This window comes from Pontibacterium sinense, from assembly GCF_015209595.1.
In the GTDB taxonomy this organism is placed as follows: Bacteria; Pseudomonadota; Gammaproteobacteria; order Pseudomonadales; family Balneatricaceae; genus Pontibacterium; species Pontibacterium sinense.
In genome coordinates, this window is sequence record NZ_JADEYS010000011.1 from 1 (window position 1) to 57,671 (window position 57,671).

Below are 57,671 nucleotides of genomic sequence, written 5' to 3' on the forward strand. Positions count from 1 at the left end.
TGGCGGAACGGACGGGACTCGAACCCGCGACCCCCTGCGTGACAGGCAGGTATTCTAACCAACTGAACTACCGCTCCAGATGTTTCAGATTGTCGCCAATCATGTCGCTCAAGGTTTAGTGCCCTGAACGGAGTGCGAATTTTACGGAATTTGATTTGCTTGTCAAACACTTAATTGAAAAAAATTTCTTTTATTCCCAAATGCTTAAAAGCTGTTCAATTCTGGTTATTTTACCATCAACCCACCGGCCTTTTTCTCTATAAACCCACTATAGACTTAAGCCCAACTCCAGCGCTGACCTCATACCAGTCCCCGAACACCCATAATTTCCTGGTCAAGAATCAGGCTATCCATATGCAGTTGAACCGTTACGCCCACGTGAAACTAATTTTGCCTGTTTAGAGCAAACGCTTGAACTGTTGAATTTGAACCATATAGAGTACCCACATACCCCACTCTCATTGCAAAACTGACCGAGAAGAGAATGACTGATAAATCTGTTTCTGCCGCGCTGGATCGTTTTATTGAGAAGCAACAAGCCCTGCAAGCTCAGCCACCGATAGCGATCTATGAATCAGAATGGCAATCAGTCTGTTATACCGGAGACAATCTGGATAGCTTAACGGATGGGGACAGAGTTGCTTGGCGACCGACGAAACAAACAGAAGAACTGTCCATGTTTAATAGACTGGGCGAAGCACTGGAAGTGGAAATACATCCTGATCTTGTCGAATTCTATAGCCGTTACTGGTCTGACCCGCTACCGGCAAAGTCAGAAGATGGAGAGCTCAGTTTGCTGCAGGTCTGGAATAATGATGATCTGGAGCGCCTGCGAAGCAATTTGATCGGACACGCACTGGCAACCCGTAAGCAAAAACGGCCTCTAACTTTTTTCTTTGCTTGCACGGAACCTGATGGCGATTATTTCCTCAGTATTGATAATGAATCAGGTGAAATTTTATTAGAACAGCCCGGTAAAAAACCTCTGCGTAAGCTTGCCGACAACCTTGCCGATTATATAGATACACTGGAACCGTTAATGATTCCTGACATGGAGTAACCCAATGATTAAAGCGCTTTCTGCTACTTTGCTCGCTGCTGCCATACTAAGTGGCTGCTCCGGTTTACCGGCGCAAAATCTGGACTTGCACCCCAAAATCAACGCGACTCAGAAACTCCCATCCGATACGATGATCCATGTTAAGGCTGAGGACACACGTCATTCAGCGTTGATCGGGCAACGCATTGACCGCCTGAAAAATACCGCTCCGCTGTCGCTAATCGATGCACAAGAACAGCTCGAACATGCTGTTGAGCATGCACTGGAGGACATGGGTATTAAGCAGTTCCAACCGGGCGAATTCACCATGACCGTATACCTGGATGAACTGACCTACAACGCCAAGATGAAGAACCTACTTCAGGAAGTCAGCGCCCAAACAACGCTACGGATTAAAGTGGAGAAAAATGGCCAGCATTACACCGGAAAATACAAAACCGATACAACTAAACCGTTTGTAAACACTCCCACTCCGGCTGACAACGAAGAACTGTTCAACACACTGGTGGGGGACACACTGAGCCGTGCCTTTGCTGATAGAAAGCTAATGGACTTCCTGCTGTTCAGGTAATACCCACACAGCCAAAGGCCGCTGACTATCCAGCGGCCTTCTTATCTACATGTCCCTATGCGTTTGCATTCAAACACTACCAGCCAACGGTATACGATAATAAGCGGCTGATTTGACACAGAGGCCGGCCCGACTCTTGCTGCCACTGATTAAAAGCATCCTGAACGATCAATAAGTCACGCTTTGCGGTCGGCTTTTTATCGACAATACCTTGCGCTTTTAATGCGGCTACAACGTCATCGGACAACAAGAACGTATCCTTGCCAACCATTCTTAAGAAAGAGGCGCCTGAGTTCCCTCCGAGCTGAGCACCCTCTTTTTTCAAAAAAGCCCACAGTGAAATAATATCGTCAGACGGCCAGTTTGCGATAAAGCGCGCAAAACTGCCCTCCTTCTCGGCAATACTGCTCACCATAAAGGCATTCACACGTGCCGCTTTAATTTTCCCCCAATGACGGATCAACTTGTCATTCTGCATAAGGTTTTCAAGCTGCTCATCACTCATCAAACTAATTTTCACGGGATCAAAGCCAAAAAACGCTTTTTCAAACTCAGGCCATTTACTGTCCACCAGCGAGTGTTTAAGCCCAGCGCGAAATACACGCCGTGTCATATCAGAAAACAGGCGATCGTCTGGTACCTCAGACAATTGAGCTACGGTCAGAGGGTTCGGTAACAAGGCCTCTATATCTTGTCCGGAAAGGTGGGTCTGGACATGCTCATAGATCCATTTGAACGACTTCATGAAGACTGATTATCCTTCTTGGTTATTCCCTACACGCTCAAAGCCCAGGGAGGATGAATGGTCGCGATCGCACCGTTGTAACTGCTGATTATGGTTTGCTCGGCAAGTCGGACCAATCCACGATACTTACTCGCCACCACGTTCAAGAACCCTTGCCGGAATGCCTATGTTGTTTTTCCAGAGGCCCCTGAAGCATCATTGCCTCTACAAATACCAAATGATATGCGACAGCCACGCTGTATATGCAGGCGCTTCAGATTGTTTAGTTTTTTAGGCTACCACTCAAACGTACGCTTCCAAGCAAGGCAAAAACGCCGGTTCATGCGCCCTTTGGACTGTTTTTAGGCTGTTAAAGCGCGTATTATTACGCATCTTTTATTTGAGTGATAACAGTAGGTTGCGTTCAGTTATTGCTGCTACGCAAGCTATTCAGGACAACAAGATGCCAGTAATCCGCAAATCCAACAAGCTGATCAACGTCTGTTACGATATCCGTGGACCCGTGTTGCAGGAAGCCAAGCGCCTAGAAGAAGAAGGCCAGCGCATTCTGAAACTTAATATCGGCAACCCGGCACCGTGGGGCTTTGATGCACCGGAAGAGGTCATACAGGATGTGATCTACAACCTGCCCGCCTCTCAGGGTTATTGCGATTCCAAAGGCTTGTTTTCCGCCCGTAAAGCCGTGATGCAAGAGTCCCAGCGTAAAGGGATTCGCAATGTTGGCATTGAAGACGTATACATCGGCAATGGCGTTTCAGAGCTGATCGTTATGGCCATGCAAGGCTTGCTGAACGATACGGATGAGATGCTGATCCCTGCGCCAGATTATCCGCTGTGGACAGCCGCTGTCAGCCTGAGTGGTGGCAACCCTATCCACTATCGCTGTGATGAGCAGGCTGATTGGGCGCCGGATGTGGAAGATATTCGCAGCAAGATAACCGAGCGTACCCGTGGACTCGTCATCATCAATCCGAACAATCCAACGGGGGCTGTCTATCCAAAAGAGGTTCTGCAGCAGCTTATCGATTTGGCACGCGAAAAGAACCTGATCATCTTCGCTGATGAAATCTACGACAAGATTCTATACGACGAAGCTGAACATACTTCAATTGCATCCCTTGCCGACGATGTTCTTTGCATTACCTTTAATGGGCTCTCAAAGACCTATCGTGCAGCAGGTTTCCGCTCTGGTTGGATGATCGTTAGCGGGCCAAGACATCAGGCGCGAGACTACATTGAAGGTCTCGACATGCTGGCAAGTATGCGACTGTGTTCCAACGTACCCACCCAGCACGCCATTCAGACATCTCTGGGGGGCTATCAGAGTATCAATGAGCTGACATGCCCAACGGGTCGCCTGTATGAACAGCGTAATCTTGCTTGGGAAATGCTCAACGATATTCCGGGTGTCAGCTGCACAAAACCGAAAGGTGCGCTGTACTTGTTCCCTAAACTGGACGCTAAAAAATACGCTATCAAGAACGATGAGAAAATGGCGTTGGATCTGCTACAACAGCAGAAGGTTCTCATTGTACAGGGCAGTGGCTTTAACATGCCTGACACTCAGCATTTCCGTCTGGTCTTCCTCCCTCGAGAAGATGATTTAACCGACGCAATCGAACGTATCGGTACTTTCCTACGCTCATACGAGCAGTAAGACAGCTCCACTGGCAGATGATACTCCGTCATCTGCCTTCCTCCCTACGCACCTCTCACACCCGAATTATCTTCTTTTTTGCTGATTTTCTGGCTCTTAACGCCAGAGCGACTAAAGTGTCATAGAGCCGTTCGGCTGTAAGATATCCGTCATACAACCGCAATAGAATGGCGATCAAACGATATCAACTTTATTGCTCTCAGGAATTAGCAATGTTTATCAAGATCAGAAAAAACTGCGGCATCTACATGGAACACAACGGACTGGAGCAACGCCACTTGGTGCCAGTGACGTCAAACTTCCTGATCAACCTGAATCACGTCGCCGAGGTCTCTTTCTACACGATAAAAGAAAGTAAAACCCGCTTCGATCTGGAACATCACGAACTGACGGTTCCGGTAAACACACGCGTTATCCACGTCCAGATGAGCTACCTGTTTGGGTCTTACAAAGAGTCTGTACGCGGCTCCAAAGGTCGGCTGGTCGATCGCTGTTACTACAAGCTCTACTTTATGCCTGAAGAGATGGGACAGTACGATGCTCTGCGTGAACAGATCGAAAACCTGGTGCTCAATCAGTAACCGCTAGTATCCCTTCCAGAAGCAGCCGGACTCACCGGCTGCAATTTTTTATCTTTATTTACCCAATTATTTGAAAAATATTCATATTCGGCTTAAACCTAGTATCTATACACCTGTTTTAATCACCGTTTTATCCGTAGCAGGAAGTCGTATCCTAAGGAGCCAATATGGAAGTTCGTGAACTACTGGAACAAACAAACAAGCTGCCAAACGTACCTGATGTTGTTAAAGAACTGATTCAACAACTCAACAATCCAGGTGCGAAGTATGACGAAATTGCAGAGAAAGTTGCCAAGGACCAGACGCTCTCCCTGAAAATCCTCCGCTTAGTTAACTCCGCCCATTTTGGTTTAGCCCGCAAAGTATCTTCCATCGATGAAGCAGTGATCATGCTGGGCATGGCACGACTCAAAACGATGGTAATTGCATCAGGTGTTGTTGGCTCGGTGAAGTCAGTGGAGGGCTTGGATCTTAAGCAGTTCTGGTCAGAAGCATTTTTCGTTGCGACTGCTGCACGATTCTTCGCCGAAAAATCAGAGAAAGTCGATGCTGATATGGCGTTTACCGTCGGTCTGATTCACAACATTGGCCGCCTTTTACTCCATATTTCCAAACCGAAATTAGCACAAGCTATCCAGACTCGGGTCGACGAAACCGGCTGTAGCCGCTCCGACGCAGAGATGGAGCGCCTCAATTTTGTAACACCCCAGGCAGGCCAGGCTTTGCTGGACATGTGGTCTTTCCCGGCAGAACTCGGTGAAGCCGTTCTACAACACAAGAAGCCAACTGAATTCGAAGACCCGTCTGCCCTCGCAGCCGTGGTTAATCTCGCGTGCGTGATTAACGCCGCACGTCGAAATGAAACGGACATTGCCGAACTTCGCGATTTCTTCCCTCAGGATGTAGCTGAGATCGCAGGCCTCTCCAGCAACATTCTGTCTGAGCTTGGTGAAGCCCTGGAGCTAGAATCAGGTCTCGAAGGTCTGAACGACTAATCGCTCCACACAGATACAAAAAAGGCAGCTCGTCTTGGCTGCCTTTTTTGTATCTCGGATATGACTACCCGATCAAAATTCTTCTGTCTGCTCTGCGCTAACAGCCTCAACTGCCAGGATCAGATCATCAACATCCTGCATCGCCCTGTGCCTTCGAAACTGGCTACGCGCAATAAAACGATACTGGATAAGTCTTTCTGCGCTCAAAATAGCGTCCAGCCCCGCCATGTTAAACTCTGAAGATACCCCCACAGCTTTGAACAACCGGCGCATCCAGAAAGAATCAAACTCCAAGGCATCACTGATCAGCGTTTTACCCTTCAGCGCCTCATTCAATCGCTGACACGCCGCCTCCGCGCTAATGCCTTCTGTCACCAATCGCTCGCGGTCAAGACCATGCAGCTCTTCGGCAAACTCATCCCAGTAACGCCAATGAGAAATACTGTCAGGATTAATAAAGAAGTTATCACTCAGGCCTGTCGCAGGACACTTCCAAGCAACTTCAATCGGGTAAGACTCAGCTCCCAGTCCGCTGGCCTCCAGATCCATATAAATTATGTCCACTTAACCTTCCCTCTTATACAACAGCACCTTAAGTCCCTTTTCCGGCTCCGCTTCCGGGAAATCAGCCGGATTCTTCAGCCTTTCAACAAAGCGAAAATCCGGGCATTCCTCCAACATTAAACTTTTCAGAAAGTCGGTCCCCAGCTTCGGGTCATTGTGACAGGCCATTACCTGACCATTTTCGGCAACTAACTCCGGCAGACGGCGAATCACTTTCCGGTAGTCCTTCTCTGCTATAAAGCTGCCTTTCTGAAAACTTGGCGGATCAATAACAATCAGATCATACGGACCAAGTTGACGTATACGCTTCCATGAACGGAACAGGTCATAGGAGAGGAATGTAACGGCCTCTTTGGCAAAACCATTAAGACGATGATTTTCCCGACCTGTATCAATCGCACTACGCGACATGTCTACGTTTACCACATGCTCTGCACCGCCGGAAATAGCTGCTACAGAAAAACCGCAGGTATAAGCAAACAAGTTAAGTATACGTTGCCCTTTCGTATTTTGCTGAACCCAACGCCGACCTTCACGCATATCGAGGAACAATCCACTGTTCTGATTGCGAGACGGTTTAATGTGATACTTCACACCCAGCTCAGTGACTTCTGATTGTTCTGGCACATCACCCCAAACAACACAGTTCATCGCATCGGAACCACGACCACGCTGCTGAACCACTAAACCGGTGATCACCTCAAACTGGCGCATCGCGTCACACAACTGGTTTAGCCATCCTTCATCCACGGCTTTATATAACCGAATAACGGCATAAGGCGGCAGCCAATCGATGACCAGATCCTCTAAGCCCTCGTAGCAATGACCACGGCCATGGAACAATCGACGCGTTTCTGAACCTGCGTCGGTTAACTGATGCTGTATAGAATCTAATATGCGCTGCATGGGAATCGTGCCACAAAAAATGGCGATTATAGTGCGCGTATTACGCGACCACCAGTCCGATAGTCAAAACCTGCACGGCAAAACTTGAAACTTGTTGCCAATGCCTATATCTAACTGTTCTATAACTTCTAATAATCAGATAACCCAACAACTGGAAACCTTAAATACCATGATGCGGATAGCGCTTTTTCTAGCGACAAACATAGCCATTCTGATCGTAGCCAGTATCACCATGAGCCTGCTGGGTGTGAATACCAACAGCCTGTCCGGCCTGCTGATTATGTGTGCGATGTTTGGTTTTGGCGGTTCAATGATTTCTCTGTTCATATCCAAATGGATGGCGAAAAAATCAACCGGAACTCAAATTATCGAACAAGCCAGCAATGCAGATGAGCAGTGGTTACTGGATACTGTGGCAGAACTGTCTCAACAGGCTGGTATTAAGATGCCTGAAGTCGGCATTTTCCCGGCTCAGCAAGCGAATGCATTTGCTACTGGCTGGAATAAAAATGACGCATTAGTTGCCGTCAGCCTGGGACTCCTACAACGTTTTCGTCCAGAAGAAGTTCGCGCCGTGCTGGCGCATGAAATCGGCCACGTTGCTAACGGCGACATGGTTACGCTGTCGTTGGTACAGGGCGTGGTCAACACCTTTGTTATGTTCTTTGCCCGTATCGCCGCATCCGTCGTTGATAACTTCCTGAGCAGCGATGAAGAGGAAGGTGAAGGCGGTCACGGTATTGGTTATTTCATCACCGTGATTGTGTTCGAAATCCTGTTCGGCATTCTGGCATCCATTGTGGTTTCCTGGTTCTCCCGCTATCGCGAATATCGTGCTGATGAAGCAGGTGCAAACCTGTCGAGCAATCACGCGATGATCGGTGCTCTGCAGCGCCTGAAAGCAGAATCCGAAATGCCTGATCAAATGCCTGGGTCACTGACCGCTTTCGGCATCAGCAGTCATTTGAAAAGTGGCTTTATGAGCCTGCTGGCAAGCCATCCTCCTCTGGATGATCGTATTGCAGCGCTGCAAAAGCGCGGTTAAGTTCCAATATAAAAAAGGGCCTGAGTTCAGGCCCTTTTTTGATACAGATCCACAATCTTACACACAACGTCACTGCCATAGCGTTTGCTGTCTATACTCCCTTTAAAAGGGATCAAACCGATGGCCAACTTCAAACATATTAAGGTCGTTTCACTTTTCTCGGGCCTATTTCTGATCACGTCCATGGCTATCGGAGAAAACGACAACACCCCACCCGATGTATTGAACGCTTGCAGTCAATGCCACCAGCATACCGGCAATGCCGCCATTCCCGGCTGGCCTCCACTCAATACGATGACAAAACAGCAAATCATCAGCAAACTTAAAGGACATCGTAATCAGATCGTTCCCGACAGTATGATGTCGAAAGTGACCTTCGAACTCACTGACCAGCAAATTGAAGACATTGCAGACTATTACTCCGCACAGGAAGATATCAGCCAACAACCGATTCGAGTGATTACTCCAGGGAACTAATTCAGACTATATTCTTCCAATCACAGTGCAACATCAGACCCACTTTGTGGTCCCTACTTTTGTTACCCGATCTATATTCTTTCGCAGATCATCATGGAGATCAGATGAAGAGACTGTTCATTCGCAGTACGAGCCTACTCACTTTAGCGCTTGCAACGACGTTTCTAACGGGATGCGCGACGTCTCTGTTTCACCCCAAACCTCAGATAAACACTGTAGTGCTGGCGAACAACAGCAATACAACTGCACATGAGGTGACTATCCTGGTAGAGGCGTTTGGCGGGAAGTTTTACTGCGGGACGATTCTGACGGGCACCCAATGTTCTACACGATTTCCTGCCCGGGAATACGAAGGTAACCCCGTGACCGTGTCCTGGGTACAAAACGGCATAACACACGAGACCGCACCATTCGTTGTACCTGTAGGGGAAAGCACCTCTGAGAAACCAATGACGGCGTTGCTGACCCTGATGGCAGACAGTAGCGTGGATGCAAGATTGGAAGTTCGCTGATACAGATGTTTTCACACGGAAAACCAGACGTAAAAAAGGGCCTGAAGATGGCCCTTTTTCAATATCAGCAGAGAATGCGGCTTACAGACCGTTCATCGCCTTAAAACGGCTAACCAGTGCAACAGGTTCTTTTTTCTTGTTGCCTTTGTTCAGCACAAATACAACTGTCTGTCCCTGCGGGCCAGCACCAATCTGAGTGAAGCGGTATGGCGCTTCACCAACCTTACGCATATCTTCCATATCGTTCAGGTTATTGAAGACATATAGACGGCCATCTTCACCGCGCATTTCGCCGTAGAAGTCTTCAGCCGCTTCCATCTTACCCGCAAACATCTCTACGCCCGCGATACCAGACAGCTTTTTCTTATCCTTACCCATCAGACCATGCACCAGCGTTTCACCGTGTGGACCACCACCGATGAACACTTTGCGGTATGAAGTTTCACCCACCGTCAGGAAAGACTGGTACGTTTTGAAATCATCAAACACATAGTAACGACCTTCCTGAACCACTTCATACAGGTCATCATTATTCAGCTTTGGAGCTTCAGCAACCGGCTTAGCCGTTTCTTTTGTCGCTGTGGACTGGCAGCCGTAAACGCTCATCAGGGCACCTGCAATCACGGCACCAGCAATCAGTTTTTTCATCTCAAGCCTCTTGAAGTCAGTACGATAAACTTTGCGGAGACTGTACAGCGCGCTTATGACAGAAAAGTTTCAGGAAGATTCATCCAGCAAACTGAAGGATAGAAAGGTTGATAACAAACCAACGAAGATCATCATTGGCAGGGTAGGATTGATCAGCCACACAGAAATTGCAGATAACCAGATGTAACGTACTTTCTTACGCTTTTTATAGTGTTTAAGGGTAAAGCGGCGACGAAAGAAGTGCCTTTCATCGGGTGTACGATCATGCATCCAGGCAGGCGCCAACAGCAAAACCAGAAATCGTAACCAATGAACTAGCATGTCAGCCCTCCGCCACAGACGCCTATTTCAGCTTAGCGGGCGGATCAGAGATCCGCCACACGGTAGAGCACAGAATCATGATAACCAGTGCGCACCGGAATCACGCCTGACAGTTGCTTATTAACGTCTGTATCACCGCTATCAACAATGAGCGGGCGACCGTCCAGTTCGCGCAGTTTGGTTTTTGTCGCGACGACAATCATATTTTCTTTACCCAGACGCTTTAATAACTCAGGGCTCAACTGCTGATTACCACGCCCGATAATATGTCCTTGTCCACCAATGACGGTGATAACCAATCGACTCTCAACGCCTTCGGTGAGTTCAAGCAACTGCTCAGCCGTACAGTCGGCAGCAATCACTTCACCATTCTCGATCAGATCAACACCCAGCAAGGTGTTGCCTAAGCCCAGTTCGTCCATCAACGCCTGTACAGTAGTGCCTGATCCCATGATGTAGCGCACATCATCTTCCATGCTTTCAACGAAGTCCGCCGCGATATCATCCAGCACCAGCTCTTCACTTTCTTTAGCGCCATTTTTGACATGCTGCAGATAACGATGCTCTTGTGGTACCTGTAACTCACCATAATACTTAGCGCGTACAACACCGGTCCGGAATGCTGCTTCGTCAATATCACGCACTTCCTGATCACCCAGGGTCACCAACTCACCCCGAACCAACATCGCAACAATTTCACCTGCGGCCTTAGGTGTCACTGCGTACACACCGGAATGAATCTTAACGCCCGCCGGAATGCCTAACACCGGGAAGCTGTCGTTCAGAGAGTTACAAATGTTCCGCGCAGTACCATCACCACCTGCAAACAGGATCAGATCAACACCGTGCTCCACGATCTCTTTCGCGGCCCGTTCGGTGTCCTCGGCAGAGGTTACTCCACTGCTAATACGACCGATCACCTCCGGCTCAAATCCGGCATCACGCGCTACCTGCTCACCCATTTCCGCTGGATAGGTGACAATCTTCAACTCCAACCCTTTAAGCACATCCAAGGCTTGCAAGGTGCGTAGATTCGCTTTAGGTTCCGCACCCAGCTCCAGCGCTTTACGCGCCGTCTCTTCACCATCACTGCCTTTTAGTGCAACGCTGCCACCAACACCTGCCAGCGGATTAACAATCAAACCCAGTCTAAACACGTAATCTACCTCTATCCCAATTCATCAATACTCCCGGTTTCAACCAGAAATTGTTGATAAACAAAACTTGCCAGAATCAGACGGGTATCTTCATCCAATTCGAGAAACTCGACCCCATGACGGTATACGTTCACCGGATCCGTTTCGATCTGATTTATATTACGAATGATGATAGGCGCCAGAATAATCTGATCAATATCAGCCACCGATACCCTGAGTGTCAGATAGAGCTGATCACCAATCTTCCCCAGAGGAGACGAAACCTCGATACAAGCCCCCACCAACGAGATATCGGTACAAAAGCCACTACAAGGCCAAATACCCACAGTAGAACTGCCTTCCTCATATTCATCCATGGATACTTTGAGGCTGACAGGCACACGCGTATGTTTGCGAATCCGTCGCGCTTCCAATTGCTGCGGGTATTCCAGGTGCCAATAGGTAAACGGGGTGTTTTGAATTTTCAGGATACGCGTACTGAAAGCCGCGATGTAGTTACCGCTGATCATACGCGCATTCAGGCGCTGGCCTTCTTTAACCACCGGCACACGTCCAGTGGTCGAGACCGCCGTCACCATCAAACTTGCACCCTCTTTAAAACCCAAAAGGCGTGAGCTAATCCGCCCAGTTGGTGAACGTAACTCTAGCTGGATTTTCTCTCCAACCTGAGGTTTCAGCTCAGCCAATGTAGGGCTGTCCGGAAGCTTTTTCAGCGCTTCTTTCATCTATGTCAGTCTAATACTCAGAGGGTGAACAAAAGGCTAGCTAGCTTAAGGGATTTTCGAATCTGCTGCGACTTTAAATCCAAGCGCACGCGCTTGTTGTTGGAGGGATTCGTCCATCTCTCCAATAACCTTTAAAGAACTGAATTCCCTTCGTTGTGGGTACTGCTTGCGCAAACGATCAAATGACAAGGCACGCGTTTGTGCCTCTTCATCTAATGTGCGACGAAGATCGCGGTCGTCCCGATACGGGTCGTAACGTAGGCGAATCAGATCCAGTGCCGTCACATCACCATTAACCATAACCTGTTTAATCGCAGGCTCTGGCAGAAAATCGTCCAGCGTTTTTGTCTGTTGTATTCCGAGCGCCTGACAACAAGCTTCATACAACATAAAGGTGCCACGAATTTTACCGTCGTGACTGTAACCTGCGATATGGGGCGTCGCAATCTCTGTGACTGCGGCTAATTCAGGATCAACAACTGGTTCGTGCTCCCAGACATCAAGGATCAGTGTCAGGTCATCTCTCAGCTTTTTTAGTGTCAATAGATCAGCATTATTGATAACCGGTCCACGCCCAGCATTGAGTAAGATCGTATTCGGTTTCAGCCGTTTCAGCTCCGGCTCAGCCAGCAGATGATAACTGGGGTGATCGCCTTCGCGGGTCAGTGGCGTATGCATACACACCACATCCGCGTCGCTCAACAGCTGATCCAACGTCACGAAACCGTCATCACCGCGTGCTTCACGCGGCGGATCATTGATCAGTACGTTGTATCCCAAGCCCCGCAAGCGTTTCTGTAAACGCCCGCCGACATTACCCACACCAATAATGCCCCAGGTACGTTCAGCGGGATCAAATCCCTGTGTCTGGGCCAGATGAAAGATCGCACTGAGAACATACTCCACCACCGCATCGGCATTGCAGCCCGGCGCACTGCTGAAAGCGATACCCTGCTGCTGTAGATACCCGGTATCGATATGGTCGGTGCCAATCGTTGCAGTACCGACAAACTTTGGCGATGCCTTCTCCAGTAACAGCTCATTCACCTGAGTGACAGAGCGAACCAACAGTAAATCGGCATCACATACATCTGCGGGACTCATGTTTCGCCCAGCCACACGCTTTACACTGCCAAATTCAGAGAATATTTCCTCAACCAATGGCATATTTTCATCAGCTACGATGTTTAAGTTCATTTACCCTACCAATTCGCTCAAAAGCGCCTGTAAATGGGCTTTCAGGCTTTACAAATTCACAAGATTCAGGCTCAATGCGCCGACTTATTATTTCCACATTGCTGCAGTTCACTAAACGGTAACACTCAGTTGATCGTACGCTGGCGAAAAGAGCAAGAATATTACATCGTGCGCCTCTATCAGGATCTGATCGGTGACTGGATAGTCACTCAGTGCTGGGGAGATAGTACCTGTAGCGACAGCACAGTCACACACACCGTTGCGCGTTCCTACCAAGCTGGCAGAAATTTGCTCAAAGAGATCAATCGCGAACAGAAACAGCGCGGTTTTCGCCCTGCGAAACGCGATGAAATTCAACTCGGCTTCGATTTCAACTAAGTTCCAGCAAGAAAATACTACTAAAGTCCGAATGGCATTATTTTATGTGGTGTTATTCTTCCTTCTATGTCCCCCCATAAAAACAATAAGCATGGGTTCCATAGATGAACAACACCGTATCCGGCAACTATCTTAAAAGTTTTAGCATTGTCTTTGCACTTGCCGCACTGGCTGCGCTCGCAGCGTTTGTTGTAGATATTCCTGTCTCCGTTATTGTACTCATCATTATCGTCGCTGTTATTAGCTGTGCAGTCACCCAAATCGTGATTCATCGTACCGTTGTCGCACCTTTCCTGAGTCAGACAAACGATGCAGCCGAAGGACGCCGGACGGCAGAAGACAGTTATTCTCTACCTGCCCTACAGTCACTGGTATTGGGGTTTCAGCGTGGTCGAACCATCAGTGACCTGCTCTCGGCAAAAACAAACTCCAACGCCATTGCGGCTGCCGAAGTATCATTTTCGGCTGATAATTTGCGCGCTAAGCTGGACGTTCAGGTACGAGAGATCGCACAGATTGCCGATAACTCTCAGAACATGACGGAAACCGTACAACAATCCGCCGATCAGGCTTCTCAGGCTGCTGAACTGGCTAAACACGCCAAAGACACCTGCGAACAAGGGCAAACTTCGCTGGAACAGGCTCTGGACAAAATTGATCAACTCAATGAGCAAAGTGGAGAAACGCTTCAGCTGATTGAACAGCTGAACGAAAAATCCAATCAAATCCAGAGCGTCACTAAAGTCATTGAAGAGATTGCTGAGCAAACAAACTTACTGGCACTGAATGCAGCCATTGAAGCCGCACGCGCGGGTGACCACGGCCGTGGGTTTGCCGTCGTTGCCGATGAGGTACGCCAGCTGGCTGCACGTACCGCAGGTGCAACCGGTGAAGTCGAAACCATCGTTGACGAAATACAGCTGGAAACACGTCAGGTGGTATCACGCATAACAACACTGTCCGGGAATGTTCAAGACAGTAGCCGTATTATGTCGGAAGTCAGCAATCAACTCGGGGGCATATCCTCTCAATCAGCTGCGGTAGAAGAGCAAATTTCGATCATCGCAAACGGAGCCTCAAATAATCAGGACAATCTGGAGATGATCTCGACGTCGATTCAGAAGATTCGCTCTGAAATCATATCCAGTGACGATGAAGTGCGTATCCTGGCCAATCAGGCGTCATCGCTGATGGAGGTTGCAGAGGTTTCAAGCGCGGTACTGGCTGAGCATACCGAAACAAACTTCCATAAGACCTTCTACGAAACAGCACGTGGATGCGCTGACAAAATTTCTGAAGTTTTTGAAAATGAAATCCGCTCTGGCTCTCTGAGCGAAGCGGACCTGTTTGATCGTGATTATCAGTCAGTTGACGGTACGAATCCGCAGAAATACACCACCCGTTACGATCAGTACACGGATCGCGCATTACCACCGGTACAAGAAACCGCACTCAACGATAACAGCGACCTTGTCTACGCCATTGTGACTGATCCCAACGGCTACGTGCCAACCCACAATAATCAGTTTGCCCATCCTCCAACCGGAGACTATAAAACTGACCTCGTCAAAAGCCGCAGTAAACGTCTCTTTAATGACCGCACCGGCGCACGTTGTGGATGCCATACTGAACGTATGCTTCTGCAAACCTATAAGCGCGACACAGGCGAAATCATGCACGATCTATCTGTACCGATTTTCGTCAACGGACGTCACTGGGGTGGATTCCGCGTCGGATATTGGCCAGCGAAAGGCTAAGACTGGCAGAAATATTTGATCTGAATGGTTGGCAGCTCCTGCCAACCGCTTTATATTCTTTTTTGCGATACAAAAAGATCAAAAAGATTTACAGCGAGGTAACATGAGTAAGTTCGATTTTGCGGCAATGCCGGATGCCAACGGTTATTTTGGTGAGTACGGTGGCCAGATCATCCCACCTGAACTTAAAGAGATTATGGATGAGATCGACGGTGCCTACGAAGAGATTCGTCAGACCCCTGAGTTTCAGGAAGAACTCGACTCGCTGTTCGCTGACTATGTAGGTCGTCCTAGCCCGGTTTATCATGCCAGCCGTTTGAGTGCTCAACTGGGCGGAGCCCAGATCTACCTGAAACGTGAAGACCTGAACCACACCGGCGCACACAAGATTAATCATTGTCTGGGTGAAGCCCTACTGGCGAAATACATGGGTAAAACCAAAGTGATCGCGGAAACCGGAGCAGGTCAGCACGGTGTCGCGTTGGCAACCGCCTGTGCTTTGGTGGGTATCCCATGTGAAATCCATATGGGTCAGGTAGATATCGAGAAAGAACACCCGAACGTGACTAAGATGAAAATCTTAGGCTGCAAACTGGTAGCCGTAACTCGCGGTACGGCAACGCTGAAGGATGCTGTCGATAGCGCATTCGAAGAGTATCTGAAAGATCCGGTCAACTACATCTACGCAATTGGCTCCGTGGTAGGCCCACACCCTTTCCCGAAAATGGTACGCGATTTCCAGAGCATTATCGGCACCGAAGCTCGCGAACAGTTCATGACCACACATGGCAAGCTGCCAAACTACATCACCGCCTGTGTGGGTGGTGGCTCGAATGCGATGGGTGCATTCACCGCATTTCTGGATGACAACGATGTTAGTCTGGTCGGGGTAGAGCCTGCAGGTAAAGGTCTCGACACCAAAGACCACTCTGCTACGCTGACACTGGGTAAACCAAGCGAACTTCACGGCATGAAGTGTTACGTCTTGGAAACTGAAGACGGTGAACCGATGCCAGTTCACTCCATCGCCTCCGGCCTGGATTATCCGGGTGTCGGCCCACAGCATAGCTACCTAAAAGACTTGGGGCGTGTTGAATATGATTCCGTGACCGATGAAGAGTGTCTGAACGCATTCATGACACTGTCTCGCGTTGAGGGCATCATTCCTGCGCTGGAAAGCTCGCATGCCGTCGCTTGGGCGATGCGCAAAGCCCCGGAACTGCCATCGGATCAAATGATTCTGGTAAACCTGTCCGGTCGCGGTGACAAAGACGCCGACTACGTGGCGGACAAGCTGGGTCTGTAAGCTCAGAAAGAAATAGATCTTTATCACTAAGCGGTTGCACCTTGCAGCCGCTTTCTCCCCTTCTAAATTTCGTCTCTATTTTTCCTACAACCCTCTACGAGAATCACATGAACTTCACACCTCATAATTTTGGGGATTACGATCTCAACTCATTTGTGGTTTCTACAAGGAAGTCCGGCATTACCGAAAGTTCATAGTTCAGCGCTACCCGTCAGAAATCAAAATTAGAGCGAATAGCGTGGAAATTGACTAACCTTAGCGACCAAGAATGAAACGGATAGCAAGGATGCAAAAGACTGTATTTGAAAAAGAAATTCAATACGTTAGCTTCAATAAAGGCACGTTAACGATTCAAAGACGGCGTAACAAAATAGAAACTATTGCAGTATACATCCTGATAATCCTGACAGGTGCCGTATTTGGAATCTCCAGCGACTGGGGTGGTCACCCTCTACTGGGATTGGCCTTTGCCATTGGAATGCCTTTAGTAACCCACCTAGGTATTCGCACCCGCTCGAAGACCAAGCGCACTGCCATTAATTTTGCACAAAGGCTTGTAGAGATTGAGGATACCTCTGGAATCATCGAGCGCTACATTCTGAAAGCTCCAGATTCTTTTAAAGCCGAAGTCGTGGAGAAACGAAGACCTAAAGGCTATGAACACAAACTGTTCATCCAGTTTGATGAGCTTCGCTTTGAGATCAAAGAGCTAGGCTTAAAGTTTCGAAAAAACCGCAAAGCCGATCAGATAAGACTTTTGGCTTTATTGCTGAATGAGGGCATAAAAACCAGACAAGCACCCGCATCAGTTTTTTACCGCTTGGATACTGCCCACCCCACACAAACACAATGTCTATATTACACATCACAGCAACATGCACTTAAGACAGCAACAAATATTCTGGTAAAGATCTTCTTGATTGCCGTACTGATCGCAATCTCTGTACCGGTCCTTCTGTTGTATACAGCGATAGCTCACAAATTTCTTGGCTAACATCGCTACACGGTCATATCGTTTCCGCCGTTTTGGGAAACTTGGAACATCAGTTAATTCACGCTTTAAACCGTACCCAGCAACGCCGATAAATTCGCCCCAAACAACCCAATCATCTACAAAGCTACCTTCAACATCCAGACGATGGGGTAATTCATGACGTCAAACCCGGCAGTATTTCCCCTCGTCGAATAATCGTCCGGATAAAGTTTACAGCCGAAGTCTGATTACGAATCGACACCTCTCCGGTGTTTACCACGCGAAATGTAGATTTGACGCTGATATGGCCAGAGAGCTTCAGCGATCCCTACAGTTCTTTCCTGACATTCAGCATCGATCATCACTGGCGCACTCGGACTTTTGCATCTGCTTCTCTGATTTTCAGACAAAAAAAAACGGGCTACCCTAACGGGCGCCCGAAAATCGCGGTTTGCTTCAATGACAAGAGCCTTTGCTTGAAGTCGGAGGAAAGGCGCTAACGTGAAACGCCTTAGATCCTGAAAAACATCCTTAAGAACACCCTTGTTACAACATAAGGGGGGCCACCATCCTTGGCAGCGAAAAGCGAACAACGTCAGTGAGGTAACCTGTTCGCCCATCTCTCGTGAGCAGGATCAATATTACAGTAATGATAATTATTATCAATAGCATTTATGAAATATTTTTCTCTGCCCCTTTCAGCCTATTCTTAGTGGGTGCAGTTGATACATATATCATTTACCATATATAAATAACGTGAAGAATCTAAATGCCTTCCCCTCTAACTCAGAATGGGCTTTTTAAGTTAATACGATGAATCCAGTGCAGTTTTATAAGTGTCTGGCAGACGAAACCCGCCTAAAGTGCCTGCTTCTGATCGAAAATGAAGAAGAGTTGTGCGTATGTGAATTAACAGCAGCGCTGGACGAGATCCAACCAAAAATATCACGTCATTTGGCGCAGTTGAGACAATGCCAACTGCTCGTCGACCGCCGCCAGGGTAAGTGGGTTTTTTATCGTATCAATCCTGATTTGCCCGAGTGGTGCAAAACAGTGTTGGTTGAGTCAGCGACAAACAACGGACACTTTCTCAAAGACGCGACACTCGCACTTGGCTTGATGGGAGATCGTCCCGAGCGTGTTAAATCTTGCTGTTAACACATTTAGAAAAGAGGTTTTCAGGACCCAGAAACCAGCAGGGTTCCCTTTAAAGCCATAGCCACACCACTCCCCTCCGATTTCAGACAAAAAAATGGGCTACCCTTGCGGATAGCCCAAAAATCGCGGTTTGCTTCAATGACAAGAGCCGTTTGCTTGAAGTCGGGAGGCGGCAATGCATACATCATTCACTGCACGCCAAAACCTTTAGATAGAGCCCTTTTAATAAGCTTAAAAAGGGGCCGCCGCCATCTCTGGCGGCGGCAAAACGAACAAAGTCAGTGAGGTAGAAACCTGTTCGTCGATCTCTCGTGAGCACGACCCATAGTATACAAATGATAATTATTATCAATAGCATTTATAAAATAATTTTGGCTTTTCTTGATCTGCCCGTCTGGCGCACATCTTTGCTTAACGGTAGGGTTGGCGCTCAATTTTCTGGACTAGAACACTATGCACAACCGAAATACCCGCGCGGACGTACTCCTCCTGATCGTTGCCACAATCTGGGGGCTCGCATTTGTTGCCCAAAGAATGGGAATGGATCATCTCGGTCCTTTTGGTTTCAACGCAGCCAGATTTCTATTAGGTGCGGTTTCTCTGTTACCCCTTCTGCTTATCTTTAAACCCGCAAAGCAAGACAACTTCAGCGCACTAACAAAAGGTGGAGCGCTTGCAGGGTTTGTTCTTTTTATGGGCGCGACTTTGCAGCAGGCAGGTTTGGTATACACAACCGCCTCAAATGCAGGCTTTATCACCGGCCTTTATATTATGTTGGTACCGTTCTTTGGTCTGGCAATTGGCGAACGAACCCAAAGCAATACCTGGATAGGCGCGGCATTAGGCGTAGTGGGTTTATATCTATTAAGTGTTAACGAAGCGCTAAGCATCAATCCCGGGGATCTCTTAGTCTTAGCCGGAGCGGGCGCATGGGCAGTCCATGTTCTACTATTGAGTCGATTAGCCCCTCGCTTTGACAACCTGCGTCTGGCTATCAGCCAGTTTCTCGTGTGCGCAGTATTAAGTGGCATTGCAGCGATTCTATTCGAGTGGGAGACCCTGCAGTTCAATAATTTCAGCGCAACACTTGGCCCGATTATCTATGCAGGTTTGTTTTCGGTGGGTATCGCGTATACCTTGCAGGTCGTCGCACAAAAGGACGCTCCCCCCTCACACGCTGCAATTATTATGAGCCTTGAGGCGGTATTTGCTGCGCTAGGAGGATGGCTGCTGCTCAGCGAACAACTCAACAGTCGCGAACTGATGGGTTGCGGCTTAATGTTAGCGGGGATGTTGATCTCGCAACTGCCGCTAAAGAAACTGTTCCGGCAAAGCCAGCAGGTTTAGATCCCCTATTGTAGCGAGCTTGACCGAAGGGCTAATTAAGCGCAGTATTTCTAAAAAATGTTATAAAGTAACAATATGACTCAATATAAATCGATCCCAACCAATATCATTACCGGGTTTCTGGGCGTAGGCAAAACAACGGCACTAAACCAACTCCTGAGTCAGAAGCCCGAAAACGAAACCTGGGCTGTTCTGGTTAACGAGTTTGGCCAGATCGGCGTCGATCAGGCAGCCCTGCCCAGTGAAGACGGATTACACGTACGCGAACTGGCCGGTGGCTGTATCTGCTGTGCGCTCGGCCCTTCCCTGGCGATTACTCTGACAATGTTGATTCGCCGTAGCAACCCTGACCGTTTGATTATTGAACCCACCGGATTGGGGCATCCGGAAGGCATCATCGATGTGCTACAAGGCATAAGCTTTGAGGACGTATTAGATCTACGAGCAACGGTTTGTCTGCTAGATCCCCGCTCTCTGGAGCAACCAGATATCGTAGCCAATGAAGTATTCCAGGATCAGATTAATCTGGCTGATGTTATTGCTATCAATAAGTGTGATCTGGCCGAAGAACCGTTGATCGAACAAGCAACATCCCTATTGGGTGGGATCTTTCCACCCAAACAGCGCGTTATTCGCTGTGAACAGGGCAATATCCCACTCGATGTCCTGGATCTGGTCCGAGATGGCCACCTCAAAGCACAGTTTCCTGAAGCGCACGCTCTGCACCACGACCACGACCACGACCACGACCACGACCACGACCACGACCATCAGTCTCACGGACATTCTGCAGTAAACAAGCACCATCCAGAACCCGGTATCCCCGTGAGAAAGCTGGGTGAAGGTAGCGGTATGGTAAGTTGTGGTTGGGTATTTCATCGCGACGACAGCTTCGACTACGATGCCCTCTGCCAGTATCTGAATTCGATTGAACAGACCCATCGTATTAAAGGCGCATTTCGCATCGGGTATGCGTGGGTGTTTTACAATCGTGTTCTGGACGAACACAGTGTCAGCAAACTGGCATACCGTCGTGACTCTCGTTTGGAAATCATCAGTGACCGACACTTGGATTGGGATCATATCGAGCAGCAATTGCTGAAACATCGACAGCTAGATCAAGACAGTTAAGAGTGCGACAATTGGTCACATCATTTGCGCACGGCGGTTCGCTAGAATAGGGGCCGCCGTACCTCTTTGCCCATAGCTTTTTGGAATTGTCAGTGTCCAACCGTCTGCTTCAATATGCAATTTTTTGTGTCCTCGCTCTTTCCCTGGGCGTTGCTGTTATCTGGTTACCCGAACAGCTAAAGCCTCAAGCCTCGGGAAACCAGCTATTCTTATCGGACAGTAATTGCAGCATCAAACACTCTGATTGCAGTGCAACACTTGATACCCGCTCAATCGTAGTAGATGTATCTCCCAGAGAGATCCGCAGTGCGGTCCCGCTGACATTTAATGTCACGTTAGACGGTATTGATGCAACTGAGGTTAATCTAAGCTTGGAAGGTCAGGATATGTACATGGGACTGAATCAGATCTCTCTCATCCCTGTAGCCAATCAACCAGGCGTATGGAGTGGCGTAACTGAACTGGCGATCTGTACGACTGGCGAGATGTCCTGGCGAGCACGTATTGTTGCTCAGCAGGATCAACAACAACTTGAAGCCCACTTTGATTTCACAGCCAAATGAAGAAAAACGGACTGAGTACCTTACGTACACTGCTTATCCTGACCGCATTTTTATTGGTTGGGATGGCGTTAGCATTCTATTTCCGCCCTCAACCTGTAGACCAGCGCATTGCACTTGGTGAATCTCTGGGCGGGGAATTTACCCTACAAACCAGCGAAGGTACCCTGAAACTCTCTGATCTGGCTGGAAAGGCTGTGGTGTTTTATCTGGGATATACCAATTGCCCAGATGTCTGCCCAACGGGATTAGCAGTGTTATCACAAGCGATTCACACATTGACGCCCGAAGAACAGGCTCAGGTTCGTGGTGTATTTTTGAGTGTCGATCCTGAGCGCGATAGCGTAGATACATTGAAGGAATACGCCGCGTTCTTTCATCCGAACATCATCGGCGCCACAGGCAGCCGTGAAGAAATTGACCGCGTTGTAAAACGCTACGGAGCATTCTATCGCATTGGAGAAGAGACTGATTCAGCTTCAGGTTACGCTGTTGATCATTCCTCTCGACTGTACCTGATTAACCAAAAAGGTATATTAGTCTCAACCCTCATGCATAGCAGTTCACCGGCAGACGTTGCAGAAGGCTTAAAGTCTATCCTCAATCAAGGCTGAGCCTTTATGATGCAGCACGAGTATACAATGTGCTGCATCATCTCCTTTCATTGGCCATTACAGACACAGCATTACGTTCGACATGAGTAACATCCCCTCATGTTTAGTCCCGCCCTGCAGATCTCAAGGGGCAGTTGAAAGGAATAGCCAATATGCACCGTCTATTATTCACGCTACTTTTTTGTTTTGCACTCAGCCCCTTCAGTTATGCTGAACCCCTTCATCACACGAGCCTAAAGGACCAGTGGGACAAGGAACATACTCTGACTCCGGAAACACAATGGATCGTTTATTCACATCATAGAGCGGGTGGCGAGTGGGTACGTAATGTACTGACGAAACTAGACCTGGCGCCATTGAAACAACATAAGCTGATTTACGTTGCAGACATTTCTGCAATGCCGGGGATTATAAGCAGGATGTTTGCCCTGCCTAAAATGCAGGACTACGTGTTCAGGGTTGCTCTGGTAGAAAATGCAGAACACGTAGAGGGATGGCCAAAAAAAGAAAACCAGATAACCGTAATGCAGCTGCAATCATTTAACGTAAAACAGGTGCATTACTTTGACGACGAGATCGATTTAGAGCACTTTATATCTGAACACATGCTTCAAACTCAGCGCCCTGCAAGCGAAAACTGATCAGGATTCAGCGCGGGTTGATTAAACTCCATCAACATGGCCTCCACCAACTGCTTGTGACGATCAGGCAAACCATGCTCAAGCAGATGCAGAACCCGCTTGTGAACATTTCCCTTAAAACTATCACTCGCACCGATACCGCCACTTAAATTATCGGCAGAGAAGTTAAAGCGCAGACCACATGCTTGCGCCATGATCCATTCCAGCGCCTGCGGTGCGATTTCTACTTTCTCGAACAACGTCTGCTCATCTTCCGTCCGGCCATCAGGTTTGTACCAATAGCCAAAATCTTCTAACTTTCGACGTTCTTCACCGGCAACACACCAATGAGCAATTTCATGTAACGCACTGGCAAAAAAACCGTGTGCAAAAATCACCCTATTGTGTGGCTCATTCTTATCCGCAGGCAGATAAATAGGTTCATCATCTCCCAGCTGCAAGACCGTATTATGAGACTCAAGAAACAGAGAATTAAATAGGCTGATCAGTTGTGTACAGTTTGGTTCGCTCATTGTTCCAGTAATTGCCAGTTGTTCTGTTTTAACCACCATACGCGCCCAGACTGACGATCAAGTCGTGCCGCCACAAACCCCTTCGCATCTTTATCCGCGCGTTCAACGCTCACTTCGTAGATAGAACCTACCACATCAGCCGTGTCATCCAATACCATCCATACGCCACCGTCCGCCAACCAGCTCTCGCCGCTGTATCGATCATAACGTATCAGGATCCACTGTCCGGATTGAGTGTAACAGGACACAAACCGAAAATTCCCGTCCTGCATCTGCAAACTAATTTCATTCGCCGTTTGTGCCATCTGATCCAACAACAAAGCAAACTCATCGGCTGACGGCTGACCTCCCTGCTCGGCCTGCCCGGATGAAGCACCTCTGCGCTTCATATCCTGAGAAAATGCATGCAATTGAACTTGTAGGCTCTGTAATTGTTCCAGTTGACGCGCACTTTGAGAACGCACGTTCAGCACTTGTTCCTGCACCGCCGTTAGGCGGCTGGTCATCTGCTCGACAGCAGACACCATATCGCTCGCATTATCAGCCTTTGAGGCTCTATCAGTCACAACGGGCGCTTCCGCAGGTGGTGTTCCTTCAGGCTGGACGTTCGCTGCATTGCAGCCAAATAGCAGGCACGAAAATAAAATAGCTATCGTTCGCTGTAACTTCACACCGGTCTCCGCACATTGAATGATCGGGGCCTATTGTAAACAAAAAAAGGGGCTATATAAGCCCCTTTTACAACACCATGTCGGCAGAACACGTTACGTTCGTGGATACCCTGCAATACCTGGGTTACCTGCAACATTCTTCAGCAGCGGTGTATTTAATTTATCCACACGCGCTACCTTTTTATCCCTCAGATCATCCGCTACTACATCCCAGATATCCGGACCTTCAGAACGCGCACCCACGGTCGCCCAACCGGCAACTTTGTAGTCCTTGTTCATGTCGATCTTTTCTCCGTTATCCAGAGTCATCTCACTGATACGAGAGCCGACAGACTTGCTCGGATCACAGACGTAATCAAAGCCGCCAACGCGCACCATGTCTCCACCAGATTGCAGGTACGGTTCAGGATTGAAGATATTGTCCGCCACATCTTCCAGAATCAGCTTCAATTCAGAGCCTTTCATCGGACGCACATAGGTTTCCGGATATGTCAGACACGTCTGATCCAGCACATGCTCCATCTTCACAACCTGCCCTTCCAGCACGGTTGTGCCCCAACGGAAGCCCGGCGACAGCGATACTTGCGCATCGAGCTGATTACGCAAGGCGTCACAGATAACCTGATCAAAACTGCCGTTGAAATTACCACGACGGAACATCACTTCATCCGCAATAGCCAACTCTTCGTTCAACCAATCACTGTATGGCGCACGTATATCCGTAATCAACTGAGTCATCGCCGGGTCTGCTGGCAACAATTCAGAGAAGACAGGCATCAGGCTATATTTATAGCCGTGTACCTTGCCACCCCGTACATCCAGATCCATCACGCCAACGAATTTACCGTTGGAGCCAACGTTACATACCAGTGTCTGACCACCATCGTTCTTCACAATGGTTGGCTGTGGCACACCATCATGCGTATGGCCGCCCAGAATCACATCAATCCCGTTGACTCGGGATGCCATGGCGAGATCCACATCCATACCGTTATGGGAAATAACGATCACTGCATCCGGTTTTTCTTCGGTACGTATCTGGTCAACCAGTTCCTGCAATTCACGGTCAAAAATATCGAAGGACCAATCCGGTATGAAGCGCGCCGGGTTTGCAATCTTGGTTCTTGGGAACGCCTGACCGACAATCGCAATACGAGCACCACCCATTTCTCGCATGGTATAAGGCTTGAAGACCCGACCACTGTCTTCGTCGAAGATATATTCATCGGCCCCGTCGAATAGCGCATCTTCGGTAATCATCACGTTATGAGCCAGAAACTCACCGTTAAACGCTTTGATGTTTTTCAGGATCTCTTCCTGATGGTAGGTAAACTCCCAATGGCCGGTCATAATATCCACGCCCAACTCGTTGGTCGCTTTTACCATATCCATGCCGCGAGTCTTGTAGGAAGTTCCCGACCCCTGCCACGTGTCACCACCGTCCAGCAGCAAGGTATTTTCACTGCCATACCCTTCACGCAGGCGATTCACCAACGTTTTGATATGCGCAAAACCACCCACTTTACCGTACTTCTGAGCGGCTTCATTAAACTTCAGATAGGTAAACGCATGCGCTTCAAGAGAGTTGGGCGTCAATCCAAAGTGGTTTAATAACTTATCACCCACTAAGTGTGGTGCCTGTCCATAAGCAGAACCAATACCCAAGTTTACACTGGGTTCCCGGAAATACACGGGATTAAGCTGCGCATGGCAGTCTGTAATATGCAGCAAACGCACATTACCAAAATTAGGTACTTCGTAAATGTCAGCAGTCTGTTTCTTTGCTGCAAAGCCCGTTGCCGGCAGCAGTCCCGCTGCCCCCGCCAAGCCCAATAGTTGGGCAAACTCACGGCGTGTCATAGACATAGGTAATCACCCTCTTAGAGCAACCAAAAAAAGGAAAAATGCCCGTAGCAGTCGATGCTACAGGCATTTTTTAGGTCGGCAGAGTTTTACTGAGGTACTGACAGGTGCCAGTTGCTCTGCGCATATGCGTGCTGCTGAATACCCATACGAGAGTGGTATTTGGCCTGAGCGGCCAGATCCAGCGCTTTACGGTATTCGCCCGCATCTGCGGCCTTTTGTGCATCCTTCAAGATGCCACCCGTCAGCTTCCACTCAAAGCCCAGCTTTGCAGCTTCTTTGTTTTTGGCTTTTGCTTTTGCGATCAGATCCAGAGCATTCTCTTTTGTCGCTGCAACTGCGGCCTCAACTTCCTCTTCATGGTTGGTAGAAAAGTTCTTACCATTCCATTCAAAAGTGTGATTTTTACCGTACATTGCACGATTAGATTCAAATGCTTCCTGAAAACTTTCCGCTGAAGCAAATGTGGGAGCCAACGCCAGAACGGCAGCAATGGTAATAATTTTCTTCATTTTGCATACCCTCCTTATTTACGTGCACCAGGACCGTTAACAACCAGACCGTTGTTCATGTAAGACTGGAAGAACTCCAGATTACGATAAACCTCAACCTGATGGCTAAGCGGCTTAGAACGGGAGTCTTTGTGACAGCCCTTGTAACGGCGATGCAACGTACCCAGTTCACCCCATTTTGAACGGAACACTGGGAAGTGAGACGTGTGCCCCAACTGCGGGCTCGGCAAATCAGCACGAATGCGAATGTTCGCACCTTGTACATGGCAGTTCGCACAAGACAAGTTCAGCTGACCACGCTTCGCGTAGAAGAACTTTTTACCGTCCAGATACGCCGCTTTGGCACGTGGGTCGTCTGATGGGATTTCAATGTTGATCGGCTTATCGCGAGAGGTCCATGCCATGTAGGCAGAGATCTTAGCGATATCACCTTTAGCCCATTTCAGAGGTTTTTCGCCATTGGCTTCGCGACACTCGTTAATCTCCATCTCCAGAGTTTTAACGGTGCCTGCTTCTTTATTCCAGTATGGATAGTTCTGACGAATACCTACACCGCCATTTTCGAAGCAATCGGCATAACCTTTGCCGTTGGCAAAAGGTGTATTGAACAGGGTTTCACCCTCTTCAACGGCGAACTCGTAAGGAGGAAACTCTTCAAGCTCTTCCCACTGTTCACGGGACGATGCGTCCACAGCATAAATACCGTTTACATAGTCAGAGATCTCTGACTGTGGAAAACGGGATTCAAAATAGTTCTGCAGCGCAACGCGGTCTGCTTCAGGATTAACGGTCGCCAGGTCGAAACCTGAGTCGGCAGCCTGTGTCATCTGAGCCGCCGCAGCGACACCTAACCCAAGCGCCAGTTTTTTTATTATTTTCATTAGTCACACCCCACAGCTATAACCGGACGGTGAATCCGGTTATTAGACCGGAATTACTTAACTTTCACTGTCTCAGTAGCAGACGCGCCGGTATTCTCTTTCCAGGTCAGTACCAACTCATCGCCTTTAGCGCCGCCCGCGAAGTTGAACGCGATGTATGGGTTTTTAGAAACAGCTGTACCCAGACTCGCTTCGAATACTACTTTGCCGCCGTGCTCTACTTTCAGCTCCTGCAGAAACTTCGCAGGGATCAGCTCACCGGTCTTCTTGTCTTTGCGCTGACCACTTTCCATGATGTGCTTAGCCATCATTTTGACTTTGGTCCTGTCACCGGACGCTTTTGCTTTAACTTTCAGAATCTTCTTAGCCATCTTCTTATCCCCTATGTCCGATTAACCGCCACAACCACCGATGGTGACTTTGACCTCTTTGGCAGCGCTGTATAGCTTGCCGTCAGCCTTAACAACTGCGGTCACCTTGGAGGTTTTACCCATACGCAGACGGGTAGAAACATCAGCTTCGGTACCGGCAGGGATCTTAAATTCAGCAACCAGAGGGTTCGGGTTGTTTTCTACGAAGATGCTGATGCTTTCAACATTAGCCATCTTGGTACGAACAGTAACCGGCACAACCGCACCGTTTTCTGCAATATCAGGTGCTTTCAGGGTAACTTCTGCGCTCTCAGCAGTGTCGGTAGAACCCAGCAACGCATTCATTGCTGCATCTTGTTTGTCCGCTTTAAATGCAGACTCAGCCCATGCTGCCATCGCTGCACGCGGCATCATTACGCCGGCACCAATCAAAGCACCACCAGCCGCAATCGCTTTAACGACCGTACGACGATTCATACTCATTCTAAAATTCCTCTCTCTTTATCACCCAGTGAGCGGGCGTCAGAACTGGTAAACGTATTCAACAACTGCGTCGATCTCTTCCTCAGACAAAATCCAGTGCTTGCCCAACGGCGGCATGATTGTCAGAGGATTATTTTTGGTTGCATCCCAAATCTGTGCACGCAATTTGCGTTTGTCCGGGAACCGCATTTTCATGCTGAGAATGGGTGGCCCCTGGTTACCCGCCTGGGTTGCATCAGGATCACTGATTGCATGACAGGAAACGCAGTTCCCCCGCGATTTATTGAGATACACTGCCTTACCGAGCGCCAACTGATCTTCTTTGGCCCCAGCAACAGCAGGAGCTGCCGTTACCATTGCCAACAGACCCGCCGCACAAATAGAGGTGGTCAGCTTACGCATTGTTACTCCTCCGGAACTGTCTTTCTGACAGATTTATTATTTTTATGAGAAAGGCCCTTATAACAGGGCCTTATGAGTTTATTACTTACTGGCTAGATTCAACCATGTAAGCCACGGCTTCTTCAACCTGTTTATCACTAAGGTCTACACGTCCGCCTTTCGGAGGCATGACGCCTGTTTCACCGCTGAACCCTTTAATCGCATGGCCCACCATCGTAGCCATACCTTGCTTGATACGTGGCTGCCACGCATCCGAATCACCAACTTTTGGAGAGCCGGTTAAACCAGATCCATGACAGACCTTACACGCACCTTCATACGTTGGTTTGCCGGCCACCGCTTTGTCAGATAACGCTGCAGCTGCGCCATGACCACCTGCAGAGACTTCCTCACCACGAATACTCGCCTTACGCACCTTCTCTTTCAGAGACTCTTGCTCCATCTGCGCTTCATGAGACGCAGCAGGTGCATCCGCCCCTTCCACAAAGTGCCCGACAGGCGTTATACCGCGTAAAGTACCAGCAATATGCAGCTGTTTAGGATCTGCGCAGTTCTTCATACAACGGGTGTTCTGAACATCCGGACGAGGATCAACAAAGAATCCATCTTGGTTCGGCATTTTAATCGTTGCCAGAGAGTCTTGATCCAACACGAAGTCTTCTTCGACTATTTCGTTCAGATAAAGCACATAGGCCGTGATGTGATACACCTGCTCATCAGACAAAGAACGTGGCGCAGTAAACGGCATTGCACGACGAATGTAGTCATACAAGGTAGATGCATACGGCCAGTAGGAGCCGACAGTCTTTGTCGGACGCTCCTCCGTCAGGGTATCCTGGCCACCTGCCAATACCGGCCAACGGCCTTCGCCTTCACCAAACAAGCCGTGACAAGTAGAACAGAACTGCTCATACAGTGCTTCACCTTCTTCCACACTGCCCTGTCCTTTAGGCAAGCCTTTACCGTCGGGACGAATATCAATATCCCAACCAGCAATCTCTTCAGCGGATGCAGTTGCACCAATACCCAACTTCTCAGCCTGTACCACCGTACCGGTCATCGCCAATGCAGCACCCAGAGTCGTCGCAATTAAGCTTTTCTTAAGTGATCTGAACATTGGTGATACCTCCGTTCGGTGCAACCTTCCAGGTATGAATTGAGTTTTTGTGGTAGATAGAGTTGCCGCCACGTACGTCACGTAGCTGCTTCAACGTAGGCTGAACATAACCGGTTTCATCGATCGCACGGGACTGTAACAACCATGGCTGTCCATCCCACTTAGTAACCAGACTGAAGCGGGTTAATGCTTTGTCCAACACCAGGCCTTTCAGATTTGCAGGCACCCAACTCACACCGCCATCGAAAGAGATATCAACCTGCTTGATCCGGCCACGGCCTGACCATGCGATACCTTCAATCTCCAGGAAGCCGCTTTTGACAATTGGGTTCTCAGGACATGGGCTGGTGATAACGGAGTTGGTTTCCTGTACGAACGTAAACTTACGCGCACGGCCATCAGGCATCAGATCGGTATACTTGGATGTTTCTTCGCGGTGATACCATGGCTTGTCACCTACTTCCAGACGACGCAACCACTTGATGGAGGTGTTACCTTCCCAACCTGGATTCAGCAAACGCAGCGGATAACCCTGTTCAGGGCGCAGGCGCTCACCGTTCTGAGCATAAACAACCAGCGTATCTTCCAGTGCTTTTTCCAGTGGGATAGAACGGCTCATGTGAGAACCATCTGCACCTTCTGCTAGAATCCATTTACCTTCAGGCTTAACACCCGCTTCTTCCAACAGAACTTTGAGTGGGACTCCAGTCCACTCACAGCAGCTAAGCATGCCGTGGGTAAACTGCAGCGCTTCCATCTGTGCGCCTTTCCACTCCATACCACCGTTTGCCGGACATTCGATAAATTTAATCTGAGAAACAGACGGGAAACGCATCAAATCTTCCATTGTGAAGATGATAGGGCGTTCAACCAGACCGTGGATAATCAGACGGTGTTCTTCCATTGGTATTTGCGGTACACCACCGTGATAACGTTCAAATACCAGACCGTTCGGAGTGATAATCCCCTTAAGATCCTGCAGCGGCGTCATCGAAATAGACGCAATAGAATCCGCAGTCAGCCATGGTACTGTACGACGTACCACGTGTTTTTCGTACTCAGATGGGTGACCGTATGGGTTTTCTACAACCCCATGTCCCAGCTGTTTACCCCACGCAGGTTCATTTGGCGGCAGGTTTGCGGTATTCACTTCTTTCGCAATTGCACCACCAGCCATAGTGGTTGCTGCCATTCCCCCAACAGCAGCTATTCCTTTACGCAGGAAATCACGGCGATCTCTGATAGACAGCTGATCTGCTTCCGCAGCCATCTGAGCCATCAATTCTCGCGTGCTGGGTCCTTTTATTATATTGGACATTTAAGCCTCCGAACGCTTAGTACCGAGCAAACGCATGTTATTATAATATTTATGGAATAACGTTATACCAATACGACATATGCAAAAATGCGACTATCGTATAGCGAAAGTTTTTTGCAACGCCGTTACGTCACATTGACCGGTAAAGCACGGATTTTTATATCGTAATGGAATAACCTTATTACAACAATTCAATAGTAACAGCTAAATTAGCGTTTGTGCATGCTTTTTTGGGGGTACTCCTGCCTCATGAGACCAATGATTAAGAGCAGCTAATAACGGTCAAATACAGAGAGGGAAAAGAGTGGGATTGCCCGGTCAGGAATAGATTATGAGGACTTGAGCTTGCGATAGAGGGTACGCTCACTGATGCTTAGTGCATCAGCAAGTGCTTTATTATCCCCTGAAAACTGGGCTTTCAAACGCATCAGATAGTCGTGCTCCACCTGCTCAAGCGATTTGATCTGCGCTTCATCGTGGTCGCTGATAATGAGCTGCGATCGGGATATCGCAGCGGGCAGCTGTGGCAAATCAATGATCCCGTTATCGCTCAACAACACCGCTCTTTCAAGCAAGTTTCTCAACTCTCGAATATTTCCAGGGAAGGCATATCGCTCCAGGGCGGAGATCGCCTGGGGACTAACCTTAACCACATCGCCACCTGGAATCCGTTTGAGAAGCACATAGACTAACAGCGGAATATCTCCGGCTCGCTCTGATAAACTTGGGAGATCAATGGGGAATGCACTGATGCGATAATACAGGTCCCGCCTGAAGGCACCTGCTTCAACCATATCTTCCAGATGCCGGTGCGTTGCACAGACCAGACGGAAATCTGCATGTTGCAACTCGACCCCTCCCACCGTTCGATAAGTACCGGTTTCGATCAAACGCAGCAACTTCACCTGAAGCGACAGGGGCACATCACCAATTTCATCCAGAAACAGCGTTCCACCACGTGCAGCGGAAACTAAACCTTGTTTCCGGTTTACCGCGCCTGTAAATGAACCCCGCTCATGACCGAACAACTCGCTTTCGAATAAGCTTTCACTCAATCCCGAACACTCTACGGTGACAAAGGGCCCAGAGGCACGTCGACTCTGATCGTGGATAGCTCTTGCTACAAGTTCTTTACCTGTACCCGACTCACCCAGCAGCAGCACACCAATCTCACTGGGAGCGGCCCGTTGCAGCAAAGATAACATCTGCTTAAATGCCTCAGAACGTCCGACCATGCCATCGCCTTCGGCTGTTGGACGCGCGACCCGCACAAGATGCATGATTTCCAGAAACCCAAACAGTTCCCCATCAGCACGGTGAACCGGCGCCAACTCAACATCCACATGCTCTTGCCCATGCGGTGTGTTATGGATGTGCAGCATACGCTGACGCGAGCCGGTTTCGACACAACGCTTCAGAGGACAGGACTCGCCCTCCTGATCACAGGGCAAATCGTAGCCGTGTGAAACTTCGTAGCAATGGCGTCCGATTATCTGGTCATCGAATGGGAAATTATTCTGGTAAGCCGTATTGGTGGCGAGGATCTGATAGTCGAGGGACAGTATTGCAGCGGGCTCAGTCAGAGCCTCTAAAATTGCAGCCACTTCAGGCAACGCATCCAACGAATGATGAGACATCAGGTAATTCCGGCAGAAAAAGAAACGAGAACTTTACTACCGGATATTTTTACATATAAGACAGGACTAATATAGTTTCGCCAGGATCAGCGGTGACTCCAGTTAGGTTTCCGCTTCGTAATAAAAGCATCAATCCCTTCCTGTGCATCATCCGTTAACATGTTGTCCGTCATCACCCGCGCACAGCTGGAATACGCCTCGGCCAGCGTCTGCTCACTTTGTTTATAAAATGCCTGCTTACCAATAGACAGAGTCTTCCGTGATTTGCTGGCGATTTTACCGGCAACCGTAGCCACATAGCCTTCGAGTTCATCAGCTGCGACGACCCAATTCACCAAACCCATTTCAGCTGCTCTGTCAGCACTGATCAGATCACCCAGCAACAGCAGCTCCATCGCATGTTTCGGTGCAACAGCCCGGGTTAGCGCCACCATGGGTGTAGAACAGAATAATCCAATGTTCACACCAGGTGTCGCAAAACGCGCATTGTCGGCAGACACTGCTAAATCACAACTGGCCACCAGTTGGCAGCCCGCCGCCGTCGCTACGCCATGGACCTGAGCGATCACTGGAACGGGCAGATTGACAATTCGTTGCATCAACTCAGAACAGGTATCAAACGTAGCCTGATAATAGGCCTCCTGCCCTTCACCTAGCATTTGCTTCAAATCGTGTCCCGCGCAAAAACCCTTACCACCACCACGCACCACGACAACCCGTACAGAGATATCTTCTGTGATCTTATCCAGCTCCGCCGACAGTGTTTGCATCATCTCCATTGAGAGTGCGTTGTAAGCATCCAGCCGGTTCAGTGTCAGGTAACAAACACCATCAGAATCCTCCCGCAATAAAATCTCGCTGCCCATCTCTATCTCCACGTCAGGTTATTTTTGTTATCACTGTAGAAAAGACAATATACGGGACTACCCTTATACGAACAAGCTCATCAAAAGTAGTTCAGCCCCCCTTGATGCATCGGTGAATATATTGACCAGCACACTAGAAATTAAGAATTATTCCTAGATTTATTCGATCGAACTTATGCTATTTTTTAGGCATATAGAAAACAATAAGACAGCGGAACAACCGACTGCGCAGCTCGACACCAAAGGAGGCCATTAACCACTGACTTCAGGAGCGAACACCATGGAGAATGCATGTGTGCTTTGTTTTAACCTGGTGATGCTGAATAAGCCTCACCCTTCATTGAAAAAAATCAGCGAGCTGAACAACAGCGAGCTTTACAAATGCTCCTGCTGCTTTGCTTTTCTACACAAATCGAATGGTATATGGGAAGTGATAAGCGGAGGAGATTATCCTAGAGAAGGTTACTCCTGCGATCTAAGCGACACTGCGAACAGTGTCCATGAGAATCCCGCTGATACAGCGCCCTAGATAATTGAATCCTAATGTTCAACACCTATGACGCTGTCTGATTTCAAAGAATACCTGATTGATACAAACGAGCGATAAGCTGTGTTTTGTTCCGTGCATTAAGTACTTTTTTCGCACGTGTGATGTGATAGGTCACACCTTCTTCCGTCAGCCCCAAATGATCTGCAATCATTTTTACCGACATACCTTCCGCCGTCATACGCAAGATATTGGTACAGGTAGCGGAGAATACCGCATGCCTGACATAAGGATTGGTTTCTTTTGAACCATCCAGCGCCAACAACTTATGACAGCGCTCAAGCAACGGCAGAAGTGAACCAGAAATATCCTTATATAACTCAGTAAACTCTGCGGATGACTTTCCATGATACAAACCAAAATAGTTAAACCAAGGCTTATCTGCATGCTTGCCGACCGGTATATAAGCGCGCGAAGCAACGTTATATTGCTCCCAAAAGCTTTCAACGATTGGCGTTGAACTCCCCGCTCGCACATCAGTCACTAGCACTTCTGCACTAGTTGGCAATACTGACCACAGCGGATCCAGTGTCGCGACCTCGCGGTAATAGCGAGACACGATATGTTCAGGCAAAGAGCCCTGAGTATCAACGCCGTAGCTACGCTTAGAGACGGAAAAAAGAGAATCCTTTGACGCCAGATCGCGCGGGACAGAAGAATAAGTAAAGTAACGAAACCCCAGCTGGCGTAATAAAACTTCCAGTTCAGAAAAAATCTTATCCCAGCCGCATTCACTGATCAAAATATTACCACTGAAGACCGTGGACGGCTGATCTGATCCCAAAACAGAAACCGCGTCATTCATTGGCTATAAGCTCCGCTAACTGACAGTGGGAAAGCCTCTTCAACGCTAAACTCTCGAGCGCTACAACTGATTAAACTTAAGCCCACTAAACTTAAACAGAACACGGTTCTTCCTCTGAAATTTCGTTTTGTTTTTGTAACTTACATAAAAATAAAGATCATTGCACTCAACCCAGGCAACGGCGGGTAATAATAATCCAACGGCCTTTTATAAGAAGTACAAAAATCTATAGTTTCAATATACACCCGACACTCAAATAAGCGTACCGCCAGAACCTGTTGTATTTAATCAGATAATTGCCAAACAATCTGACATTTAGGTCAACAAATCTGCATTTGTGAGTGTTTAAATTAAATCATAATTAAAACGAACGTTTTACTACATCTTTTCTGAAAAATTCATACTATTTTCTGAGTGTGGCTAACCTGTTTACTCGAATTCATACGTACTGACGTACCCAGTCATTGAGCATATACTGCTCAATATGAAGCCCTATACTCCGCCCTGCCCAAAATATCGGTTCAGCATAATTCCATTCATGCTCTGCGCTCTATTGTCAGCCTGCTCATCAACTGACCAGCGCCTTCTGAGTGATGCGCAGATTAAGACAGAACAGCGATACCAGGACGGCCTGGCGCTGCGTGAAGCACATAGGCTGAACAGTCGTTTGCAAGATCTATCATTTCCTCTGCTTGCAGTAGCCACTGATCAATGCGCAAACCGCACCACATATAAACTGGGTGTCCAACTACATACAGCAGAAGACTACCCGGAGAATCAACGGGAAGCGGCACGGGAGGTATTTGATAAACTGGATGGCATCCGTGTAAAACACAGCGCCAAGGGAAGCAGCGCCAGAGAGCACCTCTTAAACGGCGACAAAATCGTCCAGATTAATGGAAAGAAAGTGCCGGATTCGACGGTGAATACAATTCGCCGCCTGAAGCAGCAATTGGCAAAAGACCCATCACTGGAATTGACAATTGAGCGCAACAACCAGCTTCACTCAATATCGCTAACCGCAATGGAGGTTTGTAACTATCCAGTGCAACTCAGCCAACAAGATGCTATCAACGCGTTTGCAGACGGTAGCTCGATCATCATCAATGCCGGTCTGATGCGATTTGCCAAGGAGGATTCGGAGCTGTCGCTCATCATCGCTCATGAGCTGGCACACAATGTGGCTGATCACGGTATGGAGAAAATCAAGGGAGGTTTGATTGGCGGGTTATTTGATCTGGCGATCTCTTCAGGCGGCGGCATTGTCAGCCCGGCTATCGGTGTAGCACTGGGTGCAAACCTGCTGAGCCAATCGTACGAAGTCGAAGCGGATAAACTGGCCATCAGGCTGATGCACCAACTCGAATACCCTCTGCAGCCGCTACCGGAGTTCTGGAGGCGCATGGCAACGGTACACCCCTCTTCTATACGCCACGGCCAGCAAGCTTCACACCCCACGACCGTAGAACGCTATCTGATCATGAAACAGGAAGTAGAACGTTTGGCTCAGACAGACTGATGGTTTTGACGACGCGCAACGCGAAAGCGGGATTCAAATTCAATCACGGGTTGCTGCTGATCGTCAAAGACCGTGGCATGGCCCACAAGATCACGTCCTTCCCTCGAAATAACATTCGCCTGAGCCGTTACCCATCCCTGACGCACCGCGCTGAGGAACCGGCTCTCCAGTGCGATCGTACCGAAGTGTGTCCCTTCCGGTAACACACTCTTTATCGCCATCGCGACAGCCGTATCAGCCAACGCAGTGAGTGCGCCACCGTGCATCAAACCCGCACCCTGAGCATATTCCTCAAAAAACGGCATCGTCAGTACAGCTTCGCCTTCGCTGACCCGTTCGATTTTCATGTTCAACAAGCGCTCGAACGGTGCTTCGCTAATCCACTGCTGAAGCTGTATCTGATGTGGGCCGGTATGCTTAATTTCGTTCACGGAAAATTCCTGCTGACTGAGTCACACCTATAGATGGGTTGTTCAACTTACAGCAGATAATTGGAGTACAAGTCCTCATAAAAAGAGGACAGCAGAAAAAACACAAAAAAATGGCGGTACTGAAAAGCACCGCCGAAAGGTCAATTGCTATACGGGTGTTTCTGCTCTCCCCTACGGATCACACCGCGGACAGAGAAAACGAAGAAACAGGGGAAGTCGGACCAATGATTCGATCCTTGTGCGCAACCCTTCCCCCAGAAAAAAGGCCCCGAAAACGGGGCAAAAGGACCTGAGAGCCGGATTCCCTTAAGAGCCTATAGGGAACCCGTTCCAGACGTTGCTTGATGCGCTATATCTGATCAGTCTTCCTGGTACGCTTCGATACCCGGGCAGGAACAGATAAAGTTACGGTCGCCGTATACGTTGTCGATACGGTTTGCCGTAGGCCAGAACTTGTTCGCACGTGTATGTGCTGTTGGGAATACTGCTTCCTCACGGGAATACGCACGATCCCAGCTCTCGCCAATCAAATCAGCCTGTGTGTGTGGTGCGTGGTGAAGAGGGTTATTCTCTACTGTCCACTCACCGCTCTGAACACGGCTGATCTCCGCTTTGATTTTCACCATGGCTTCGATGAAGCGGTCCAACTCAGCTTTCGCTTCGGATTCAGTTGGCTCAATCATCAGAGTGCCCGCAACAGGGAAAGACATGGTTGGCGCGTGGAAACCGTAGTCCATCAGACGCTTAGCAATATCTTCCTCGGTCACACCGGATTCTTCTTTGATCGGACGGATGTCGACGATACATTCGTGTGCCACTTTGTTGTTGCGGCCACGGTACAGAATCGGGAAGTGTTCAGACAGCTGCTCGGTCAGGTAGTTGGCATTCAGAATGGCCACTTCCGTTGAACGCTTCAGGCCGTCTTTACCCAACATACGGTTGTACATCCAGGTGATCGGCAGAATAGCTGCAGAACCGTACTGTGCAGCTGCAACCGCACCGTTGTTCGCATCCAGACCTTCAACCGGGCTGACCTTGTGGCTTGGCAGGAACGGAGCCAGATGGCTCTTCACGCCGATAGGGCCCATGCCCGGACCACCGCCACCGTGTGGGATCGCGAATGTCTTGTGCAGGTTCAGGTGAGATACGTCGGAACCGATCACGCCTGGCTTAGAGATACCGACCTGCGCGTTCATGTTCGCGCCATCCATGTAAACCTGACCACCGAACTTGTGGATGATCTGGCAGATCTCAACGATGTCTTCTTCGTACACACCGTGAGTGGATGGGTAAGTGATCATCAACGCAGACAGGTTCTCTGCGTGCTCTTCCGCTTTCGCAGCCAGATCAGCAACGTCAACGTTACCGTTTTCGTCACAGGCAGTAACGACGATCTTCATATCCATCATTGCAGCGGATGCCGGGTTGGTACCGTGTGCAGAAGATGGGATCAGGCAGACGTTACGGTGACCTTCACCGATGGACTCCTGATACTTACGGATCGCCAGCAGACCTGCGTATTCACCGGATGCACCGGAGTTAGGCTGCAGGGAGATATTGTCGTAACCGGTGATCTCAACCAGCTGATCTTCCAGCTGATTCAGCATCGCGTGGTAACCCGTTACCTGATCGGCTGGTGCAAACGGGTGGATGTTTGCGAATTCAGGCCAGGTCACAGGAATCATCTGCGCGGTTGCGTTCAACTTCATGGTGCAAGAACCCAGTGGGATCATGCCATGCACCAGAGAGTAATCTTTGTTTTCCAGTGCCTTCATGTAACGCAGCATTTCAGTCTCAGACTGGTAGCTGTTGAAGGTTGGGTGCGTCAGGATTGCATCTTCACGACGCTGGTCTGCGCTGATGCCAGTCGCTTCACCCGCAGTGATACGCGCATCAATTACAGAAACGTCCAGACCGTGATCATCACCCAGAATGACAGTGAACAACTCAGCAACATCAGCAGCAGTGGTAGTTTCATCGAAGCTTACTCCCAGCTTGCCACCGTCAACCTGACGGAAGTTGCAGCCGGCATCCAGTGCACGCTGGTATACAGAAGCATCAGCAGCAAAGGTCAGCGTATCGAAGTAAGTATCGTTGGTTTCAACGCCTTTCTCTTTCAGGCCAGACGCCAGAATAGCGGTCAGGCGGTGTACGCGCTCTGCAATGCGTTTCAGACCTTCTGCACCGTGATAAACAGTGTAGAAGCTTGCCATGTTGGCCAGCAGTGCCTGTGCAGTACAGATGTTGGAAGTCGCTTTCTCACGACGGATGTGCTGTTCACGGGTCTGCATCGCCATACGCAATGCCTGGTTGCCGTTTACATCGATAGAAACACCGATGATACGACCTGGGACGGAGCGTTTCAGTTTCTCAGACGCAGCGAAGAATGCAGCGTGTGGACCACCAAAGCCCATTGGGACACCAAAGCGCTGGGAAGAGCCCAGTACAATATCGGCACCCAGCTCACCAGGAGATTTCAGCAGAACCAGAGACAGGATGTCTGCGGCAACAGCAACCATCGCTTTCTGTTCTTTCGCTTTGGCAACCAGAGACGCAACGTCTGTGATGTTGCCGTAAGTACCTGGGTACTGCAGCAGGACACCAAATGCGTCGTACTCACCCAGCTTCTCTGCAGCATCAACAACAATGTCGTAGCCGAAGTATTCCGCACGGGTTTTTACAACGTCGATTGTCTGTGGGTGTACATCGTCCGCAACGAAGAAGGTGTTGCACTTCTTACGGTTGGAACGTTTACACAGAGTCATCGCTTCTGCCGCGGCAGTCGCTTCGTCCAGCAGGGAGGCATTTGCCAGTTCCATGCCGGTCAGGTCCATCACCATCTGCTGATAGTTCAGCAATGCTTCCAGACGGCCCTGTGCGATTTCAGGCTGATAAGGAGTATAAGCAGTGTACCAGCCTGGATTTTCCAGCACGTTACGCAGGATTACATTCGGTACGTGGGTGTTGTGGTAACCCATACCGATGTAGGACTTGTTTACCTTATTCTGGTTAGCCAGAGCTTTCAGTTCAGCCAGAGCTTCTACTTCACTGATACCCAGATCCATGTCCAGCGCATCATCCAAACGGATGGAATCCGGCACGGTCTGTTCAATCAGTTCCTGCAAGGTGCTGACACCCAGTGTTTCCAGCATGGCCTGCTGCTCTGCTGCATCCGGACCTACGTGACGACGTGTAAATTCGTTACGCTGTTCCAGTTCGCTCAGTGTGCGCTTTTCAACTGCCATCTTTATCAACCTGTTCTTATCCGGCCCGCTGCCAAAGCAGCCAGCCGTTGTTTATCTTAACAACCCGTCTGAAGCGGCATCGTGCTTCAGTAAATGGGGGGTGCGGGGTGGTCCTGCACAACCACCCCGCGTTTGCTTAAAGAGTTGATCGGGGGACTATCTAAACCGGACCCACCCGGCCAGAGCGATCAACTCTCTTCGGCAACCTTGGCTTCGTAGCCAGCAGCATCCAGCAGGTGGCTCAAGTCAGCGCCTTCGGCCAACTTAATTTTTGCAATCCAACCGCCTGTAAACGCTTCGTCGTTTACAGTTTCTGGTGCATCTTCCAGAGTTTCGTTTACTTCTACGATCTCACCAGATACTGGGGAGTAGATGTCGGACGCTGCTTTTACAGACTCAACCAGAGAGAACTCTTCGCCCTGCTCTACTTCACGGCCAACTTCTGGCAGCTCAACAAATACCACATCACCCAGAAGTTCCTGTGCGTGATCAGAGATACCCACGGTTACAGTGCCGTCACCGTTGTCCAGAACCCACTCGTGAGATGGTGCGAATTTCAGATTAGCTGGTACATTGCTCATATTCTTGTCCTCAAACTTGTCACATCTAGTGAACAGACAGCGCGTTTAAATTCGGGAACGCCGCTGTCTGCTAACGATTATCTATGGATTAAATCTTGTATTAACGCTGCTGTATTAACGGTACAACGGGAAACGTGCACACAGGGCTTTAACCTGTTCGTGAACCTTAGCTTCCGCAGCGCTGTTGTCTTCAGGATTAGCAGCCAGGCCGTCCAGAACATCACCGATCAGGTTACCAATCAGGCGGAACTCTTCTTCACCGAAACCACGGCTTGTACCTGCAGGTGTACCCAGACGTACACCGGAGGTCACCATTGGCTTCTCAGGATCGAACGGGATACCGTTCTTGTTGCAGGTAATGCCTGCACGTTCCAGAGACTCTTCAGTTGCGTTGCCTTTCAGACCTTTCGGACGCAGGTCAACCAGCATCAGGTGCGTATCAGTACCACCGGTTACGATGTCACAGCCACGCTCAACCAGCGTTTCAGCCAGAACAGATGCGTTTTTAACAACCTGCTTGATGTAATCAGTGAACTGCGGCTGCAGAGCTTCACCAAAAGCAACCGCTTTAGACGCGATCACGTGCATCAATGGACCACCCTGCAAACCTGGGAATACGGCAGAGTTGATCTTCTTGCCCAGATCCAGATCGTTAGACAAAACCATACCGCCACGAGGACCACGCAATGTTTTGTGAGTCGTAGTTGTCACGATGTGAGCGTGTGGCAGCGGGCTTGGGTGCTGACCTGTCGCGATCAGACCAGCGATGTGCGCCATATCGACCATCAGGTATGCGCCCACTTTGTCAGCGATCTCGCGGAAACGAGCGAAGTCGATTTCACGAGGAATTGCAGAACCGCCTGCGATGATCAGTTTTGGCTGGCATTCAACGGCCTGAGCTTCAACAGCATCGTAATCGATACGCTGAGTGTCTTTATCTACGCCGTACTGTTCAGCGTTGAACCATTTACCAGACTGTGCAGGACGTGCACCGTGAGTCAGGTGACCACCTGCATCCAGAGACATACCCAGGATAGTGTCGCCTGGCTGCAACAGCGCCATAAATACCGCACCGTTAGCCTGAGCACCGGAGTGAGGCTGTACGTTTACGTACTCGCAGTTGAACAGCTGCTTAGCACGGTCCACTGCCAGTGCTTCAACTTCATCAACATATTCACAACCACCGTAGTAACGACGGCCAACATAACCTTCAGCGTATTTGTTAGTCAGCTCAGTGCCCTGTGCCTGCATCACCGCTTTGGATACGATGTTTTCAGAGGCAATCAGCTCAATGCCGTCTTCCTGTCGGTGAAATTCACGCTCAACGGCAGCTTTGATTGCTGAATCAGCTTCTGCCAAGTCACAGGTAAAGAACTTTTCGCTCGCAGCGTCGTTTCTATACAGATCGCTCATGCTCATGGTTTTGATCTCTGTTTGTTATTTTCAAAGAGTGCTGCAGTGCCAGACAGGACACCCACAGCGGCCTTCTCTGGGTTACATCAGCAAGCCACGGCGTTAACCGCCAGGCCACCTGTTGAGGTTTCTTTATATTTGTCCTGCATATCGACGCCGGTCTGACGCATAGTTTCGATTACAGAATCCAAAGAGACGTGGTGTTCACCATCGCCCCGCAATGCCAAACGGGCAGCATTGATCGCTTTCACTGCGCCCATGGTATTGCGTTCAATACATGGCACCTGAACCAGACCACCGATAGGGTCACAGGTCAGTCCCAAGTTGTGTTCCATACCAATTTCGGCAGCATTTTCGATCTGCTCATTGGTACCACCCATCACCGCGCACAGTGCACCGGCCGCCATTGAACAGGCCACACCGATTTCACCCTGACAACCCACTTCCGCAGCGGAGATAGATGCATTTGTTTTGTACAACATGCCGATGGCTGCCGCCGTTGCCAAAAAGCGTATAACACCCTCTTCATTGGCATTCGGGATAAAGCGATCGTAATACGCCAATACAGCAGGAATAACGCCAGCCGCACCGTTCGTCGGGGCGGTCACAACACGGCCACCGGCCGCGTTCTCTTCATTCACTGCGATCGCATACAGGTTGACCCAATCCATCACCGTCAACTGATCTTTCAGCGCGTTTTCCGGTTTATCGACCAGCTCGCGATAGAGTTCATTTGCACGACGTTTAACTTTCAGGCCACCCGGCAGGATACCGGTCTGTTGGCAACCGCGACGGATACAGTTATCCATCACATGCCAGATATTCATCACTGCCGCATTCACCTTTTCATCGGTGCCCATGCGGGAGCGTTCGTTGGTCAGCACAACATCAGCGATAGAGATGTTCTCTTTCTTACAGATCTCGAGAAGCTCTACACCGTTGTTGAACCAATAAGGGATGCTGTGCTCTACCGCGGCCTTTTCGCCATTCTCGCCCGCTTCCGCGTCGCTCAGAACGAAACCGCCGCCAACAGAGTAATAAATGCTATCGAGAGTAATAATGCCCGCCGCATCAAATGCGCAGAAACGCATACCATTAGGGTGCTTAGGCAGGGATTCACCAAAATTGAAAGGAAGATCAGTGTCGCGCTTAAAAGGAATCATGCGCTTGCCGGCGAGGTTCAGCTCACCGCTATCATCAATCTGCTGGATGTACTCAGGCACTTTATCGGGATTAACCAGATCAGGCTGCTCGCCCATCAGACCCAGCAATACTGCCACATCCGTTGCGTGGCCTGCTCCAGTCATGGCCAGTGAGCCATACAGATCTACCTTCACACGGCTTACGCCGTCTAAAAGGTTTTTGTCGCGCAACTCATCCAGAAAACGGTTTGCTGCAACCATTGGCCCTACAGTGTGTGAACTGGAAGGACCGATACCCACTTTAAAAAGATCAAAGATGCTGAGTAGCATGACTCAAGCCTCCAACTTTATTTTTATTTACTGCTTTATTAGGAGACATCCCAAGCTTCGCACTTGAACAAAGCTAAGCAAATCGGAATAACGTATTGGCTAAAAAGTAGCCTCAACCGCGTATGTTGTTCAGACTAGCAACAGATTTCATAATTGGCAACAAAAATTTCCTATTGGAAACTTTTGTATCGATAGCGTAAATAAAACGGACTTATGTTTCCTTTAAAAGAGTCCTGCGCTTGTGTACCATTTTTGGAAACAGCTCCCTGAAGGAGTGAGTCAGGAGCTAAGGAGTGAACGAAAGATGTCTGACGAACCACATTTCCTGAGAGAAGAACGTGTAGAAATCTCACGTGCAGACGCTAACAGTGAAGCAGCAGTAGAACCACTACAGTTGGGCAAACGCGTCCGTGAAATTCGCCTGAGCCAAAACCTGACACTGGAAGAAGCCAGCAAACGTACCGGCCTGGCGCGCTCTACATTATCCAAAATAGAGAACGAACAGATTTCACCTACATTCTCTGCAGTGAACAAGCTGGTGAAGGGGCTAGGGATAGATATTCCGCAGCTATTCAGCCAGCCAAAGCGTAGTGCAGCTGCCGGTGGTCGTCGCGATATTACGCGTACCGGTACTGGTACTCCGCATCCAACACCGACGTATGAGCACGAAATGCTGGCAACTCAGCTGACCAGCAAGAAAATGATTCCATACCGCACGACGGTACGCGCGCGTTCGTTCGAAGAATACCCAGAGTGGGTGCGCCATGACGGTGAAGAGTTCTTATATGTACTTAAAGGCTCTTTGCTCTTCTATACTGAATTCTATGAACCGATCGAACTATTCGAGGGTGACTCTGCATATTATGACTGTGAAATGGGCCACTCACTGGTATCCACCAGCGAGGCTGATGCCGAGGTCATTTGGGTCACCGCCTAAAGGTTTATCTAAGACAGAGGGTGGTCTGTTCCCCTTAGGGACGAACTGACTTATACTCTGATGATTCTTCCTGAAGTGCCATCGTAGGTTTTTCCTGCGACGGCATTTTTTTTGTCTGCAGCCTACCCGCAGCAATTTCATCCCCTTTTTGCCCTCTCAGCGCAATCTTTTACCCGCTTGATCGCTTTTTCTGCATCCGTTAGCCGAATTGATTAGAAAAAAATCACTTGCATGGAGTTTCCTGTTGGTCTAAGTTGTTTCCTATTGGAAACTTATGATCTATTTTGATCGTATCTACCTATATATAGAAACAAACGGGTAGCAGTTTTGTGTCTCTGGTTGGCGCACAATCGGCCTTTTGCTCCAACCAACCGGTGGCCTAATGGCCACCGGGGGACACCTTCTCCCCACCAATAAAAAACGACGAGGTTCGATATGGCTGAAACACAAGGTGCTCTGAAGAAAACTCCCCTGTTTGATCTTCACGTAGAGCTGGGCGCAAAAATGGTTCCTTTCGCTGGGTACGAGATGCCTGTTCAGTACCCTCTGGGCGTAAAAAAGGAACACTTGCACACCCGTAATCAGGCGGGCCTGTTTGATGTTTCCCATATGGGTCAGGTTAAGCTGAGCGGCGCAAACGCTGCCGCGGCTCTGGAAAAACTGGTACCGGTCGACATCATTGATCTGCCTGCGGGTAAGCAGCGTTATGCGCTGTTCACCAACGAAGACGGCGGCATCATGGATGACCTGATGGTGACCAACTACGGCGACTGGATCTACGTTGTTGTTAACGCTGCATGTAAAGAGCAGGACATCGCTCACATGCAGGCGAATCTGGGCGAAGGCGTAGAGCTGGAGTTGCTGGATGATCGCGCACTGGTCGCTGTTCAGGGTCCTACTGCTGCGCAAGCGATTTCCCGTCTTGCACCTGAAGCCGGCGAAATGGTGTTCATGGATTCCCGCCAGATGCAGATCGATGGCGTTGATTGCTTCGTATCCCGCTCCGGTTACACCGGTGAAGATGGCTACGAAATTTCTATCCCATCCGCTGACGCTGACCGTCTGTGCCGCTTGTTCCTGGAACAGCCAGAAATCGAAGGCATTGGCTTGGGTGCGCGTGACTCACTGCGTCTGGAATCCGGTCTGTGCCTGTACGGAAACGATCTGGATCAAAGCACAACCCCTCTGGAAGGCAGCCTGATCTGGGCGATCTCCAAATGCCGTCGTGCTGATGGTGAACGCGCAGGTGGTTTCCCGGGTGCTGACAAAGTACTGGATCAGATCACCAACAAAAACTGGACGCGTAAGCGTGTAGGTCTGCTGGGTGAAGGTCGTGCGCCAGTACGTGAAGGCACCGAACTGTTTGATGCCGATGGTAATAAGATCGGTGTTGTAACGAGCGGTACGTACGGACCAACCATCGAAAAGCCTGTTGCAATGGCGTATGTAGAAACAGCATTCAGCCCACTGGACACCGTGGTATTCGCTGAAGTCCGTGGCAAAAAGCTGCCAATGACCGTTTCCCGCATGCCATTCATCGAGCAGCGTTACTACCGCGGTTAATCCCGCGACCAGGCCGGATGAGCATCGGCTGACAGAGCTAATCAAAGGCGGTGCGGAAACGCACCACTGAGGGTCGCAAATGAGCATGTTCATCAATGCCTGACCCTGTATAAAACTCTGCAGTAACGCTTATCCGCCATCATTAAGTTCAAGCGCTATAGATAGAAGGGGCATTCAATTGGCCCCTTCATCATAAAAATAAGAATCCACCCAGGAGGTGACGTAATGGAAATGATTCCTTTAACCGAGCTTAAAGGCGAGTCGAAAATGGCCAAATTGCGCCACAAACCGGACCCAAACCGGAAACGACTGCGCAAACCTGAGTGGATTCGTATTGATCCCCGCAGCAATAGCAACGTGCAGAAAGTAAAGAAAGAACTGCGCGAGCTGAAGCTGCACACTGTGTGCGAAGAAGCCTCCTGCCCTAATCTGGCCGAGTGCTTCAGCAAACGCACCGCGACTTTTATGATCATGGGCGCTATCTGTACCCGTCGCTGTCCTTTCTGCGATGTTGCCCACGGTCGTCCCATGGGACTGGACCCAGATGAACCCCGCCATGTAGCGGAATCTATCCAGTCACTGAAGCTGCGTTATGCCGTCATTACATCTGTTGACCGCGATGACCTGCGTGACGGCGGCGCCAGCCACTTTGCAGAGGTCGTGCGTGAAGCGCGCGCCCTGAATACCGATCTGACAGTTGAGATCCTGGTACCGGACTTCCGGGGCAAAATGGATGCTGCTCTGGAAGCGCTGTCGGTCCATGTGCCTGACGTACTGAACCACAACATGGAGACCGTTCCGAGTCTGTACGCCTCTGTACGACCGGGCGCTGACTATCACTGGTCTCTGAGCTTGTTGTACCAATACAAACGCCTCAACCCTGAGGTGATCACCAAATCTGGTCTGATGGTTGGTCTGGGCGAGACAAAAGACGAACTCATCGAGGTGATGAAGGACTTGCGCGCCAATGGAGTGGATATGCTAACCATCGGCCAGTACCTGCAACCGACTAAACATCATCTGGCCGTAGAGCGCTACGTAACACCAGAAGAGTTTAAAGAGTACGAAACCATCGGTAATGAGCTGGGCTTCACCAACGTTGCAAGCGGTCCGATGGTGCGCTCATCGTATCATGCTGATATGCAGGCAAGCGGCGAGTCCGTTGGCTTTGCCGGAGGGAAGTAATATGGCAACGGTAGAAACGATCAACAATCGATTGGTCCACATCAACCTGGCGATTCAGGTCGATGAAAAGGAAGAAGTCAGCTCTATCATGATGCGCGAACGTCCTTTCATCGGTGAACTGAATCTGGATATCGACCCTGATAATCTCTCCCTACTGATCGCGGTCGGAGAGGTCATGGGCGTATCTCAGCCTCTGACCGTGAGCCGTATTTCGTGCATAGGCAAGCTTGCGATCCTCTGGCTGGACCTGAATCGCTGGTTGGTACTGCCGCCGCCTGGCAGCCACATGTCGGTAAAACACGCGCTGCAGGATACCTTCGGGCAAGATATTCAGTTTCATACTGAAGGTGAGCTGATGCATGCGGAATTAACCGAAGCCGCTGTGCGCTACCTGCTGGAAAGCGATAACACACGCGAAGTTCACGTACAGGCAGATCGCCGTCGCGAAGACAGTCAGAACCGTTTGCAGCAGGAAGGTGTCACGATCATGTCGCCGTGCGATCAGCGTGAATATGACATTCTGGTCCGCGACCACTGTGCCGAACGTTTATGGCAGTGGCTGAGCCAGCATCACCCGGAGCAGACGCCTCATAATCTGGCGGCCAACGGCTAAAACGGACTGCGAATCAGAGCTAAGGAAAACTATGTCGATCTATACGGTTGTTGAACATCCTCAACTTGAAGCGTATCTGGAACAATACTCGATTGGTTCGCTGATCAGCTTTCAGGGGATCGAAGCCGGTGTCGAAAACACCAACTATTTTGTCACGACAACCAGCGGCGAGTATGTACTCACGCTGGTTGAGTCGGTAACAGCGGAAAAGCTGCCGTTTATTCTGGGTTATGTCGCTCACCTCTCAGAACGAAACATTGCGGTAGCACAGCCCATTCTGAACCGTCAGGGTGAATTGTTTGGCAGCCTTAACGAACGCCCCGCCGTGTTCATGCGACGTTTGAAAGGCGCGCCACTCGACATCCCCAATCAAGTACAGTGCAGCGTGATTGGTCACACTCTTGCGGCCAGCCATCAGGCATCTGCTGAGCTGGCACACGATGAATTTCAGCACATCTATCAGTGGTGCAGCGAAGTCAGCGCACGCGTATTACCTGAACTGAACGATGCAGACAAACATCTGCTGCAAGAATCAGTCCTCGCGGCCGGAATGATCCCGTGGGCACATCTGCCACAAGGTCCTATCCATGCAGACCTGTTTCCAGACAATGCCCTCTTTGACGGTGATTCACTGGCGGGACTGATTGACTTCTACCATGCCTGCTCAGCCCCCTACCTCTATGATCTGGCAGTCACCCTCAACGCCTGGTGTTATGACGAACAACAGCAGCATTACGATACGGACAAAGCATCGACGCTGCTCAATAGCTACAACGCAGTGCGAGTGCTGGACGACGAAGAGCAGCAATGGCTGAAAGCGATGCAGAGAGTCGCTGCGTTGCGTTTTTGGTTGTCCCGTTTGCGCGATAAGCTATTCCCTAAGGACGGTGAATTGATCACCGTGAAGGACCCGAACGGTAAAAAACAATTGCTTGAGCACCTCATTAAAGACCAATAAGTCGGTATGAAGCGCCCATAAAAAACGGCAGGTCACTAATATAGTGCCTGCCGTTTTTTGTTTATCAGTTCTTCAGTGAGCCGTTCGGCTGAACATTAAGATCGCACCTTACAGTCAGACCAGATCTGGAATGGATCTTGCCCCTGACCGCCATCGCTGGATTCGTCACACTCAACCACGACAGGTTCTGGCTTGGGTTCCGGCTTAGAGTCACCAATACTCAACATCGCCGGGCGCTCATCCGTCAGACGAAACGCGGTCGCGCCGCGCTCCATTTCAAAGTACTTTCCAGGGTCCAGATCAGCACCACCCACAGGGGTATCGATAACAATTCCGCCCTGATCCACACCACCCGCGACCCCTTGAATCACCTTGTTCTTCTCAGAACAACGTCGATCACAGAGATAAATTTCATATTCAGTTCCCCGAATACCAATTGTGGCTAAAACGGTCTGGAAGCGATAACGATCCGGGTCCGCTTTACCAATCTTTCCGCTGATCGTGCGCAAACCACCGCGCATCAATTGAAACACTGCAACCCCATCCTCCGGTTGCTCTTCTCGGTAGCGATAACGCGACAGCTGCAACTTGGAATCCGGTTTCAGATTGATGGTAGAGCCATCGTTAAAGCGGATATGCAGTCGCCCACGTTTACTCGTCAGCAATCGCTCTTTCTCAAATACGACAGAATCACGCTTAAGCGTTCGCATTTCACCACGCAGATTCTCAGCATGGTTTTCACCCAAGCTCAGAATGACACGGCCGATAGCCTCATCTGCAAAGACATTGAATGAGGTTGCCAACGTCAGCAACAGCACCACTATACGTAACACCTTGTTTCTCCCTGTAATGTCCAGTACCGCTGGAGTAGCTCTAACCTTATCAGGCTTGCACATCAGCAACCACTATTAGACTCCGTGCTTCAGCTTCTCTAACTGATCACGGTAGTGTGCCGCCAACTCAAACTCCAGATTTTTCGCAGCTTCATACATCTTATCTTCCAGCTCAGTCATCGCTTTCACTTGCTGTGCCGGACTCATGGATGCAGGATCAACGCTATAATCACCCGCCTTATCCGCAACCTTCTTCGCTGCTTTCGCCGCTTTTCGACCCGGAATGGTAGACGCCCCTTCCATGATGTCAGCCACCGACTTCTTGATGCCTTTCGGCACAATGCCATGCTCTTTGTTATGCGCCAGCTGCTTCTCACGACGACGTTCTGTCTCATCCATCGCTCGCTGCATCGATCCGGTGATTTTGTCTGCGTACAAAATTGCACGGCCGTTGACGTTACGCGCTGCTCGACCGATAGTCTGGATCATCGACGTATCCGAGCGCAGGAAACCTTCTTTATCAGCATCCAGAATCGTTACCAGTGAAACCTCTGGCATATCGATACCTTCTCGCAACAAGTTGATCCCCACCAGCACATCAAACACCCCGGTCCGCAAATCACGGATGATCTCTACACGCTCCACGGTGTCGATATCGGAATGCAGATAGCGTACTTTCACGCCATGCTCATCCAGATAGTCAGTCAGATCTTCCGCCATCCGTTTGGTGAGGACAGTGACAACCACACGCTCCTTGTTCGCCACGACTTTGTTAATTTCGGACAACAGGTCATCAACCTGTGTCGTAGCCGGACGGATCTCAACAACGGGATCAACCAATCCGGTCGGACGCACGACCTGCTCTGCTACATGTTGCTGATTGGCTTTTTCGTATTTGCTCGGCGTCGCCGACACAAAAATCATCTGCGGAGAGGTCTCCTCCCACTCCTCAAACTTCATCGGACGGTTATCCAACGCAGACGGCAAACGGAAGCCGTATTCGACCAGTGTTTCTTTACGGCTGCGGTCACCTCGGTACATCGCCCCGATCTGAGGGACGGTGACATGAGACTCATCAATCACCAGCAGGGCGTTGTCCGGCAGATAATCAAACAATGTGGGCGGTGCCTGGCCCGAATCCCGACCCGACAGGTAGCGGGAGTAGTTCTCAATCCCGGAGCAATATCCTAGCTCCCGGATCATCTCCATATCGTACATCGTGCGCTGCTCAAGGCGCTGAGCCTCAACCAGTTTATCGTGATCGCGTAGTTGCTTAAGACGATCATGCAGCTCATCGCTGATCTTATCCACAGCCGCCAGCAAGGTTTCGCGCGGTGTCACATAGTGAGATTTTGGATAGACCGTTGCACGTGGCACTTTGCGTAGAACTTCTCCCGTCAACGGATCGAAGTAACTCAGCTGCTCGACTTCATCATCGAACAGTTCGATACGCAGGGCTTCTTTTTCTGATTCCGCCGGAAAGACATCAATCACATCCCCCCGTACCCGATACGTACCACGATGCAGCTCGATATCATTGCGTGTGTATTGCAGCTCGGCCAGACGGCGCAGGACTGCACGCTGATCGATCATATCGCCGCGATCAATATGCAGCATCATGCCAAGGTACAGTTTAGGGTCACCCAAACCGTATATCGCAGAGACCGTTGCGACGATGATCGCATCATCCCGCTCCAACAACGCCTTGGTTGCCGAAAGCCGCATCTGCTCTATGTGGTCATTGATAGAGGCGTCTTTTTCAATAAACGTATCAGATGAGGCGACATAGGCCTCCGGCTGGTAGTAATCGTAATAAGACACAAAATACTCAACCGAGTTGTCCGGAAAAAACTCCCTGAACTCCCCGTACAGCTGAGCCGCCAGCGTTTTGTTATGCGCCATGATAATGGTGGGACGCTGCACCTGAGCGATCACATTGGCGATGGTGAATGTTTTACCGGAGCCTGTGACCCCGAGCAATGTCTGGGAGGCTAATCCAGCTTCAATACCATCCACCAACTCAGCAATAGCCGTTGGCTGATCGCCTGCGGGTTCAAAACTGGAATGGACCTTAAATCGCTCTTTCATCATCTCAACTCAAACGGAATCAACTGGCCATTATAACCTGATCACTGACGCTCTGCTGTTACGAAATACTCAGCCAGTTCAATACCGACAAATACGCCCACACAGCGCGTTACACATCGATACACAAGTTTCGTTTTGGAACCATCCGCCCACTTATACGAAAAATTGTTACTTTTCTGTACAGAATGCTTAAAGACGCAACTTGAATCCGGTATAATTTTCCGGCTAAAAAATTACCGCTGAGCCTTGGACTGCGCGCCCCTAACCTATAATTCTGCGCAGCCAGGCGAACCGAAATGCATTAACTATACTTCAGCGGCTCCCTATAAAAGTCATGGGATCTCTCAAGAGGAACTTAGGATTGGACGTTCAACTTTCAGACCGCGTCAATAACATCAAACCTTCACCTACGCTGGCGGTAACCAACCGTGCGGCTGAACTGCGCGCGGCAGGTAAGAACATTATTGGCCTGGGTGCAGGCGAGCCAGACTTTGATACGCCTGAGCATATCAAAGCCGCAGCAATTAACGCGCTGCAGAACGGTTTTACCAAATACACAGCCGTGGACGGCACCCCAGCCCTGAAGACAGCCATTATTGAGAAGCTGAAGGGAGACAATGATCTCTCTTACGCACCAAACCAGATTCTGGTGTCCTGTGGCGGTAAACAGAGTTTCTTTAACCTGTCTCTGGCATTGCTGAACGAAGGCGACGAAGTCGTTATCCCAGCACCGTATTGGGTGTCTTACCCTGATATGGTGAAAGTGGCTGACGGCGTCCCTGTGATTGTGACAACAACACAAGAACAGCGCTTTAAAATGACACCTGAGCAGCTGGAAGCAGCGATCACCGACAAAACACGTCTGGTCGTTCTGAACAGCCCATCCAACCCAACCGGTGTGGCTTACACGCACGCGGAACTGGTTGCATTGGCGGACGTACTGAAAAAGTACCCGAATGTTCTGGTCGCAACCGATGACATGTACGAACACATCCGCTTTACCGATGAACCGTTCTGCAACATCGTGATGGCATGCCCTGAGCTATACGACCGTACCATCGTACTGAACGGCGTATCTAAAGCGTACTCCATGACCGGCTGGCGTATCGGTTATGCAGCGGGCCCACAGAAGCTGATCGGCGCGATGAAGAAAATTCAGTCTCAGAGCACCTCTAACCCGACCTCAATTGCACAAGTTGCAGCACAGGCCGCACTGGAAGGTTCTCAGGATTGTGTTGCAGAGATGGTAAAAGCCTTCTCTGAACGTCACGACTACGTGATCAAAACGCTGAACGAAATCGACGGTGTTGATTGCATCCCAGCTGACGGCACATTCTATGCGTTCCCAAGTTTCCAGCAGGTTATCGACAACGATGATCGCTTTGAAGACGACATTGCCCTGGCCGAGTTCCTGTTGAACGAAGCAGGTGTTGCACTGGTACCGGGTTCAGCCTTCGGTGCTCCGGGTAACATGCGTTTGTCTTTTGCGACCAGCCTGGACATTCTGGAAGACGCACTGACTCGCATCAAGAACGCACTGGCAGCTTAATCCCCTGCTCGCGATAAAAAATACCCGCTTCGGCGGGTATTTTTTTGTCTGAACCAACCGTTTCTGCCCCTGAGCCTTTGACGTATTCAGAAGTTGAATCCGATCAAAGGTGACACTGATCATGCCCTCGTACAACCACCAACACCCCAGAACCTTTGTATCAGGTAGTACTGGGCTATACTTTGTGTACTTTCGTAAGGATGAAACCAACTAGCAACAGACACTGGAGGTGAGGGATGAAACGTCTCGTATTCCTCGCGCCAACACTGGAGCAGGCGCAACACGTGGTTGAAGACCTTCGTAAGATGGGTATCGAAGATGAAAAGATGCATGTGGTCGCGAAAGACCATCAGATGCTGAAAGATGCCCATATTCATGAAGCGACAGAGATGGAAACTTCAGAACTGGAAACGGATATGGACTGGGGTATGGTCGGTGGTGGAACCGTCGGCGTTATCGCAGGTCTGGCCGTTCTGGGGAGTGCCCCCTTCGGATTAATACTGGGTGGTGGCACATTGCTAACCCTCAGTTTACTGGGGATTGGCTTTGGCGGATGGCTGGGAAAAATGATCGGTGAAGGCACACCCAATGCACTGATTGAAAAATACGAACATGCGTTGGATGACGGTCAGATCGTCATGATGATTGATATACCGGCAGAACGCCTGCCAGAATTTCATCATATGATCCGAGGACATTGTCCAAAAGCCCTGATCGAATCCGTTCATATTTTCCACGATGATCCGTTAGCTGCGTAAACAACCACAGCATCAGGCTGTCTAACCGATTTGAATAAAATCACACCGGAAATCTCTTTCCGAAGAAAAAAGGGCCGCGTTAGAACGTGGCCCTTTTTAACATCTTTAACAGTATGACCTCAGCGCGCCAGCCCCGGCGGTGTGCTTATCCGCATCTGATGCATTCGAAAACGTAAGAAATCCACCTGCGGATGGTACTGCTGGATATGCTGAATATCCCTTTCAGCAGCGCCTTTCACCTGCACCGCAACGGCTGCAGCACCCGCTTCGAGAATGAGCTGATTCCCTGTATCCAGGTTGAGCTCACCGGCATAGGTCAATCGTCCCGGATAAACCCGAAAACGAATATCGAGAGGTACGGATGATTCACGCGTCGTTAACCACCGTTGAAGCTGCCATTTGGTAATACGGTAGTCCCCTGCGGGCAATTCAATAAACGTCAGATTGCCATCTATATCTCTATAATCACTGCGAATCGTCCCATCCTGATCAGCCTTCATCGCCATGATACCGGTTAGGTCTCCATCAATCTGCTCGTAACGATAGGCCACCTTCCAGGGATCAATCCCAGACTTGGTCAACGCAATGACAGCCACACCAACATCCTGCTTACTTGAAGCAGATATCTCAGGGACAATATCGCTCGTTGAACAACTGGTCGTTACTGCCATAACGAACACTAAGCAGATCAACCTGATCAGCATAAAAAGACCCACCCTGTCAGTAAACAAACGCTCATTACCTTAGCCGAAATTCGAGTTCGGGAACATGGTTTTAAACCTCCTGTCTACTGATTGTCCCGCTGCTTTTCGCAAGGATGCCTAGGCAACATAACCGGTCCTCTTTGCCACTCGCTTATCCTTTCCACCACCCAGATAGGATCATCATGCGTCAGGTCATGGCCTGCCGTTGGGTGCTGATACAACACCGTGCCGAATACTGCTGCAATCTGGGAAGAACATTGTGGAGACACAAGGCGGTCGTGTTCTGCAGCCAATACCAAAGCATTGTGGGTCAGCTGATTGCCCGATGCAGGCAAATGGTAACGAGCTGCCGCAATGAGCTGATGAATGATGTTCCGACGCATGACCGGACACTCTCGTTGATACCGCAACCACTGGCTGAGCATCGATTCCTGATCATCGCGTACATTGCATGTCAGTTTGTAGATCTGTTCTTCGCGGTTTTCCACCGAGGTTAAAAACGCTCTCACCATATTCAGCCAGACTCGCCAACGTACACGTTGCCAGATAGGATTCAATTCAGCCAAACTGCTGTTGATCAGCACCAGCCCAGAAATTTCATCGGGATAACGCAGGGCCCAATCGGTCGCCACCATACCTCCCATCGACAGCCCTAAAACATAGACAGGGCCATTGCTGGTATGCTGGGCACGAACAACATCCGTAATGCTGGTAATCCGCGCTGGACTATTCTGCTCACACAAACGTCCGTTCCCCGGCAAATCAATACATTGAATATCGCTGCAAGGCCGTGACTGAGCTAACAGCTCGGTGAAGCCCCCCCAGTGACGACATTCACGGGTTAAACCTCTTAGCAGCACCCAACGTTCCAGAGTTTGATTAACCATACCAATCCTTGATCGCATTGATTTGGTAATGCGACCGCTGCTTACCTGTGGGCAACCAAGCAGAAGATGACCGTACTGCACGCATCATAAATTCAAGCAGCAGGTGATGGCGGCGCATGGCACGCTGATGACGATGGGGTACCAAAGGGTTAAATAAACCGCTAAACGAGGTCAGCTGGCGTGGGTTTTTCTTCACCCAAAGCCACGATCCGATCTCCAACGTCAGGGGCAAAAAGGTGCGTTCAGGATGATTCAGTGAGCGTAGATAGAGATAATCCCAAAGATCCCCATGAGAGATATAGTGATCAAACTGAGGCTCCATCAGATAATTGTGATGGGGGTAAGTCTCGTCGAGTAGCTGGCTCAACGCCGCCAATTCCGCCAGATGTTCCAACGGTTCTGTTGAGCCTGCGTACGGAAACCAAAGTCGATCTCGAACCCCAAAGCCGGAATGCACATCCAGCACCAGGCTAAAATCTGCGGGGAACAACTGCTGCTCCACCAGTGTGCAGAGCGCCAGCGCTTCAGGTTGCATTGGCTCTCCCTCCGCTCCGCGAAACCATGGCAGATGGTGACTGATACGTTGTCCCCCCACCATCCAGGCAGGGTCATCCCGCGCGTCCAACGGTGCATTGCGCATCAGATCAACGCCATTACCATTGCTACGCCAGCCCCGTGCCATCCCCACCGGATTCAACAGCGGTAAGAACACCAATCGCAAATGCTTTAACTCTTCCTGCAATCCGGTATCCCAATGCAGGCGTCGACATAGATTCTCCAGAAACACCAACAGGATCTGGCTTCCGATACGCTCTACACCGTGGACACCGCCCACCAGAGCGATCACCGGCACTTCTGCGGCCCTGCTGCCTAACGTCAGCGCGTACACCGGAAAAACCTGATTATCGCTGACGACCTGAGTGACAACATCAATCCGTAGATGCTGCTCATGAACCGATATCAGCTGTTCCAACCGAAACAACTCCGGCAGATAACGAAGGCAATAATCATAGTAGCGTTGCGGCTCAACATCAGACCCTACGGTCCTGGCATCAACCTGCGTATCCATCTGACTCACCTGAAACGTTCAAGAAGCAGAAGCAAAAGAACCTGACTACAGTTTAGCCAAGCCTCACCTCGTTAAGGTGAACTATTGACAGACATTAAAGCAAAACACAGTAATGATATTGATAATCACTTTTATTTATATTTAATGAAATGATACAGATAGATATTGCCGACTTCCCAGTACTGGAGTCCAGTGTTCGCAACGGAGATTACCCCGACTGCCCATGCGTACTCGAACGTTATTTGACACTTAGCGATGCACGCGCGGCAAATCAGTCCTCAATAGCAGTACAACACACTATTCATATGCGAGCCTATAGGACGCTACTGAATACGCTCTGCGACACTTATGTGTCCGAACATTGGCGCTCACTCTGTCTGGATCAAATTCATAAGCCTCTCTTTGCAATAGAACGGCTTGCACGCACTCAAACAGATAAGGCGCGAGTCAGGCAGCTCTACAATGAGCTGTCGACCCTCAGCCACTACTTCCTGTAATTCACGACGACCCAAACGTACAAGGAAACATTATGAGTAGCACAAGAATTGAACGGGATAGCATGGGCGAACTGGAAGTGCCCATCGATGCGCTTTACGGTGCTCAGACTCAACGTGCCGTAAATAACTTCCCAGTCAGCGGTCAAACCATGCCTGAAGCATTTATTCGCGCACTTATTTTGGTGAAGTCCGCCGCTGCCATCAGCAACAGTCAGCTGGAATGTCTGACTCAGGATCAGGCCGATGCCATCATCAGCGTTTGCTCCGAGCTACTGGAACGTGATGAGCTGATGCAGCACTTCCCGGTCGATGTATTCCAGACGGGCTCCGGTACCAGCTCCAATATGAATGCCAACGA

At 49.6% G+C, this 57,671-nt stretch carries 58 protein-coding genes and 1 tRNA gene (1 of these 59 running past the window's edge); 27 read left to right on the forward strand and 32 right to left on the reverse strand.

Features of this window, described 5'->3' with window-relative positions; genetic code table 11:
* A tRNA-Asp gene (locus IOQ59_RS11685) sits at positions 1–77 on the reverse strand.
* A gap of 407 nt (positions 78–484) precedes the next feature.
* On the opposite strand from IOQ59_RS11685, the gene syd reads away from it, so the two are divergent.
* Positions 485–1,060, forward strand: coding sequence for a SecY-interacting protein (syd, locus tag IOQ59_RS11690; protein WP_193953484.1), 576 nt, complete (start codon positions 485–487; stop codon positions 1,058–1,060).
* Positions 1,061–1,064: 4 nt separating this feature from the next.
* Positions 1,065–1,631 (forward strand): YajG family lipoprotein, encoded by a 567-nt coding sequence (locus IOQ59_RS11695; protein ID WP_193953486.1) that lies wholly within the window; start codon positions 1,065–1,067, stop codon positions 1,629–1,631.
* Positions 1,632–1,707: 76 nt separating this feature from the next.
* Here the strand turns inward: IOQ59_RS11695 and IOQ59_RS11700 are convergent, their stop codons facing one another.
* Positions 1,708–2,376 carry a DNA-3-methyladenine glycosylase I gene (locus IOQ59_RS11700; RefSeq protein ID WP_193953487.1) on the reverse strand — a complete coding sequence of 223 codons (669 nt, stop codon included), beginning with the start codon at positions 2,374–2,376 and terminating at the stop codon, positions 1,708–1,710.
* A gap of 442 nt (positions 2,377–2,818) precedes the next feature.
* Here IOQ59_RS11700 and IOQ59_RS11705 point away from each other — a divergent pair, with 442 nt between their 5' ends.
* The 3 genes from IOQ59_RS11705 to IOQ59_RS11715 all read left to right on the forward strand — a co-directional run bounded on the left by IOQ59_RS11705 (position 2,819) and on the right by IOQ59_RS11715 (position 5,609).
* Positions 2,819–4,033: a pyridoxal phosphate-dependent aminotransferase gene (locus IOQ59_RS11705; RefSeq protein ID WP_193953489.1), complete on the forward strand. Its 1,215-nt coding sequence runs from the start codon at positions 2,819–2,821 to the stop codon at positions 4,031–4,033.
* A 212-nt stretch (positions 4,034–4,245) separates the two neighbouring features.
* Positions 4,246–4,614, forward strand: a complete 369-nt coding sequence (locus IOQ59_RS11710) for a hypothetical protein (RefSeq protein ID WP_193953491.1) — start codon at positions 4,246–4,248, stop codon at positions 4,612–4,614.
* Between the two features lie 167 nt (positions 4,615–4,781).
* Positions 4,782–5,609: an HDOD domain-containing protein gene (locus IOQ59_RS11715; protein WP_193953492.1), complete on the forward strand. Its 828-nt coding sequence runs from the start codon at positions 4,782–4,784 to the stop codon at positions 5,607–5,609.
* 72 nt (positions 5,610–5,681) lie between these two features.
* Here IOQ59_RS11715 and IOQ59_RS11720 read toward each other — a convergent pair whose 3' ends face one another.
* Together IOQ59_RS11720 and IOQ59_RS11725 are read right to left on the reverse strand one after the other, a co-directional pair.
* A complete protein-coding gene (locus tag IOQ59_RS11720) occupies positions 5,682–6,173 on the reverse strand; it encodes a 3'-5' exonuclease family protein (protein WP_193953494.1) in 492 nt (163 codons plus the stop codon).
* Positions 6,174–7,079: a class I SAM-dependent methyltransferase gene (locus tag IOQ59_RS11725; protein WP_193953496.1), complete on the reverse strand. Its 906-nt coding sequence runs from the start codon at positions 7,077–7,079 to the stop codon at positions 6,174–6,176. It abuts the gene before it with no gap.
* Positions 7,080–7,248: 169 nt separating this feature from the next.
* Here IOQ59_RS11725 and htpX point away from each other — a divergent pair, with 169 nt between their 5' ends.
* The 3 genes from htpX to IOQ59_RS11740 all read left to right on the forward strand — a co-directional run bounded on the left by htpX (position 7,249) and on the right by IOQ59_RS11740 (position 9,113).
* The gene (gene htpX, locus IOQ59_RS11730; RefSeq protein WP_193953498.1) at positions 7,249–8,124 is read left to right on the forward strand and encodes a protease HtpX; all 876 of its coding nucleotides are present in this window, start codon (positions 7,249–7,251) and stop codon (positions 8,122–8,124) included.
* A 120-nt stretch (positions 8,125–8,244) separates the two neighbouring features.
* Complete coding sequence (locus IOQ59_RS11735; protein WP_193953500.1) at positions 8,245–8,601, forward strand: c-type cytochrome; 357 nt, start codon at positions 8,245–8,247, stop codon at positions 8,599–8,601.
* A 104-nt stretch (positions 8,602–8,705) separates the two neighbouring features.
* Positions 8,706–9,113: a hypothetical protein gene (locus IOQ59_RS11740; protein ID WP_193953502.1), complete on the forward strand. Its 408-nt coding sequence runs from the start codon at positions 8,706–8,708 to the stop codon at positions 9,111–9,113.
* An 81-nt stretch (positions 9,114–9,194) separates the two neighbouring features.
* On the opposite strand, the gene IOQ59_RS11745 is transcribed toward IOQ59_RS11740, so the two are convergent.
* The 5 genes from IOQ59_RS11745 to pdxB all read right to left on the reverse strand — a co-directional run bounded on the left by IOQ59_RS11745 (position 9,195) and on the right by pdxB (position 13,161).
* Positions 9,195–9,761, reverse strand: a complete 567-nt coding sequence (locus tag IOQ59_RS11745) for a hypothetical protein (RefSeq protein ID WP_193953503.1) — start codon at positions 9,759–9,761, stop codon at positions 9,195–9,197.
* 69 nt (positions 9,762–9,830) lie between these two features.
* Complete coding sequence (locus tag IOQ59_RS11750) at positions 9,831–10,082, reverse strand: hypothetical protein (RefSeq protein WP_193953505.1); 252 nt, start codon at positions 10,080–10,082, stop codon at positions 9,831–9,833.
* Between the two features lie 44 nt (positions 10,083–10,126).
* Positions 10,127–11,239 carry an ATP-NAD kinase family protein gene (locus IOQ59_RS11755; protein ID WP_193953507.1) on the reverse strand — a complete coding sequence of 371 codons (1,113 nt, stop codon included), beginning with the start codon at positions 11,237–11,239 and terminating at the stop codon, positions 10,127–10,129.
* Positions 11,240–11,250: 11 nt separating this feature from the next.
* Entirely contained in the window at positions 11,251–11,964 is a 714-nt protein-coding gene (locus tag IOQ59_RS11760) for a flagellar brake protein (RefSeq protein WP_193953509.1), read from the reverse strand.
* A gap of 45 nt (positions 11,965–12,009) precedes the next feature.
* Complete coding sequence (gene pdxB / locus IOQ59_RS11765) at positions 12,010–13,161, reverse strand: 4-phosphoerythronate dehydrogenase PdxB (RefSeq protein ID WP_193953511.1); 1,152 nt, start codon at positions 13,159–13,161, stop codon at positions 12,010–12,012.
* Between the two features lie 33 nt (positions 13,162–13,194).
* Between pdxB and IOQ59_RS11770 the strand changes: the two genes are divergently transcribed.
* The 10 genes from IOQ59_RS11770 (at position 13,195) to IOQ59_RS11815 (ending at position 23,026) form a co-directional block, all read left to right on the forward strand.
* Entirely contained in the window at positions 13,195–13,539 is a 345-nt protein-coding gene (locus IOQ59_RS11770; protein WP_228050862.1) for a hypothetical protein, read from the forward strand.
* 104 nt (positions 13,540–13,643) lie between these two features.
* Positions 13,644–15,296 (forward strand): methyl-accepting chemotaxis protein, encoded by a 1,653-nt coding sequence (locus IOQ59_RS11775; RefSeq protein ID WP_193953515.1) that lies wholly within the window; start codon positions 13,644–13,646, stop codon positions 15,294–15,296.
* 103 nt (positions 15,297–15,399) lie between these two features.
* Complete coding sequence (trpB, locus tag IOQ59_RS11780; RefSeq protein WP_193953517.1) at positions 15,400–16,602, forward strand: tryptophan synthase subunit beta; 1,203 nt, start codon at positions 15,400–15,402, stop codon at positions 16,600–16,602.
* Between the two features lie 286 nt (positions 16,603–16,888).
* Positions 16,889–17,596: a hypothetical protein gene (locus IOQ59_RS11785; protein ID WP_193953519.1), complete on the forward strand. Its 708-nt coding sequence runs from the start codon at positions 16,889–16,891 to the stop codon at positions 17,594–17,596.
* A 792-nt stretch (positions 17,597–18,388) separates the two neighbouring features.
* The gene (locus tag IOQ59_RS11790) at positions 18,389–18,733 is read left to right on the forward strand and encodes a metalloregulator ArsR/SmtB family transcription factor (RefSeq protein WP_193953521.1); all 345 of its coding nucleotides are present in this window, start codon (positions 18,389–18,391) and stop codon (positions 18,731–18,733) included.
* Between the two features lie 453 nt (positions 18,734–19,186).
* Positions 19,187–20,080, forward strand: coding sequence for a DMT family transporter (locus IOQ59_RS11795; protein ID WP_193953523.1), 894 nt, complete (start codon positions 19,187–19,189; stop codon positions 20,078–20,080).
* A gap of 75 nt (positions 20,081–20,155) precedes the next feature.
* Positions 20,156–21,211: a CobW family GTP-binding protein gene (locus tag IOQ59_RS21450; RefSeq protein ID WP_193953525.1), complete on the forward strand. Its 1,056-nt coding sequence runs from the start codon at positions 20,156–20,158 to the stop codon at positions 21,209–21,211.
* Between the two features lie 92 nt (positions 21,212–21,303).
* The gene (locus tag IOQ59_RS11805; RefSeq protein ID WP_193953527.1) at positions 21,304–21,774 is read left to right on the forward strand and encodes a hypothetical protein; all 471 of its coding nucleotides are present in this window, start codon (positions 21,304–21,306) and stop codon (positions 21,772–21,774) included.
* Positions 21,771–22,385 (forward strand): SCO family protein, encoded by a 615-nt coding sequence (locus IOQ59_RS11810; RefSeq protein WP_193953529.1) that lies wholly within the window; start codon positions 21,771–21,773, stop codon positions 22,383–22,385. Before IOQ59_RS11805 ends, IOQ59_RS11810 begins: the two co-directional genes overlap by 4 nt.
* 152 nt (positions 22,386–22,537) lie before the next feature.
* On the forward strand, positions 22,538–23,026 hold the full coding sequence (locus IOQ59_RS11815) for a hypothetical protein (RefSeq protein ID WP_193953530.1): 489 nt from the start codon (positions 22,538–22,540) through the stop codon (positions 23,024–23,026).
* Here IOQ59_RS11815 and IOQ59_RS11820 read toward each other — a convergent pair.
* From IOQ59_RS11820 to IOQ59_RS11880, 13 genes are all read right to left on the reverse strand, one after another.
* A complete protein-coding gene (locus IOQ59_RS11820; RefSeq protein WP_193953532.1) occupies positions 23,002–23,538 on the reverse strand; it encodes an elongation factor P hydroxylase in 537 nt (178 codons plus the stop codon). The genes IOQ59_RS11815 and IOQ59_RS11820 overlap by 25 nt on opposite strands.
* Entirely contained in the window at positions 23,535–24,209 is a 675-nt protein-coding gene (locus tag IOQ59_RS11825; protein ID WP_193953534.1) for a hypothetical protein, read from the reverse strand. Before IOQ59_RS11825 ends, IOQ59_RS11820 begins: the two co-directional genes overlap by 4 nt.
* A gap of 93 nt (positions 24,210–24,302) precedes the next feature.
* Entirely contained in the window at positions 24,303–26,075 is a 1,773-nt protein-coding gene (soxB, locus tag IOQ59_RS11830; RefSeq protein ID WP_193953535.1) for a thiosulfohydrolase SoxB, read from the reverse strand.
* An 86-nt stretch (positions 26,076–26,161) separates the two neighbouring features.
* The gene (locus IOQ59_RS11835; protein WP_193953537.1) at positions 26,162–26,584 is read right to left on the reverse strand and encodes a SoxAX-binding protein; all 423 of its coding nucleotides are present in this window, start codon (positions 26,582–26,584) and stop codon (positions 26,162–26,164) included.
* A 14-nt stretch (positions 26,585–26,598) separates the two neighbouring features.
* Positions 26,599–27,465, reverse strand: a complete 867-nt coding sequence (gene soxA, locus IOQ59_RS11840; protein ID WP_193953539.1) for a sulfur oxidation c-type cytochrome SoxA — start codon at positions 27,463–27,465, stop codon at positions 26,599–26,601.
* A 53-nt stretch (positions 27,466–27,518) separates the two neighbouring features.
* Complete coding sequence (soxZ, locus tag IOQ59_RS11845; protein ID WP_193953540.1) at positions 27,519–27,836, reverse strand: thiosulfate oxidation carrier complex protein SoxZ; 318 nt, start codon at positions 27,834–27,836, stop codon at positions 27,519–27,521.
* A gap of 21 nt (positions 27,837–27,857) precedes the next feature.
* Positions 27,858–28,319, reverse strand: coding sequence for a thiosulfate oxidation carrier protein SoxY (gene soxY / locus IOQ59_RS11850; protein ID WP_193953542.1), 462 nt, complete (start codon positions 28,317–28,319; stop codon positions 27,858–27,860).
* Positions 28,320–28,358: 39 nt separating this feature from the next.
* Positions 28,359–28,721, reverse strand: a complete 363-nt coding sequence (gene soxX, locus IOQ59_RS11855) for a sulfur oxidation c-type cytochrome SoxX (RefSeq protein WP_193953544.1) — start codon at positions 28,719–28,721, stop codon at positions 28,359–28,361.
* Between the two features lie 85 nt (positions 28,722–28,806).
* Positions 28,807–29,838: a c-type cytochrome gene (locus tag IOQ59_RS11860; protein WP_193953546.1), complete on the reverse strand. Its 1,032-nt coding sequence runs from the start codon at positions 29,836–29,838 to the stop codon at positions 28,807–28,809.
* Positions 29,822–31,156 carry a sulfite dehydrogenase gene (soxC, locus tag IOQ59_RS11865; protein WP_193953548.1) on the reverse strand — a complete coding sequence of 445 codons (1,335 nt, stop codon included), beginning with the start codon at positions 31,154–31,156 and terminating at the stop codon, positions 29,822–29,824. The genes IOQ59_RS11860 and soxC overlap by 17 nt, the downstream gene beginning before the upstream one ends.
* Before the next feature lie 329 nt (positions 31,157–31,485).
* Positions 31,486–32,793, reverse strand: a complete 1,308-nt coding sequence (locus tag IOQ59_RS11870) for a sigma-54 interaction domain-containing protein (protein WP_193953550.1) — start codon at positions 32,791–32,793, stop codon at positions 31,486–31,488.
* An 86-nt stretch (positions 32,794–32,879) separates the two neighbouring features.
* The gene (locus IOQ59_RS11875; protein WP_193953552.1) at positions 32,880–33,659 is read right to left on the reverse strand and encodes an enoyl-CoA hydratase; all 780 of its coding nucleotides are present in this window, start codon (positions 33,657–33,659) and stop codon (positions 32,880–32,882) included.
* Between the two features lie 572 nt (positions 33,660–34,231).
* Entirely contained in the window at positions 34,232–35,011 is a 780-nt protein-coding gene (locus IOQ59_RS11880) for a helix-turn-helix transcriptional regulator (RefSeq protein WP_193953554.1), read from the reverse strand.
* Positions 35,012–35,549: 538 nt separating this feature from the next.
* On the opposite strand from IOQ59_RS11880, the gene IOQ59_RS11885 reads away from it, so the two are divergent.
* On the forward strand, positions 35,550–36,530 hold the full coding sequence (locus IOQ59_RS11885; RefSeq protein WP_193953556.1) for a M48 family metallopeptidase: 981 nt from the start codon (positions 35,550–35,552) through the stop codon (positions 36,528–36,530).
* Here IOQ59_RS11885 and IOQ59_RS11890 read toward each other — a convergent pair.
* The 5 genes from IOQ59_RS11890 to IOQ59_RS11910 all read right to left on the reverse strand — a co-directional run bounded on the left by IOQ59_RS11890 (position 36,518) and on the right by IOQ59_RS11910 (position 43,672).
* On the reverse strand, positions 36,518–36,961 hold the full coding sequence (locus IOQ59_RS11890; protein WP_371871862.1) for a PaaI family thioesterase: 444 nt from the start codon (positions 36,959–36,961) through the stop codon (positions 36,518–36,520). The two genes, IOQ59_RS11885 and IOQ59_RS11890, sit on opposite strands and share 13 nt — an antisense overlap.
* Before the next feature lie 359 nt (positions 36,962–37,320).
* Complete coding sequence (gene gcvP, locus IOQ59_RS11895) at positions 37,321–40,206, reverse strand: aminomethyl-transferring glycine dehydrogenase (RefSeq protein WP_193953558.1); 2,886 nt, start codon at positions 40,204–40,206, stop codon at positions 37,321–37,323.
* Positions 40,207–40,394: 188 nt separating this feature from the next.
* Positions 40,395–40,787, reverse strand: coding sequence for a glycine cleavage system protein GcvH (gene gcvH, locus IOQ59_RS11900; RefSeq protein WP_193953560.1), 393 nt, complete (start codon positions 40,785–40,787; stop codon positions 40,395–40,397).
* 114 nt (positions 40,788–40,901) lie between these two features.
* Positions 40,902–42,206: a serine hydroxymethyltransferase gene (gene glyA / locus IOQ59_RS11905; protein ID WP_193953561.1), complete on the reverse strand. Its 1,305-nt coding sequence runs from the start codon at positions 42,204–42,206 to the stop codon at positions 40,902–40,904.
* An 80-nt stretch (positions 42,207–42,286) separates the two neighbouring features.
* On the reverse strand, positions 42,287–43,672 hold the full coding sequence (locus IOQ59_RS11910; protein ID WP_193953563.1) for an L-serine ammonia-lyase: 1,386 nt from the start codon (positions 43,670–43,672) through the stop codon (positions 42,287–42,289).
* Positions 43,673–43,976: 304 nt separating this feature from the next.
* On the opposite strand from IOQ59_RS11910, the gene IOQ59_RS11915 reads away from it, so the two are divergent.
* The 5 genes from IOQ59_RS11915 (at position 43,977) to IOQ59_RS11935 (ending at position 48,928) form a co-directional block, all read left to right on the forward strand.
* Complete coding sequence (locus IOQ59_RS11915; protein ID WP_193953565.1) at positions 43,977–44,609, forward strand: helix-turn-helix domain-containing protein; 633 nt, start codon at positions 43,977–43,979, stop codon at positions 44,607–44,609.
* A 435-nt stretch (positions 44,610–45,044) separates the two neighbouring features.
* Positions 45,045–46,172 (forward strand): glycine cleavage system aminomethyltransferase GcvT, encoded by a 1,128-nt coding sequence (gene gcvT / locus IOQ59_RS11920; protein WP_193953566.1) that lies wholly within the window; start codon positions 45,045–45,047, stop codon positions 46,170–46,172.
* Positions 46,173–46,397: 225 nt separating this feature from the next.
* Complete coding sequence (gene lipA / locus IOQ59_RS11925) at positions 46,398–47,357, forward strand: lipoyl synthase (RefSeq protein WP_193953568.1); 960 nt, start codon at positions 46,398–46,400, stop codon at positions 47,355–47,357.
* 1 nt (position 47,358) lies between these two features.
* Complete coding sequence (locus tag IOQ59_RS11930) at positions 47,359–47,970, forward strand: sarcosine oxidase subunit gamma family protein (protein ID WP_193953570.1); 612 nt, start codon at positions 47,359–47,361, stop codon at positions 47,968–47,970.
* Positions 47,971–48,001: 31 nt separating this feature from the next.
* Entirely contained in the window at positions 48,002–48,928 is a 927-nt protein-coding gene (locus IOQ59_RS11935; protein ID WP_193953572.1) for a homoserine kinase, read from the forward strand.
* Positions 48,929–49,023: 95 nt separating this feature from the next.
* On the opposite strand, the gene IOQ59_RS11940 is transcribed toward IOQ59_RS11935, so the two are convergent.
* Positions 49,024–49,761, reverse strand: coding sequence for a FecR family protein (locus IOQ59_RS11940; RefSeq protein WP_193953574.1), 738 nt, complete (start codon positions 49,759–49,761; stop codon positions 49,024–49,026).
* Between the two features lie 75 nt (positions 49,762–49,836).
* On the reverse strand, positions 49,837–51,849 hold the full coding sequence (gene uvrB, locus IOQ59_RS11945) for an excinuclease ABC subunit UvrB (protein WP_193953576.1): 2,013 nt from the start codon (positions 51,847–51,849) through the stop codon (positions 49,837–49,839).
* Positions 51,850–52,210: 361 nt separating this feature from the next.
* Here uvrB and IOQ59_RS11950 point away from each other — a divergent pair, with 361 nt between their 5' ends.
* Together IOQ59_RS11950 and IOQ59_RS11955 are read left to right on the forward strand one after the other, a co-directional pair.
* Entirely contained in the window at positions 52,211–53,398 is a 1,188-nt protein-coding gene (locus tag IOQ59_RS11950; protein WP_193953578.1) for a pyridoxal phosphate-dependent aminotransferase, read from the forward strand.
* Between the two features lie 236 nt (positions 53,399–53,634).
* Entirely contained in the window at positions 53,635–54,156 is a 522-nt protein-coding gene (locus IOQ59_RS11955) for a general stress protein (protein ID WP_193953580.1), read from the forward strand.
* A gap of 119 nt (positions 54,157–54,275) precedes the next feature.
* On the opposite strand, the gene IOQ59_RS11960 is transcribed toward IOQ59_RS11955, so the two are convergent.
* The 3 genes from IOQ59_RS11960 to IOQ59_RS11970 all read right to left on the reverse strand — a co-directional run bounded on the left by IOQ59_RS11960 (position 54,276) and on the right by IOQ59_RS11970 (position 56,816).
* On the reverse strand, positions 54,276–54,752 hold the full coding sequence (locus IOQ59_RS11960; protein ID WP_193953582.1) for a hypothetical protein: 477 nt from the start codon (positions 54,750–54,752) through the stop codon (positions 54,276–54,278).
* Positions 54,753–54,943: 191 nt separating this feature from the next.
* Entirely contained in the window at positions 54,944–55,747 is an 804-nt protein-coding gene (locus IOQ59_RS11965; protein WP_193953584.1) for an alpha/beta fold hydrolase, read from the reverse strand.
* Positions 55,740–56,816, reverse strand: coding sequence for a M14 family zinc carboxypeptidase (locus tag IOQ59_RS11970; RefSeq protein WP_193953586.1), 1,077 nt, complete (start codon positions 56,814–56,816; stop codon positions 55,740–55,742). Before IOQ59_RS11970 ends, IOQ59_RS11965 begins: the two co-directional genes overlap by 8 nt.
* Positions 56,817–57,345: 529 nt before the next feature.
* Here IOQ59_RS11970 and IOQ59_RS11975 point away from each other — a divergent pair.
* Positions 57,346–57,671, forward strand: the start of a protein-coding gene (locus tag IOQ59_RS11975; protein WP_193953588.1) for a class II fumarate hydratase. Its footprint extends 1,054 nt past the window's final position; the window shows 326 of its 1,380 coding nt (coding positions 1–326); it begins with the start codon at positions 57,346–57,348; the stop codon falls past the right edge of the window.

What these genes read in the sequence shown, in the direction of transcription:
- syd (WP_193953484.1), top strand. Translation starts at nt 485, where the DNA reads ATGACTGATAAATCTGTTTCTGCCGCGCTGGATCGTTTTATTGAGAAG.
- IOQ59_RS11695 (WP_193953486.1), top strand. Translation starts at nt 1,065, where the DNA reads ATGATTAAAGCGCTTTCTGCTACTTTGCTCGCTGCTGCCATACTAAGT.
- IOQ59_RS11700 (WP_193953487.1), bottom strand. Translation starts at nt 2,376, where the DNA reads ATGAAGTCGTTCAAATGGATCTATGAGCATGTCCAGACCCACCTTTCC.
- IOQ59_RS11705 (WP_193953489.1), top strand. Translation starts at nt 2,819, where the DNA reads ATGCCAGTAATCCGCAAATCCAACAAGCTGATCAACGTCTGTTACGAT.
- IOQ59_RS11710 (WP_193953491.1), top strand. Translation starts at nt 4,246, where the DNA reads ATGTTTATCAAGATCAGAAAAAACTGCGGCATCTACATGGAACACAAC.
- IOQ59_RS11715 (WP_193953492.1), top strand. Translation starts at nt 4,782, where the DNA reads ATGGAAGTTCGTGAACTACTGGAACAAACAAACAAGCTGCCAAACGTA.
- IOQ59_RS11725 (WP_193953496.1), bottom strand. Translation starts at nt 7,079, where the DNA reads ATGCAGCGCATATTAGATTCTATACAGCATCAGTTAACCGACGCAGGT.
- htpX (WP_193953498.1), top strand. Translation starts at nt 7,249, where the DNA reads ATGATGCGGATAGCGCTTTTTCTAGCGACAAACATAGCCATTCTGATC.
- IOQ59_RS11735 (WP_193953500.1), top strand. Translation starts at nt 8,245, where the DNA reads ATGGCCAACTTCAAACATATTAAGGTCGTTTCACTTTTCTCGGGCCTA.
- IOQ59_RS11740 (WP_193953502.1), top strand. Translation starts at nt 8,706, where the DNA reads ATGAAGAGACTGTTCATTCGCAGTACGAGCCTACTCACTTTAGCGCTT.
- IOQ59_RS11745 (WP_193953503.1), bottom strand. Translation starts at nt 9,761, where the DNA reads ATGAAAAAACTGATTGCTGGTGCCGTGATTGCAGGTGCCCTGATGAGC.
- IOQ59_RS11750 (WP_193953505.1), bottom strand. Translation starts at nt 10,082, where the DNA reads ATGCTAGTTCATTGGTTACGATTTCTGGTTTTGCTGTTGGCGCCTGCC.
- IOQ59_RS11760 (WP_193953509.1), bottom strand. Translation starts at nt 11,964, where the DNA reads ATGAAAGAAGCGCTGAAAAAGCTTCCGGACAGCCCTACATTGGCTGAG.
- pdxB (WP_193953511.1), bottom strand. Translation starts at nt 13,161, where the DNA reads ATGAACTTAAACATCGTAGCTGATGAAAATATGCCATTGGTTGAGGAA.
- IOQ59_RS11770 (WP_228050862.1), top strand. Translation starts at nt 13,195, where the DNA reads ATGGGCTTTCAGGCTTTACAAATTCACAAGATTCAGGCTCAATGCGCC.
- IOQ59_RS11775 (WP_193953515.1), top strand. Translation starts at nt 13,644, where the DNA reads ATGAACAACACCGTATCCGGCAACTATCTTAAAAGTTTTAGCATTGTC.
- trpB (WP_193953517.1), top strand. Translation starts at nt 15,400, where the DNA reads ATGAGTAAGTTCGATTTTGCGGCAATGCCGGATGCCAACGGTTATTTT.
- IOQ59_RS11785 (WP_193953519.1), top strand. Translation starts at nt 16,889, where the DNA reads ATGCAAAAGACTGTATTTGAAAAAGAAATTCAATACGTTAGCTTCAAT.
- IOQ59_RS11790 (WP_193953521.1), top strand. Translation starts at nt 18,389, where the DNA reads ATGAATCCAGTGCAGTTTTATAAGTGTCTGGCAGACGAAACCCGCCTA.
- IOQ59_RS11795 (WP_193953523.1), top strand. Translation starts at nt 19,187, where the DNA reads ATGCACAACCGAAATACCCGCGCGGACGTACTCCTCCTGATCGTTGCC.
- IOQ59_RS21450 (WP_193953525.1), top strand. Translation starts at nt 20,156, where the DNA reads ATGACTCAATATAAATCGATCCCAACCAATATCATTACCGGGTTTCTG.
- IOQ59_RS11810 (WP_193953529.1), top strand. Translation starts at nt 21,771, where the DNA reads ATGAAGAAAAACGGACTGAGTACCTTACGTACACTGCTTATCCTGACC.
- IOQ59_RS11815 (WP_193953530.1), top strand. Translation starts at nt 22,538, where the DNA reads ATGCACCGTCTATTATTCACGCTACTTTTTTGTTTTGCACTCAGCCCC.
- IOQ59_RS11820 (WP_193953532.1), bottom strand. Translation starts at nt 23,538, where the DNA reads ATGAGCGAACCAAACTGTACACAACTGATCAGCCTATTTAATTCTCTG.
- soxB (WP_193953535.1), bottom strand. Translation starts at nt 26,075, where the DNA reads ATGTCTATGACACGCCGTGAGTTTGCCCAACTATTGGGCTTGGCGGGG.
- IOQ59_RS11835 (WP_193953537.1), bottom strand. Translation starts at nt 26,584, where the DNA reads ATGAAGAAAATTATTACCATTGCTGCCGTTCTGGCGTTGGCTCCCACA.
- soxA (WP_193953539.1), bottom strand. Translation starts at nt 27,465, where the DNA reads ATGAAAATAATAAAAAAACTGGCGCTTGGGTTAGGTGTCGCTGCGGCG.
- soxZ (WP_193953540.1), bottom strand. Translation starts at nt 27,836, where the DNA reads ATGGCTAAGAAGATTCTGAAAGTTAAAGCAAAAGCGTCCGGTGACAGG.
- soxY (WP_193953542.1), bottom strand. Translation starts at nt 28,319, where the DNA reads ATGAGTATGAATCGTCGTACGGTCGTTAAAGCGATTGCGGCTGGTGGT.
- soxX (WP_193953544.1), bottom strand. Translation starts at nt 28,721, where the DNA reads ATGCGTAAGCTGACCACCTCTATTTGTGCGGCGGGTCTGTTGGCAATG.
- IOQ59_RS11860 (WP_193953546.1), bottom strand. Translation starts at nt 29,838, where the DNA reads ATGTTCAGATCACTTAAGAAAAGCTTAATTGCGACGACTCTGGGTGCT.
- soxC (WP_193953548.1), bottom strand. Translation starts at nt 31,156, where the DNA reads ATGTCCAATATAATAAAAGGACCCAGCACGCGAGAATTGATGGCTCAG.
- IOQ59_RS11870 (WP_193953550.1), bottom strand. Translation starts at nt 32,793, where the DNA reads ATGTCTCATCATTCGTTGGATGCGTTGCCTGAAGTGGCTGCAATTTTA.
- IOQ59_RS11875 (WP_193953552.1), bottom strand. Translation starts at nt 33,659, where the DNA reads ATGGGCAGCGAGATTTTATTGCGGGAGGATTCTGATGGTGTTTGTTAC.
- IOQ59_RS11880 (WP_193953554.1), bottom strand. Translation starts at nt 35,011, where the DNA reads ATGAATGACGCGGTTTCTGTTTTGGGATCAGATCAGCCGTCCACGGTC.
- IOQ59_RS11885 (WP_193953556.1), top strand. Translation starts at nt 35,550, where the DNA reads ATGCTCTGCGCTCTATTGTCAGCCTGCTCATCAACTGACCAGCGCCTT.
- gcvP (WP_193953558.1), bottom strand. Translation starts at nt 40,206, where the DNA reads ATGGCAGTTGAAAAGCGCACACTGAGCGAACTGGAACAGCGTAACGAA.
- gcvH (WP_193953560.1), bottom strand. Translation starts at nt 40,787, where the DNA reads ATGAGCAATGTACCAGCTAATCTGAAATTCGCACCATCTCACGAGTGG.
- glyA (WP_193953561.1), bottom strand. Translation starts at nt 42,206, where the DNA reads ATGAGCATGAGCGATCTGTATAGAAACGACGCTGCGAGCGAAAAGTTC.
- IOQ59_RS11910 (WP_193953563.1), bottom strand. Translation starts at nt 43,672, where the DNA reads ATGCTACTCAGCATCTTTGATCTTTTTAAAGTGGGTATCGGTCCTTCC.
- IOQ59_RS11915 (WP_193953565.1), top strand. Translation starts at nt 43,977, where the DNA reads ATGTCTGACGAACCACATTTCCTGAGAGAAGAACGTGTAGAAATCTCA.
- gcvT (WP_193953566.1), top strand. Translation starts at nt 45,045, where the DNA reads ATGGCTGAAACACAAGGTGCTCTGAAGAAAACTCCCCTGTTTGATCTT.
- lipA (WP_193953568.1), top strand. Translation starts at nt 46,398, where the DNA reads ATGGAAATGATTCCTTTAACCGAGCTTAAAGGCGAGTCGAAAATGGCC.
- IOQ59_RS11930 (WP_193953570.1), top strand. Translation starts at nt 47,359, where the DNA reads ATGGCAACGGTAGAAACGATCAACAATCGATTGGTCCACATCAACCTG.
- IOQ59_RS11935 (WP_193953572.1), top strand. Translation starts at nt 48,002, where the DNA reads ATGTCGATCTATACGGTTGTTGAACATCCTCAACTTGAAGCGTATCTG.
- uvrB (WP_193953576.1), bottom strand. Translation starts at nt 51,849, where the DNA reads ATGAAAGAGCGATTTAAGGTCCATTCCAGTTTTGAACCCGCAGGCGAT.
- IOQ59_RS11955 (WP_193953580.1), top strand. Translation starts at nt 53,635, where the DNA reads ATGAAACGTCTCGTATTCCTCGCGCCAACACTGGAGCAGGCGCAACAC.
- IOQ59_RS11965 (WP_193953584.1), bottom strand. Translation starts at nt 55,747, where the DNA reads ATGGTTAATCAAACTCTGGAACGTTGGGTGCTGCTAAGAGGTTTAACC.
- IOQ59_RS11970 (WP_193953586.1), bottom strand. Translation starts at nt 56,816, where the DNA reads ATGGATACGCAGGTTGATGCCAGGACCGTAGGGTCTGATGTTGAGCCG.